The sequence below is a fragment of the Pseudomonas antarctica genome, assembly GCF_900624995.1.
Lineage (GTDB): Bacteria > Pseudomonadota > Gammaproteobacteria > Pseudomonadales > Pseudomonadaceae > Aquipseudomonas > Aquipseudomonas antarctica.
Genome location: NZ_UYXQ01000003.1, coordinates 1 through 55,042 on the forward strand (window position 1 = coordinate 1; position 55,042 = coordinate 55,042).

Consider the following 55,042-nt stretch of genomic DNA (forward strand, 5'->3'; position numbering starts at 1 on the left):
GGCCGTGGAATGGGGCCGGTATTAACCGCGCCAACACGGGTACTATAGCCGCCCCCTGTGGCCAAGGCCATTGTCATGACTGACCCCGTACGCCTTTCCGAACGCCTTATCGAACTGGTCGGTTGCTCCCGTCGGGAGGCCGAGTTGTTTATTGAAGGCGGCTGGGTCTCGGTGGACGGCGAAGTGATCGACGAGCCGCAGTTCAAGATCACCACCCAGAAGGTCGAGCTGGACCCAGAGGCGAAAGCCACTGCGCCGGAGCCGGTGACCATTCTGCTGCACGCGCCGGTGGGTGTGGATGCCGAAACGGCAATGGCCTCGATCAGCGCCGAAACCTTGTCGGAAGAACACCGCTTCAGCAAACGCCCGCTTAAAGGCCACTTCCTGCGCCTGACCGCCAGTGCCAACCTGCAAGCCAAGGCCAGCGGCCTGCTGGTGTTCACTCAAGACTGGAAGATTCTGCGCAAGTTGACCGCCGATGCCGCCAAGATCGAGCAGGAATACGTGGTGGAGGTTGAAGGCGACATGGTTGCCCATGGCCTCAATCGCCTGAACCATGGCCTCACCTACAAAGGCAAAGAGCTGCCAGCCGTGAAGGCTAGCTGGCAGAACGAAAACCGCCTGCGCTTTGCGATGAAGAACCCGCAACCGGGCGTGATCGCCCTGTTCTGCGAAGCCGTTGGCTTAAAAGTCATCGCCATCCGCCGCATCCGCATTGGCGGTGTGTCCATCGGCAAAGTGCCGGTGGGCCAATGGCGTTACCTGTCCGGCAAAGAGAAGTTCTAAGCCGCACCCCTTTTCTCGGCACCGACACATGTGCGCGGTGCCCTCAGTTGAATACCAGGATTGCCCACCATGATTCACAACGACGTACTGCGCAGCGTGCGCTACATGCTCGACATCAGCGACAACAAGATGGTCGAGATCATCAAGCTCGGCGGCATGGATGTGACCAAAGAAGACCTGCTGACTTACCTCAAGAAAGACGAGGAAGAAGGTTTTGTGTTCTGCCCGGACGACGTCATGGCTCACTTCCTTGACGGCCTGGTGATCTTCAAGCGCGGCAAGGACGAAAGCCGTGCGCCGCAGCCGATCGAAACCCCGGTGACCAACAACATCATCCTTAAGAAGCTGCGCGTGGCCTTCGAACTGAAAGAAGACGACATGCACGCGATCCTCAAGGCCGCCGAGTTCCCGGTATCCAAGCCTGAGCTGAGCGCACTGTTCCGCAAGTTCGGCCACACCAACTACCGTACGTGTGGCGACCAGTTGCTGCGTAACTTCCTCAAGGGCCTGACCCTGCGGGTTCGTGCGTAAGCCATGAGTTACAACGTCTCGCCCGTCGGTTTTGTGCGCGCCTGCTTCAAGGAGAAGTTCGCCATCCCACGCCAGCCGCAACTGGCACCCGCCGCCCGTGGCGTGCTGGAGCTGGTGGCGCCGTTCGACAGCGGTGAGGCGGTGCAAGGCCTGGAGCAGGTCAGCCATGTGTGGTTGCTGTTTCTGTTCCATCAAGCCCTGGAAGACAAGCCACGCCTGAAAGTACGCCCGCCGCGCCTGGGCGGCAACACATCCATGGGCGTGTTCGCCACTCGCGCCACTCATCGGCCCAATGGCATTGGCCAGTCCGTGGTGAAACTGGACAAGGTCGAGCCGGGCCGGCTGTGGATTTCGGGGATTGATTTGCTCGATGGCACGCCAGTGCTGGATATCAAGCCGTATGTGCCCTACGCCGACATTATCGACGGCGCCACCAACAGTATCGCCAGCAGTGCGCCGCAGCTGATTCCCGTGCAGTGGCTGAAGACCGCTCTGCAACAGGCACAGGGCCATGCGCAGCGCCTTGACGAGCCATTGGTGGCCTTGATCGAACAGTGCCTGGCGCAGGATCCACGGCCGGCGTATCAAACGCCGGGGCCGGAGCGCGAATATGGCGCGCAGTTCTGGGATGTGGATGTGCGCTGGCACTATCCGCAAGCCGGGATGATTTGTGTGCTGGAAGTCATTCCGGCCAAGTAAACGCCGAAAACAAATGTGGGAGCTGCTACACAAGCCAGCTCCCACATTCATTTGGATCGGCGGTTATTTCTCGACGAACGCACGCTCGATCAAGTAATCACCCGGCTCACGCATACGCGGCGAAACTTTCAGGCCGAAGCTGTTCAACACTTCGCTGGTCTCCTCCAACATGCTTGGGCTGCCGCACAGCATGGCGCGGTCGTCTTCAGGGTTGATCGGCGGCAGGCCGATGTCGCTGAACAACTTGCCGCTGCGCATCAGGTCGGTCAGGCGGCCTTCGTTTTCGAACGGCTCGCGGGTCACGGTCGGGTAGTAGATCAACTTGTCACGCAGGGCCTCGCCGAAGAACTCGTTCTGCGGCAGGTGCTCGGTGATGAATTCGCGGTAGGCGACTTCGTTGACGTAACGCACGCCGTGGCACAGGATCACTTTTTCGAAACGCTCGTAGGTTTCCGGGTCCTGGATCACGCTCATAAATGGCGCGAGCCCCGTACCGGTGCTGAGCAGGTACAGGTGTTTGCCCGGCTTCAAATCGTCAAGCACCAGGGTGCCTGTCGGTTTTTTGCTGATGATGATCTCGTCGCCTTCCTTCAAGTGCTGCAATTGGGAAGTCAGCGGGCCATCGGGCACCTTGATGCTGAAGAACTCCAGATGCTCTTCCCAGTTCGGGCTGGCAATGGAGTAAGCGCGCATGAGCGGGCGGCCATTAGGCTGTTGCAGGCCGATCATCACGAACTGACCGTTCTCGAAGCGCAAGCCCGGGTCGCGGGTGCACTTGAAGCTGAACAGAGTGTCGTTCCAGTGATGAACACTGAGGACACGCTCGTGGTTCATGTTGCTCATGTACGGGGAACTCCTGGAAATGGGTCTGCGCCAAAATGTTGGATGCGCAATTGCACAGCATTCTAATGGCGGCGACAATATCTGTTAACTGGATTATTAAGATAAGGGTTATCGGTTATATCGATATGCGATTTACTCTCCGTCAACTGCAAGTCTTCGTCGCCGTCGCCCAGCAGGAAAGCGTCTCCCGCGCCGCTGGCCTTCTGGCCTTATCGCAATCCGCCGCCAGCACCTCGATTACCGAGCTGGAGCGTCAATCCAGCTGCCAATTATTCGACCGCGCGGGCAAACGCTTGAGCCTCAACGCCCTCGGCCATCAGCTGTTGCCCCAGGCCGTGGCGCTGCTGGACCAGGCCAAGGAGATCGAAGACCTGCTCAACGGCAAGTCCGGCTTCGGCTCGCTGGCGGTCGGCGCCACCCTGACCATCGGCAATTACCTGGCCACGCTGCTGATCGGCAGCTTCATGCAGCAGCACCCCGAAAGCCAAGTGAAGCTGCATGTGCAGAACACTGCACATATCGTGCACCAGGTGGCGCACTACGAAATTGACCTGGGTCTAATCGAAGGCGACTGCAGCCACCCGGACATCGAGGTGCAAACCTGGGTCGAAGATGAGCTGGTGGTGTTTTGCGCACCGCAGCATCACTTGGCCAAGCGCGGCGTGGCGACCATGCAAGAGTTGACCCATGAAGCGTGGATACTGCGCGAACAAGGCTCCGGCACGCGGCTGACCTTTGACCAAGCCATGCGTCATCACCGCAGCGCACTGAATATCCGCCTGGAGCTGGAACACACCGAGGCGATCAAGCGTGCGGTGGAGTCAGGGTTGGGGATTGGCTGTATTTCCCGGTTGGCACTGCGCGATGCGTTCCGCCGTGGCAGCCTGGTACCGGTGGAAACCCCGGACCTGGACCTGGCGCGGCAGTTCTACTTCATCTGGCATAAACAGAAGTACCAGACGTCGGCGATGCGCGAGTTTCTGGAGCTGTGCCGCGCCTTCACCGCTGGGGTTCAGCGCAGCGACGAGATCGTGCTGCCGAGCATTGCCTGAGCCTTAGATCAGGATCACGGCCCACACCAGGGTAATCATGGTCAGCGCGATAAATTGTGCGGCGCTGCCCATGTCCTTGGCGTTTTTCGACAGCGGGTGCAGGTCGAGGGAGATCCGGTCGATGGCGGCTTCCACCGCCGAATTGAGCAATTCGACGATCAGCGCCAGCAAGCACACTGCAATCAGTAAGGCGCGCTCGACGCGGCTGACATGCAGGAAAAAACTCAGCGGGATCAGGACCACGTTGAGCAACACCAACTGACGGAATGCTGCCTCGCCAGTGAATGCCGCACGCAGGCCATCCAGGGAATAGCCCCCTGCGTTGAAGATACGTTTGATACCGGTTTGACCCTTGAAAGGCGACATAGATGTAGGCAACTGAACCAAAGGAGTGGGGGAAACTAGATCACGCAAAGTCAAAAAAGCGTGAACCAGTAACAACTTAATGCTGCGAAATTGACTCAAGTTGTTGCAAGAGCAACGCCGCCTGAGTGCGCGTGCGTACCCCCAGCTTGCGGAAGATCGCCGTAACGTGGGCCTTGATGGTCGCTTCCGACACGCTTAATTCGTAGGCAATCTGCTTGTTCAACAAGCCTTCGCAAACCATCGTCAGTACTCGAAACTGCTGGGGTGTCAGGCTGGCAAGGCCATCACGGGCAGCCTTGGCTTCGTCGGACACGTTGATTTCTTCAAACGCTTGCGGCGGCCAGGACACGTCGCCGTCCAACACCCTGCGCACGGCCTTCTGGATATCGTCTATACCGCTGGACTTGGGAATAAAGCCGCTGGCGCCGAACTCCTTGGAGCGCACCACTACGTCAGCGTCTTCCTGGGCCGAGACCATCACCACCGGAATCTGCGGGTATTGCCCGCGCAACAGCACCAACCCGGAAAAACCGTAGGCGCCGGGCATGTTGAGGTCGAGCAACACCAGGTCCCAGTCGGATTTTTCGGTGAGGCGGGCTTCCAGCTCGGCAATGCTGGCCACTTCGACCAGGCGCACGTCTGGCCCAAGGCCCAGGGTTACGGCCTGATGCAGCGCGCTGCGAAACAGCGGGTGGTCATCGGCTATCAGGATTTCGTATGTGGCCATTGATTAAATGATCCTGTTTTTTATGGCAGCCCTGATGGGTTCAGGGTTCGCCAGTACACAAGGCAACGGCCAGGCAGCCATCACCACAGGGCATGCTCAACGTCAAAAACACCTGCAACGACGCTGAAAATTCACGCTTACGCCCCAATCGGCGCCCAGCATGCCCAGCGTAGCCTAGAGGGTCAAGCACTACGCCCGCGGGCATTTTAGCGGGCCGGAGGTTTACGGTGCCATCATGCAAACGTCGTGTGGTTATAGCACCGGAATATAGGGTGTAAGGCGAGTATGGACGATGTCCGTCGGGTCCAGCGGTAACTGGAACTTGGCGGCCAGGTAATGGGTGCTGAAGACGTCGAGGTAGGCGTCCAGCACTTCACTGGCGGCTTGGTCACTGGCCAGCTCCAGGCACAGCGCCGCGACTTCGGCGGTGCAGAAATGGTCATCACGTTTGGAGCGGCGCAGCTTATAGCGCGACAGCTGCTCGGGCGCCAGGCTCAACACCGGCAAGTGTTCCAGGTAGGGGCTTTTGCGGAACATCTTGCGCGCTTCGCTCCAAGTGCCGTCCAGCAGGATAAACAGTGGGCGCTTGCCCGCCTGCACCGTGACTTCGCCGACGACCCGCTCAGGCGCGACGAATTCGCCGGGGAACACGATATAGGGCTGCCATTGCGGGTCGGCCAGCAAGGTCAACAGTTCGGGGTCGACCTCGGTGCGCGACCAAGCGAACGCGGTGGTGTCTTCGATCACATCGGCGATCAGCCAGCCGGTGTTGCTGGGTTTCATCGGCTCAACATCGTGCATCAGCAGGCACATGGCCGAGCGCGCCTCTACCTTCGGCCGCCAGGCACACAGGCAGTACTCGGGAATCACCCGACAGCCGGGGCAACGTTCGGCGCGCGAACCACGGTTGAGAAAAGGCCGCACGGCCCGTGCCAGGCGCTGAGTACGCAAACGGGAGACGGCGTGGCTCATCGGGGGCAACCCGTGAAAGGGAAAATCGACACTGAGGAAACTCGAGGCGGGCTTTAAGTGGCGGCAGTTTACCAGAGCCGTCCGCACTTCTGAGCGATACGCCTGGCTGTAGTGGCAAGGGCTCACCTATCATTGCGCGCCACTGAACGCACAGCGCAGTGGCTGGTCTATGCACCAGTAACCGAATCAGGAGAGTTTCATGCTGCGTTCCATGCTGCGCGTTGTCGCCCCATCCGTCGCCCTTGCGTTGGTATTGCCTATGGGCGCCCACGCGGCCTCGCTGCTGGAGGCCCAAATGAACCGCAAGCTGCAAAGCGTCGCGGCTGAAAGCAACAAGGACCTGCCCCGGGAAATCGACGAAAAAACCCTGGAAGTGGCCTACACCGTTGAAGGTATGCAACTGATCGATCACCTCAGCGTGCAACCTGACCGCGCTGAACAGATGCGCGCCAACCCCAAGGCCGTGTACTTCCAACTGGGCCAAAGCGTGTGCCTGAACAAGGGTTACCGCGAATTGATGGCTAAGGGCGCAGTGATGCGCTACGAAATCACCGAGAACAAGACCAACCGCCCAGTGGCGTCGGTCAAGTTTATAGAAGCGGATTGCCCAGCACCTGCGACAGCCAAGAAGAAAAAATAACCTTCGCTCGACCGTCGCGCGCTGCTGCCCAGTGGCGCGCATGTCCCTCGCTGCCTATGCCAGCCAACAGCTAAACTGCATCATGCGTGGCCAATAACCGGTTGCCAGCCAAGGGTTTTTCGGCTCATGATCACGCTATCCCGGCAGCCCTTCCATCGCGTTTTTCACGCCGTTCTGTAACATTTTCAGGGCAAAAGAGGGTTGCCCTCCTGCGACTTGCAGTGCAAAGGTTTCCAAATCACAAGGAACATACAGAGCCCGCTTTGCCACTCGGCAAACACCGTGTAGGCCTGTGGCATGCAGCGACACATGCAGTGTCGTGGCCGCGGACGACGATCTCGCCGATGGCCCAAGCTCTGTGAAGAAGGAGAAGTTGAATGCCTTACGAATCGAATGACCACCTGCTCCGTCATTTTGAAGAACACGGGACCGACCTCACACAGCAGGTCGATGCGCAGCTCCAGCTAATCGCTCCCAACAGCCCGAATATCCCCCTTTATCGCGACATGATCCTCACCGTTCTGCGCATGGCCCAGGACGACCGCAACCGCTGGAACGCCAAAATCACTTTGCAGGCGATCCGCGAGCTGGATAATGCGTTCCGCGTTTTGGAACAGTTCAAGGACCGCCGCAAGGTCACGGTATTCGGCTCGGCGCGAACGCCGGTCGAAAGCCCGCTGTACGCCCTGGCCCGGGAAGTCGGCGCCAAGTTGGCGCAATCCGAGCTGATGGTGATCACCGGCGGTGGCGGCGGCATCATGGCGGCAGCCCACGAAGGCGCGGGCCTGGAACACAGCCTGGGGTTCAACATCACCCTGCCGTTTGAACAACACGCCAACCCGACCATTGATGGCACCGAAAACCTGCTGTCCTTCCACTTCTTCTTCACCCGCAAGCTGTTTTTCGTCAAGGAAGCCGATGCGTTGGTGCTGTGCCCGGGCGGTTTTGGCACCCTGGATGAAGCGCTGGAAGTGCTCACGCTGATCCAGACCGGCAAAAGCCCACTGGTGCCGGTGGTACTGCTGGATGCTCCGGGCGGCGGTTTCTGGCAAGGCGCCTTGGACTTTATCCGCAGCCAGCTGGAAGCCAATCGCTACATCCTGCCCACCGACCTCAAGCTGGTCCGCCTGGTGTACAGCGCTGAAGAGGCGGTGGACGAGATCAACCAGTTCTACGCCAACTTCCACTCCACCCGCTGGTTGAAGCGCGAGTTTGTGGTGCGCATGAATCACCCGCTCAGCGAGCGTGCCCTGGCCCACTTGCAGAGCGAGTTTGCCAGCCTGCGCCTGAGTGGGGAGTTCCAACAGCAGGCATATACGGGCGAAGAACATGATGAGCCGAGATTCGGCCATTTGACGCGGTTGGTGTTCAACTTCAATGGGCGTGATCAGGGCCGTCTGCGGGAATTGGTGGATTACATCAACTTGCCGGAGAACTGGGCGCAGGCTCAGGGGAAGACCCAACAGCGATTGACGCCTGAGCCGGCATGACTTTTTGAAAGCAAAAAAAAAGGCCCACTATTTTCATAGTGGGCCTTTTTTGTGGTGTTCAGGTGACCTTACAGTGAAGCGAATGGGGCTGCTACGCGGCCAGCGGGAGCAAACTCCCTCGCCACAAAAGCTCGCCTATCGTCCTGGTCAGCCGTCCATGTCTCGGCCACTTAGCAGGCGGCTGATCATCTCCATCGAAAACCCGCGATAACTCAGAAAGCGACCTTGCTTCGCACGCTCCCTGGCATCAATCGGCAGATGGCCGGCAAACTTGCGGCGCCAGGTGTCTTCAAGCTGCGACTGCCAACTGATACCGCACTCACGCAGGGCGAGATCGATATCGGCGCGTTGCAGGCCGCGCTGGCTCAGCTCTTCGCGAATTCGCGCGGGGCCATAGCCGGAGCGCGCTCGGTAGGAAACAAAGCTTTCGAGGTAACGGGCTTCCGACAGCAGCCCTTCTTCCGTCAGGCGGTCGAGGGCAGTGTCGATCATCTCGGGCTCTGCGCCGCGCTGACGCAGTTTACGCGTCAGCTCGACTCGACCATGCTCGCGTCGAGCGAGCAGGTCCATTGCAGTGCGCCGAACGGCGACGAGTGTATCCAGTACAACAGTCATCGTTTGCTTCAGATGTCAGTGTCGGCTTCTTCTACTTCTTCAACCGGTTCACGGTTGGCTGCAGCTTTCACGTCAGGTGCTGGAGTCAGCAGCTTGTCGCGGATCTGCTTCTCAAGCGTGGCAGCGATATCCGGGTTGTCCGCCAGGAACTTGGCCGAGTTGGCCTTACCCTGACCGATCTTGCTGCCGTTGTAGGCATACCAGGCGCCGGACTTCTCGACGAAACCGTGCAGCACGCCCAGGTCGATCATCTCGCCGTTCAGGTAGATACCCTTGCCGTAGAGAATCTGGAACTCAGCCTGACGGAAAGGCGGGGCCACTTTGTTCTTAACGACTTTAACGCGGGTTTCGCTACCGACAACCTCGTCGCCTTCTTTAACCGCGCCAGTACGACGGATGTCCAGACGAACCGAAGCGTAGAACTTCAGCGCATTACCACCGGTGGTGGTTTCCGGGCTGCCGAACATCACGCCGATCTTCATACGGATCTGGTTGATGAAGATCACCAAGCAGTTGGCGTTCTTGATGTTACCGGTGATTTTACGCAGCGCCTGGGACATCAGACGGGCTTGCAGGCCCACGTGCATGTCACCCATTTCGCCTTCGATTTCAGCCTTGGGCACCAGGGCCGCCACGGAGTCGACTACGATCACGTCGATGGCATTGGAGCGCACCAGCATGTCGGTGATTTCCAGGGCTTGCTCACCGGTGTCCGGCTGGGAAACCAGCAGGTCGTCAACGTTGACGCCCAACTTGCCGGCGTATTCAGGGTCGAGGGCGTGCTCGGCGTCGACGAACGCACAGGTAGCGCCCATTTTTTGCGCCTGGGCAATCACCGACAGGGTCAGGGTGGTTTTACCGGAAGATTCAGGGCCGTAGATTTCAACGATACGGCCTTTTGGCAGGCCGCCAATGCCGAGCGCGATGTCCAGACCCAGAGAGCCAGTGGAAATAGCCGGGATCGCCTGACGGTCGTGATCGCCCATACGCATTACGGCACCCTTGCCGAATTGACGTTCGATCTGACCCAGGGCCGCAGCCAAGGCTTTCTTCTTGTTGTCGTCCATTAAAGTCCTCACGTAATCAATAAGGCCTGACGGCCAACACCTGTATAAGTAGACAGTATTGTTCCACAAAGATCGAAGATCGCCTACCCCTGATTTTCTATTTCTACTGCAGCTCGTCGCAACAAGCCCTCTAACGCGGCTTTTACCGTTTGTCGGCGGACCTCGTCACGGTTGCCGGGGAAGTGCGCCAGCTCGGCCGTCACCTCTTCGCCAACGCCAAACGCTAGCCAAACGGTGCCCACCGGCTTGTCCGGCGAACCGCCGTCGGGGCCCGCCACGCCGCTGACCGCCACGGCAAAGCGTGACAGGCTTTTTTCCTGCGCGCCTCGGACCATCGCCTCCACCACTTCCTGGCTGACGGCGCCGACCTTGGGGAACAGGTCGTCTGGAACACCCAATTGCCGCGTCTTCTGTCGATTGGAATAAGTGACATAACCCGCCTCGAACCAGGCCGAACTGCCCGGAACCCGTGTGATGGCTTCGGCGATGCCCCCGCCAGTACAGGACTCAGCAGTGGTGACGTGGGCATTGAGCACCTGCAGGCGGCGGCCCAATTCAGCGGCCAGTTGAGTGATTTCCTTCACGGTCGTCTCCAGATGTCGGCGGGGATTCGCCTACCCTACAGGAGCAAATCGCTCGCGCAAGCCACAGACTGGATCAAGATGCTAACGCCCGACGGCGCGCACGTAAGCCTGGCAGGCACGCAAGGCGATCAGGGCGTTATCACCGTCGTCGGTGATGGCGATAATTCGTTGAGCATGCGCCGGGTCAAGTTGGGCTCGCGCGGTTGCATGAACCACGCCGCCGGGGGTGGTGGCGGTTGACACAGGGCAGCCATTGGCGGGGTCGGTGGCGTCGAGTAGGACTGACAAGCGCACATCAGCAGTGGCCAGGCGGTCGCGCAGAGCAGCTTGGTTATGTTGGGCATCGCTCAACTCCCGAGCATGTTGTTGGTCACTCGCGCTGAGTTGTTGCTCCAGGGCCAGCCGTTTGTCGTGTTCTGCCTGCTGTTGATGCACGTACACTTCGCGTTGCTGGCTAAGTGCCTGGGCATGCTCAACCGATTGCTGCTCAAGCTGGACGCCATAACGCCAAACCTGCACCTGCCATACCACCGCCATCAGTAGGAAAACGCCCCCCCAGCGGCCCGCCTCTAGGAGGCGCATAACACCGCTTTCGCCCGTGCCCACAGCTGCAAACGGCCCTGCAGGCCATTGAGCCCGCCGTTGATGCGCCGGGTAATGGTGGTGAACTGGTCCCTGTCAGCAAGCTCATTCAAACCGTTGCTCTGCCAGAACCACGCAGCGGACTCACACGCCCACTGCGGTTGCTCCAGCAGCTCGGGCTGGCGCAGCAGGCGATCATCATCAAACAGCGCCAGGCTGCAGGCGAGGTAGTTACGACGCCCGGTGATCTGGATCAGCCCCCTGCCCCGATACTTCTGGCCGTCTTGGTCCGCCTCGGGGGTATTGCCCAGACGGGCAGCCAAGGTGCCAGTGTCGTATTTGCTCAGGTATTGATCGCTGCCCAGCTCGCGAACATAGCGCAGCTCGCCGGATTCATGACCGACCTGGGCGAGGAAGGCGGCGATGCGCTTTGCACGGTTTATCTCGAAACGAACGAACGCCACATTTAAGGGTGTTAAAAAAACGCCCGCTCTAAGGCGGGCATCCGGCATAACGCCAAGCAACTGTGGGAGTGTTATCAGCATTGGTTTTACCCTCAAAAACCTCTATGTCGACAACCCATACGCCGTGATTGAACTGCGATAGCCCGTCACTGGATCGCCGACATGAACCACCTGATTTATCGACCAGCGCCCCTGCATATAGGACGGCCAGCTCTCATCGAGCACTAACAACCCTTCGGCGGCCAACAATGGATTGCCTGGGCAATCGATCAGCAATTTCAAATCTTCACGCCCCACACGACGGAGTTCGCCTTCGGCAACGGCGCGCGCTTCGGCTTCGTTCTGGTAGCGTTGGCGCAAGGTTTTGAACGGCGCATTTCCCACCTGGACCACACGCTGCTTGCCAGCGCCGGCATCCCACCAACTGGCGCGGCAACCCGCGTATTTCGCGCGGGAAGTTTCGTCGAGTTTGGCGGTAATGAAGCTTTGTTCACCGGGGCGGTTGTCCTGCGTCACGGACAGCTTCACCTGCGGCAGTAGCTGGCCGGAGAGCGAATTGGCTCGGCCGGCTTCGGCCAACACATAGAGCTCGTTAAAGGGTTTAGTGACCGCCGAGTAGAGTTTGGCCAGGCGCGAGATGAACGCCATGTCACTTTCGTTGGACTGGTCGATGTGCGCGATCGCAATACCCTCCAGCGCGGGTGCCACCCGTGGTGAAAAGCCGTGAGGGCTGACCAACTGACGAAACAGCGCGCCCAGCGTTGTCGGACCGTAACTGGCGGATCGACGCTGACGGTAACCCGTGGCATCGACCACACTGAAGGGCGCGGCGGTGGCCACGATCATCAAGCGCATGGGAAACAGCACCGGGGTACGTTGGGTGACGACAAACTCGCCCTTTTCCACCAACCCCGACTCCAGATAACCAGCACGCAGGCCGATCCTGCCGCTCAGGGTGGGCAAACCTTCCAGCCCTTCAATATTAAGTGTCAGTTCCAGCCGATCCGCCTTAATGCCGGCAGCGTCAGTGTGGCTCCAGTGCATCAGCCGTTGATTAAGCAGCGCCGCGTTGGCGCCGTAAAACTCCACGATCGGTGTGAATCCCTGTGCCATGCAGCCTCCTTAATCCCAGGCCAGAACAGGCCGCACCGCAGCAGGCCGTGCTTGCATTTCAGGCACGATCACCCACACACCGGCCGGCAGTACCGGGCCGTATTCGGCCAGTAAGGGGTTGTGGCGCCAGAGGGTTTCTTCCGCCGCGTCATCGCAACGCCCCAGCTCGCGGTAGAGCAACAGGTTGACCGAATCACCGGCAATACTACGTACTCTACGCATTGACGAATTCCTCTAGTTCCATAGTCCAGGCCATGAGCATGGCGGTGCCGTCGTCGATCACATTGCTCTGGGTTTCCGTCACCGAATTAATCCGCCAGAGGCCCCAGTTACGGCCAATGCCATCGACCAGAGGCAATGGCGCCCGCGCATTTTGCAGCGCACGCAATTCGTCCAGGCGCTGCATACCGATGGCGTACATGGCCATGCCGCTGAACGTGAGTTTTTCCAGCTTCTGGCCGCTCTGCCGCGACTGAGACTTGCTGGCAATAATCGCCAGGTCACTCCAGCCGCCGTCGCTGGTACGTATCAGCGACGAATAGGCAAAGCCTCGGGACAAGCCAAAGATAAAGTCGCCGAGGACCATTTGTTGTCGCATCAATCACCTCCTGAAGGATCGGCCAGTGCCGCGTTGCGCCGAATCCCCAGGCTGTCGGTGACCATCGGCATGCATTGGAATTGCAGGGCCTGGATCACTTGGTTGACGACGTGCTGGGCATCGGCGGGGTTGACGCCCGTAATCTGGATGCTCGGGGCGAGGGTGACTTGCACGTTGTCTGTGCGCGCACTGTTGAGCTCTTTGCTCACCGCAGCGGGTGCAGGCAAGCGATCGCTTGAGCTGAACAATTTATCGCCCAGCCAGGCGCCCGCTTCACTGCCAAGCAAGCCGCCAATGGCGCCACCGACAGCCGTGCCGACGCCCGGAAAAACCAGCGTGCCGATAGCGGCGCCGGCGGAGGCTCCGGCCCAGGCGCCACCGGCTGAGCTCAGGCCTGAACCGACAGCTTTTGCGTCGCCATTGCGTACGCCCTGGATCACATTGATGGCGGTGTCGGCATACCTCAACGGGCCGAGGCGGCGGGCGCCGACTGACTCCAGCCGTGTCATGGCGTTCGCTAGCCGAGAGGTTGCCGGCGCTGGCACGCTGGGAACAGCACCCGCGGCACGGTTCAACGGCGTGGGTGACGCAGGCTGGGGCGGATTCGCGCTCACTTGGCCGGGCATCGGGACCAAGCCGCGATCCAACGCCTCAATCAATCCGACGCCCTTGCCTGGCACCAGATTGCGCGCGGCATTGGCCCCCAGCCGATTGGGCGGCTGACTCGGACGCGGGGATACCCCTTGAGTCGATGCACCGCTATGAAAGCCCAATCGCGGGCCTTCAAATGCCTTCCCAACCTTCTCGAACAGGCTGCGCACCGTCGCGGTGAACCCGCTGGTTGTTTTGCTGGAGGTATTCCTCCACCCCGCTAACCTTGATCTGCCCGCACCTTTGCGCGCCGGCGTGTTTTTGGGCCCAAAACGCTCACGCCCACGCAGCGCCTCGCTGACGCCTGGGCAGCAGCCATCATTCCCCTTGCTGGCGCCCTTGAACAACGCACCTATGCCGGGAACTCTGCCAAGCGTGCCCTCAATGGTCTTGTCTGAAACCTTGGTTCTGAACGAATCCGTCAGGCCCTCTCCCGACCACTTGAGAAACTTGATGAGTGAGGATTCGTCGGCAGGTGCTTGTCCTTTCGATGTATTTTTCGCTTCACTGGTAACGGTGCCGCCCACCGTGCCCGCCAGCGTAGCGCCTGTAATGAATAACGTACTGTTCAGCGTTTCCAGTGTCTCTCGCAGCCGCACTTGCTCCAGGGTCAAGGCGTTGATGTCCACGCTGACGGTGACCAGTGCCGAGCTGAGCTGCGACTGCGACTGCGGCTGTGGTTGCGGCTGCGGCTGCGGCTGCGGCGCAGCATTCAGACTGAGAGGCGCGGCAAGGCGTGCGGAAAACGGTGCCAGCACATTGCCCAGATCCGCATCGCCGAGCATCCAGCGCTTATCTTGCTGAGCAAGCCTGGTCTGAAATTGAGTCTCTTGCATCCCGCTTACTCCTGTTTAACGCCAAGGCGAGTGATCGCAATGTCGTAGCGGCGCAATGCTTTGCCGGCGTCCCAGTCGAGGATTTCCGCCTCATTGACCGAGTAAATCAGCGGCACCACATCGAGGATCACTTCGATGTCGCGCGCCGAAAGAAGTCCGCCGGTTGATTTAAAAAATCATCGATACGCTCCTGCAATTGCGTCCAGTCGGGCACGGTCAGGCCGGCGAGGTCAGGGATCATCAGGCCGGTGCAATGAGCGGTGATGAACTCGGCGCGCTCTTTGTTGGTGGCAAGTTTTTTCATCACTTTGGTGGCGCGCAGGGCCGGCATTTCCAAGGACAGTTCGGTCAGCGAGCGGCCAGCAGCGTCGAGGGGCAACAGCAATTGCACGGGTTGGTCGTGGCTCGCTTCTTCGCGCGCATCCAGGAAGAACGACGCAGGGCGCGTCGACATTTCATGCACGTACTGGGCGATGCTTACGTAGTCCGGACGCTTGAGTTGGTCGAGCTCTTTTTCCGACAGGCCGGTGGCGAGTTTCGCCAGTTCAAAAAACTGGTCGTCCTCGTCATCACCGACCCGGGCCAGCGCGGCTTTTTGCGCGGCGTAGTACAGCGGCTTGAGTTGAACCTGCTGGATCGTCGCGCCGGTGTCGGCGGTGATCGGAGACAGCAGGCTATGCAGCGGTGGCATCCAGGCCATGGGGCAATTCCTTGTAGTGCGTGTTTGAAAATCTAAGGGCGAGCACGGTCAATGTGGGAGCTGGCTTGCCTGCGATGGCATCACCTCGGTACACCAGACACACCGAGTAGCCTGCATCGCGGGCAAGCCCGGCGCCCACATTGACTGTGCCCACTTCAGATCACCGTCGTCGTTAAGGCATCAATACGGCGCGGCGCGCATCGCCGAGAATGTCGACACCGTTGAGCACGAACTTCTGAGTGCGCACGTCGATGTCGATCACCGAAATGCCGTTTTCCAAACGGTTGTACGTGCGGCAGGACAGCTCCAGCGTGGTGGTGGCCTTGTCGCCCATCTTCAGCTTCGCCTCCTGCAGGGATTTCAACTTGCCGCCGACGGTGTGATAGGTGAAGTACGTCTTGCCATCCTGGTCCTGGCCGGCTTCACGCACGTTCAGCAGGATGTCGTCACCCAAGCGCACGCCGAGGGCCAGCATGATTTCCGGGCCGGCACCTTGCAGCACCAGCGTGGCGTTGAGCACCTTGCCGCTTTTGGCCATTTCTTCGGCAATAAAACGCCCGCCAGACATGGCTTCCATGTCGAACTCGATCTTCGGCGGGGTGAATTCTTCCACCGTCGCGGACAACGGCAGGCCTTGAAGGGTGGCCGCAATGGCCTGTCTTACACGGTTGGTAAACATTAGAGAACGTCCTCCAGGAACTGCTCGATGATTTCATCGCGGGCATTGAGTTGATAAATCATGTGTTCGTTCGGCGCGTAGCGGCCGTAGTCGATGACGATGAACCAGGTGCCGTTTTTGTACTTCTCGACACTGTTCAATTCCGGGTGCAGGTACACGCTGCCGCCGGGGATGGTTTCGTCGGCGACCAGGGTTTGCAGCCAGTCGTTGATGCGCTTGACCTCCTGGTCCATGAAGGACTTGGTGAGGTTCTTGGCCATGGCTTTCTGACCGGCCTTGACCAGCTTGCGGCTGATCGCATCTTCCAGGCCCACGTAGCTGATGAACTTGCCGGTGATGGAGCGGTTACCCAGCAGCGAAAAACCGCCAAGGATGGTGCGCGCGTAGTAGCTCACGCCATAACGGTTGAGCAGGTCGCCTTCGGTGGACGTGTCGAGGATGTTGTACTCGACCACGCGGGAAACGTCCTCGGCAAACGTCACCTGGTTCCCTGGGCTTTCCCACTGCTTGACCTTGGCCAGTGCAGCAATAGCCAGCGAGGATGGCGACAGGAACACGTTTTTCTTCGCCGCTTTGGAGTACACCGACGGCATGTTGTGCACCAGCAAGCAACGGTCGAAGCCGAGGTCGGCACCGCCCAGCTCGCCGCTGTAGGTCACTTGGTCGGCGACGGACGCGTCCTTGCCATCCAGCACCACACGGGCCTTGATGCGCTTGCCAAAGGAGGCGAACTCACCGGCCACAGCCTTGGTGCCGGTGAAGCCAGGGGCGCCGATGATGGTCAGGTCTTCCGGGACGCTGCTCAGGGCAGCCAGGCCCAGTTTGCGGCCGGTGGCTGGCTCATTGCCGCCGATCACATTGTTGACAGTGTCGGCCGGGGTTGCACCCTCCTCCACGATCACCACGTAGACCGGCACCTTCACCACTTTGAGGATCTGGTAAACGGCCTGGAACAGCGTGCCCGACTCAGCGCCGGTCGGGTCCAGCAGCGCCTGGGTGGTGAAGCTGTTGATGCGGAACGGCGCGTTTTTCGGGATCGACGCGTGGGCATTCGGCGCAGTGCCGACCAGGCCGATGACGTTATCACCAAGGCCACCCATGGCCTCGGGGGATTCGGTGGCATTCACGGTGATGCCGTTGTGCTCGAAGTTCAAAACCTCAGCCATGGTTAGTCAGCCTTCTTGGGGGTGGAGTTGAGGACGCTGGTCAGTTCCAGGCGGCCGGCGGTGCGCAGGGCGGATGCTTCAACGTCGAGCAGTTCCAGCTCTTCGCCGGCGGTGGACCAATGGCCACCTCCGGTGGGGAATGGGATGAGGACGGTGTAGGTTTGGCGGTTGGCCATAGGTGGATCTCCGGGCATAAAAAAAACCGCAGTGCGGTTTTTTGTTGGGTTATCGAAAAGTGACAGCCAGAAAAGAAAACGCCCCGTCAGAGCGGGGCATTTATTGGAGTAGCGTTGAGAGCCAGATCGGCGCCGGGGGGCGGTGCTCGCTCAAGGGAAACTCGCCAACCTCTGGCCACTTGCGCAAGGCGCGACGGTAGGCTTGCAACTCGGAGTACTGCTCAGCGGTGAGCGTGGTTTTTGACTCGTCCTCAAGCTCATCCCGGTGACGAGTCACTACGCTGTCGGTAGCCGCCAATTGAATATCGCGCCAAGTGCGCTCAGAGGCAGTCAGCTCCTGATCACTGGGTGGCGGAGGCTCAACCAGCAAAGGAAAGCCATCATCCCCCCAGGCAATGATCTTGCCCTCATACTGCCCAGCAAGCAGCTCGGCATGCCTTTCCAAGGAAATTTCTACCGCGTCTTCTGGTATGAAATCATTAATTTCGGGGTCAAAAAAACCACGATTAGCTTTTGAAGCAAACATGCTATTCCCCTTATTCAGTACCCAACAGCGATGAAAAACCCACCAAGATTTGAAAGCTTCTCGCCCGTCATAGAGTTCATCGCGGTGGCCATAAGTGCGTTAGTCGTCATCGGCAAAACAGAGAACGTCGTTGCCCCTCCGTTTCCTAGAATGGATGCACTTAGACAGGCCGTTGGGAACGTTATTGGCAGCGTTGCGGACCAGTTTCCCGATTGAGTTCCGGACGAAACGGTGCTCCCCCATTGGGTGATCAACCCACTGGGTTCCTTCTTGTAGCCGGAGTAGCCTAGCGAGGCGGCAAACTCGGTAGCTAACTTCAATACCGACGTGCCCGACATGAAATAGTTAGTTCCCTGCAAGACCAAATCCACCGATGAGCCAGGCGGGATAACCAAGCTCGTCTGCGTCCTGGTTGCTATAACCGCTAACGTATCAGCGCCCGATGGCAACAGCTTCGCGTTCGCCGTGCCTACGTTTCGAAAAGAAATAACACCTCCCATCGGCCCGGAACTGGAGGGCGGCAGCGTTACCGTAAATTCCGTACCTGAGTTGAGTAGCAATACTCTTCCGAAAAATTGCGGCGTTAACGTTTCACTGACAGACATCACTGAAACGCTACCGTAGTTACCCAATGCTCTCTGCACAAATTCCGTGCTCGCCAGCGCGTTACTCACGTTGAACCTAGGCGCGGTAGGCGCCATGGGAGTACCCAAAAAACCTGGAGAGTTGAGCGGCGCGAATCCTTGCGTCACATTCTGAAAAGCCAAAGCTGTTGTTCCCAGAACGATGGCCCCATCCGTAACCAGCTGCCAGATCGTATCGGCAAGCGTCGCACCCTGCTCAACCGACACCGTCATCGCTGACGTCACCTTGGCACTGGCGTCCGCATCTTTAGTCCTAACCCATGCCGCATTCGTTACAACATAAAGGCCGTTATCTTTTGCGGCTGTCTGATTTTTAACGAGAATCCGATCACCCGCCACAACAGCCAAGCCATCAATTGTTTGCGCTGCACTCAGAGTGATATTTTCCGTAGTCGCCACACGCACCGACTGTTTCGCATCCAGCTTGGCCAACTCATCAGCCACATAACCGGTCACCCAAGCCCGCGTCGCCTTGACCACCGTGTCATCAATCAACAACGTCACAAGCGACGCATTACTGGTCTCGAAAATCGAGCGAATATAGAACTCTTTCCCCGAACCCGACGTCGCCAACACCGGCTTGAACGACTCCGGGTACTTAACGATTGCATAAAGAACGCCGGTATCAGTCCAAAGCCCGGCCTCGCGCACATACCACCCACCGACCTCAGGTGGAATCGTCACCTCGGCCAGCAACCAGCTCGGATTTTTCTCGTCCTGAAACAGCGCATTCAACGGCCCACGCCACACTTCACGCTTCAGCGCTTTGGCCGTGGCGTCGGGGTTGTAGACGGCGCCATTGCCGTCACCGACTGAAATTTGCGCGAGTTTGATCGGTACGCCAGCAGCTTTGCAGGCAGTTTCATAAGCAATCCCTGCGTTGGTCAGCAGGGTATAAAAGTCGGCCATTTAGGACCCCTGTGGATAAATAGTGACGGTTTCGACGGTGTAGAGCCCCGCAGCCATAAAGACCACGCCAGACGCTTCGAGCCCTTGAATAACAATCGGATAAATGGTGGTCAGCTCACCGCAGACGGTAGCCGCCCCGATGGAGTGGCGGCCAAACGCGCTCAAACCCACCGTGACAGTAAAAATGTCGCGCTCGCTTTTAGCCTCCGCCAGGCGCCGGTCCAGTCGTGCATCGATTTCTTCGCTGTAGGGCAGCTCGGAGAAAGCCCTGATGGCAAAGCTATAAGGTTTGCCTCGCGGGGACTGTTCGTACCAGGCCCGTACTTCGGGGATCAGCTGCAGGCCTTTGGCCGCGTTCTCAAGCGCTTTTCGCGTGCCTGCCTGCCGAGCGGTCGGCCAGGCAAGCTTTACTGTTGCGCGCTTTTCGACCTCTGGAGCAGTAGCGCTCCACTCGTTTACCCCTCGGTCAGCCGCCAGATACGGTAAAAAATCGGCGGGGGTATGCGTCGGGTTCATCAATTCGGGAAACGGCGGCATGACTCGCTCGAGTAACTGACCGAAGCCTTGATCCAGTGCTTTTTCCAAGGGCGAACTGTTGGCGGGTAACAGGCTCGGTTTGCGCTCACTCATAGCGTGCGCACCTCCACTTCAACCCCGCTGCAGAACGGCGCCTGGAAGGCCGTCGCAACGATCGGCGCCAGAGGCTCAAGGATCTGCAGTTGCGCAGCCCCTGCACTGTGAATCGCATAGTCAATCCAACTCGGGTCCACTCGCCCTTCCAGCCGATGACAAGACGCTGCGTAGTCCTGCAGCAGTTTCTGTGCGGCGACTTGAGTGAGCCCCGAATCCGGGCCGGCGTTGATCTTGGCGACCACGCGGATTTTGTACGGCAGGATGTGCGCACCTTGCACGCTGACCAGGTCAGTCTCCGGTCGTACATCCGGCCGTGCGAAATGGCGACGAACGCCGTCAAGCAAATCGGCGGACGGCGTGCCGTCGCCCTCACGAGAAAGCACGGTGACCATCACTTCGCCGGGCGCCGTTCGACGGCCATTGCCATCCTTGACCTGGGCCGCATAGCCGTCCGGATCAAAGGTGTAGCTGACCGTCACCACGCCCGGTGTCGCGCTTTGCACGTTCACCGAAAGCCGCTCGCCGAGGGTGAACACCTCGCGGCGATACTGCATCCGCGAGCCTGCGGCCGGCGCATGTGGCGCCAGGTAATAACGCAGGCGCGCATCGTCATCACTTTCCAACGTCGGCGGCACGGGTGGGAAAGCCGCCGGGTCGCCGGGGTCGAGTACTTGGCGCTCCAGGCCCATGTCGGCCAGGCGTGCATCCAGGTTGCTGCCGGTGGCCCACCACGCCAGCATCTGCTTGATACGCGCATTGTATTTGCGCTCGTGGGTTTGCAGGCGCACGCAAAAGGCTTCCAGGGCCAGGGTCAGTAACTCGCTTTCATTGTCGAGGCTGACCTTGAGTTTGGCTGCGCTTTGCGGCGCACGGGTGGCGACATAATCGACGACAAACGCCTTGAATTCAGCCAGCAACGGTTCGAACTCATCCACCGCGACGATGGCCGGCTCCGCCAGTTGGTTCTGGCCGGGGATCAACATGCTCATGTCACGACCTCGAAGGTTTGTTGGCGGTTTTTCCAGGTGCCGGCAAAACGCAGCAACAGGCCGGCACCTTGGCGGGTGGCGACGATGACCTGGGGTTGGAAGTCGCCGATGCCGTTCTGCGCGTTGTAGAACGCTTGGGCGGCGTGGCTTTGGGCGAGGATCAGCAGGTCGTCGCCGAGGTTCTGGCCCAGCAGTTGCGGGATCATCGAGCCATACAGCGGACGCTTCTGGCGGGTGCCCAAAGGGGTGGTCAACGCTCGGGTGGCGCGCTGCACGAATTGCAGCCAGTCATCGACGGCTGCCCCGGTGTTTCGATCGATTCCGATCATGGGATGTCCTTATCAGGGGCTGATGACGCGTCCTTGGTGGTCCACCACCGGGCCGCTGAAGTGCGCGCCGCCGGCATCCAGCAACAGGCGGGTGCCGCCGATTTGCAGGGTGATGTTCTGGGCGCTCATCGTCAGGCGGGCGGCGCCGACCTTGATGTCGACCTGTTCGCGGGAACCGCTGAAGGTGGTGGGGCCGTTGACCCAGTTGAAGGTGTGGCTGGCGTCGTCGTAGTCGCTTTGGGTGCCGTCTTGATGGCGGCGTCGGGTCAGCGTCGCCACGTTGGAAACCGGCGGGAAGCGATCACTGTTGAGGCCAAACAACGCCACTGATTGCGCACCGCCCTCGCCGCCGCCGTAGTTGAGCAACAGGCATTGCTCACCCACGGTGGGGATGCGGGTTTCGGTTTGGGCACCGGCGCTGGGGTTGAAAAAGCGGATCGCCGGTGTGAGCAAGTCGCCATGGCTGACCTTGCAGGTGTTGCTGGCGGCATCGACTTCCTGGCACACGCCGATTCGACAGAAACTATCGGCGCGTCGGTATAGGTCTTCGAGCTGGGTTTCCATCTCCACTAAACGCTCGATGATCGGTCCCAGTTGCAGGCGTAACAGCGCGTCAAACATGGGCTACTCCGCCAGTGGTTTGTATTGATCGGGGTCGTTGATGTTCGACACTTCCCAAGTGCGGGCAAACAGCGGCTGGCCTGTGGGATCGTTGAGCAGCACCGGCCCGAGATAGAGGGTTTGCGTGAAGGAAACGGTCCAAGTGTCGTAGTCCGTTTGCGCAGTGGCCCGCAGAGAGGGAGCGGCGACGATATTCGTCGGCAAATCGCACTGTGCCTGCGGCAGGTTCCAGCGGTTATCCAGCACCAGGTCCATGAGTTGGCTGGCCAGGTCGCAGGCATCAAACGGCAATGCACCCGGCGCGACCATGGCCTTGAGCGAAATGGCCAAGGCGTGGGCCTTACGGCCTTCGCGGGAGCGAATGCCCGGGCCGTTGCCCTCGACTGTGATCAATACGCCGGTTTTATCCTCGGCGCCCTGAAAGTCCTGATGAGTGCCGACCTTCAGGTCCGGGAACGCGGCGTGCAGTGCGTCGCCAATGGCTTGGGGCAGTTGGGAGGGTTTTTCGATAAGCGTCATTTTGAGTAGCGTCCTTGCAACGGTTACTGCGGGTCCTGGCGGGAGCCTTCGTTGACGCCGATGCGCTTGGCCGCCCACCGCTCATAAAGGCCGATGGCTACATCCGCACCGGCCATGGCGGTCAGGCAACCAATGGCGCCGGCCGTCCAGATCGACATGCCGGCGGCGTAACACAGCATCAGGGCTGACACCCCGCAGACCATGCACGCCCCGGACCTCAAGGCCAGGCGCCGAATCAGCGACCAACCCCGCGCGCCCTCCTTGTCGGCGCGCCACATTTCGCCGGATACACCGCCGATCACGGCCAGTGCGATCACCAGCCAGATAGGCATTTCCGCTAACGCTTGCTGCTCGTTTGTCATGTCACGCCTCCTGGCTGAGCATTACCGGCGCGGTGCCGGCTTTGTTGGGGTAAATCCATTTATCGGTAGGCATTCCAAAAAGCCCGGTTGCCCGGGCTTTTCAGTAATGATGTCCTCGAACCTTCGGCGCTACTGGCGCGGTACGGTTCTTTCCTCAATGTTTTTCCGACCACGATCCCTGTCTGCCGGATAACTGCTTCTGGTGCTTTACGCTGCACACCCGGGTCAGTTGCCAACCCTCTGAACCGTTAAGGCCGGTTCATCGCTGCCTGTTTTTTGAAGCGGTAAAACTAAAGAGCGTCGGCATCCTTGCCGGTGTTGCCTGGCATCCCTGCCATCGCTTCGATGGCGTCCTTGCCGATGTTGCGTGCCTTCCTTGTCTTCCTTGGCAGCATCCTTGCCGCCTCCACCAGGCCTTGTTGGCTGGCTTGAGATGAAGAATATGCATGTATGCATATACAGTTAATGCACAAATGCATTTATTTTTCCCAGCCAAATGCATTAATGCATTTGAAGCCTTGTGGGGTAAGGGTTCGACGGTTTTCTACAGGCGAAAAAAAGCCCGCTCGTTGGCGGGCTTGGTCTTACGTAAGAAGGTTAACGGGCGTACATGCCCCACCAGAACACATGACCGAGGATGCTGATCTGCTCATCCTGGATATCCTGGAAGCTGTAGTCCTCGTCCGGGTGCTCATCGCGATTAAAACTGCGCAGGCGAATCCCGGAAGGCAGGCGGTAGAGCTGTTTCACCCGCAACTGGCCATTGTGGTTAATGGCATACAAGTCGCCATCAACGATGTCGCCAATGCCGCTTTTGCCGGCATTCACGCCCACCGTGGCGCCGTCGCGCAGTACCGGCAACATACTGTTGCCGCGCACCGTCACACACTTGGCCTGGTCGAACTGCACACCGTTATGCCGCAGGCTGCGTTTGCCGAAACGCAAGCTGGCCTTCTCGCTTTCCTCGATGACGAATCTTCCTGATCCAGCAGCCAATTCAACCTCGCGCAGAAAGGGGATCGACACCTCGTCATCATTAACGGGCGTGTCGTCGTCCCACAGGCTTATGTCCTTGAGTTCCGAATGCATCGGGTCGCGCCCGTCATCGCGCAAAGCGCCCACCGCCGCGCGCCCGCGCAAGTGGTCGGTGCTGACGCGGAAGTACTCGGCGATGCGTGAGATGTGCTTGTCCGACGGGTCAACGATCTTGCCGCTGAGGATCCGCGAGAGTGTGGATTGAGGCACGCCGGTACGCCGGTGAAGCTCCGTGGGGGAGATCCGGTCGCGGTCCAGCAGTTCTCTTAAGACGATAGATACGTTGCGTTTTTGCATAACGGGGATAGTGCCGGGTGTTTTGGGGGTTGGCAAATGCTAATTTGCATATTTAGTGCAAATCCAGAAGGCGTTAGCCAACATGTCAGTAAGCAATGGGGGCCTAGGCACTCGTCAATTTCAAAGTCTGAGAGGCTGTTATCGGCCAAATGCAGTCATTCAGCCATATGGTGAGTAGCGGATCTGAGATTGTGCGGAACCTCCGCCCCCGAAGACGCCCGCGCAGAGATGCCGTTACGAGCTAGGTTCACAGGCAATCGTGAGCTGGTATAACTGTTTGGTATACAGGCACGAAGGAAGGGAAGCCATGGCTCTCATTGATGAAGTTGAAGGCTTGCAATCGATTTACATCAATCGTTCAACCGGGAATGGAAACGACGATGATGAGCGGGATTACCCTCTTTACCGGCAGAGCGTTCTTGATGACCCTCGTGTGGCCTCGCTGGTGCCCGCGTGGGTGCGTCGTTACAGGAATTTGGATCAGTTTTGGGGGTTCATCCAGCCGAAATTCCCAAGCTACGCAGAGCGCAGGAAGTTCATCTGGGATGATTTTAGGGCGCTCGTCGACTTCGCTGAATCGGGTGGGGAGCACCCTTCGGATATCGTTGTCTCGGAGGCGCTGGACCGCATTGACGCTGAACACGTTCGGATCGCTTGGACAAAGGCGCTTGAAAGGCGCTCAACTGACCCCGAGGGAGCTATTACCATGGCTCGTACGCTCATAGAATCGGTATGCAAACACATTCTTGACGAAGCCGGAACGAGCGACCATGAGACGACTCCTGATCTGAACAAGCTCTACAAACAAACAGCTACGCTTTTAAATCTGACGAAGGCACAGCATGAAGAGGTCGTGTTCAAGCAAATCCTCGGAGGGTGTACCGCAGTTATAGAAGGGTTAGGCGCGCTTCGGAATCGTCTAAGCGATGCTCACGGAAAAGGAAAAAGCGGGGTGAAGGCTGCTCCACGGCATGCAGAACTGGCAGTGAATCTGGCGGGCTCAACTGCGCTTTTCCTGCTTGCCACATGGGAGGCGAAGAACGGCGATTGAGTGTGGTATCGCTCAATAAGGGGCGGATCAAATTCAGTACAGATGGATGGTCAAATCAACCTAGTACCGACAAATCAAAAACGTCCGCTTCTGGCCGACTCCTGCCTGCCATGAAAGGCTGCGATCAACATGATAGAGGGCCTATCAGCCGTTCCCAACGAGACTTACTAAAGGGCACTCTCATTAGCTATATTGCGGCATCAGAATGAGAGTTTAATAAGGAAAAATTTTGGACATGTCTGAGGTAAAGGCTGAACTGGAGGCGGTGCTTCAGGATTTCGGGGCTCGTCCCTATGGTTTTTTTTCCATCCTGGACGATTCAGACAACCCGAACCTCAATCTGCGCAAGCAGAATACTGACTGGGACTTCATAAAATCCGAGCGCTGGCACAGCATTGATCTGTCCAGCTACATGCTATGGAGCATTTCTGACAACGGAGATCTGCTTTGGTGGAATGGTGAGCAGACAATCGCGATGAATCCGAGGGACGGTACCTACCTGTCCGAGCCCGTCAGTCCGCGGGGGTTCATTCGTCTTGTGGGGCTGAACAAGGTCGGAAGACTGTTCCCGGACTTTTGAATGGTCACATACTGGCCGGTTTCTGCCTGTCGCCAACGTCAGCTATGGGTCGAAAGCAGCCGGTCGCGCCTGACCGCTTTCGACCCAAAGCGGCCCTTCGCACTGCGTGCGGTCTGTGGGTAGAATCCCTTTTTCCAAACCAGTACCAATTGATGCCAATGGTCCAACCGACGACAGTAGCCAACATCATTGGCCCTTGGAAAGGAGAGGCTCCGACAACGTTACTACAGCATTGTCGAGATGCCTGGGACACTCCTTTTAAAGAACTGTCAGATCTCATGGTCGCTACTTTTCTGAACCAGCGAATCGCATTTCCTCAAATGTTGGCCGAGGCCAAGCGGCGATTGGATTCAGAGCCCCGCGATGACACGGAATACTTCGATGACCAGTTAGCTGAGGCAGTTCTAGGTGCTGACAAGTGACCGTTTCTGGCCGAAAGCTGCCTTCACCTTTAAGCCACTGACCAGAGGTCTTACATCTTTAGGTGATCATTTCCGGGGCGTATCCTTCCGCCTGGGTCCGATGGCAACTGGCGGAGCACGGAGGTTTCCCATTTCCCAGTTGCACCCACCCCACCACCACGCTACCCTCCCTCCGTCGCTGCCAATTCAGCGACCGGGCCTGATAACCCGTCTAGATGCAGGCGCCAAAAGCGCCACGCATTCGTTCAAACAACGAACGTGGTAGCTCTCAATTGATATGGGAGTTTTACCGATGACCGCTACAAATCCGTCTGCGTTAACCACCCTCGGCGTCACCCCTTCTCCTTTCACTCCGACCAACCTCTATTCCGCGTCAACTGCGGTGTTTCCCTGCACGAAGCCTTGCATCACGCCTCCGACCTCCTCCACGTTGCCAAGCAGCTCGCAGAAGATGCGGCGATGACCAAGGAGACGGACCGTTACGCCTGGGCGTCGCATTACTTGCAGGAGATGGTCAAGGCGGTGATTGATGATGTGGTGAAGGTGTTGGATTCGCCTGTTAACAATCATTAAGGGCCGACAGTAAAAAAGGGCGGCGCTTATATAAAGGCGCCGCCCTTTTTTGTGTTTTACCTAGCCGTTTACGACCTGCGAAGCCCCGACTTCACGTGTTAACCTTGCGCCCATCGCAAAAATGCTGGGCCAAGCGCCCAATGCCGATCAGTTAAGTGACCCCGATTGGGCACGATGTTGAGCTTTCGAACTTCAGCGATGCAGGGCCTGCGGCCTGCAGGTACAGCGCGGCGATCCCTTCGCAGCCTCGCTAAGGCTCGACCGCTCGCACATTCGGCCTGCGTCGTTTGGAAGTCCGCGCTGCGCAACTGATCGACACTGGACCACGCGCCCCCTTTGCCCCATCACTTTCAACGAATTTGCCTACTATCCAATGAGTAAAAACACCTCCGATCTGTCCTCCCACACGCCGATGATGCAGCAGTACTGGCGTCTGAAAAACCAGCACCCTGATCAGTTGATGTTCTATCGCATGGGCGACTTCTACGAGATCTTCTATGAGGATGCGAAGAAGGCCGCCAAGTTGCTGGACATCACCTTGACCGCGCGCGGGCAGTCGGCGGGGCAGTCGATTCCGATGTGTGGGATTCCTTACCATTCGTTGGAAGGCTACTTGGTCAAGCTGGTGAAGCTGGGCGAGTCGGTGGTGATCTGTGAGCAGATCGGCGACCCAGCGACCAGCAAGGGGCCGGTGGAACGTCAGGTGGTGCGCATTATTACGCCGGGCACGGTGAGTGATGAGGCGTTGCTGGATGAGCGTCGTGACAACTTGATCGCGGCGGTGTTGGGCGATGAGCGTTTGTTCGGCCTGTCGGTGCTGGACATCACCAGCGGCAATTTCAGCGTGCTGGAGATCAAGGGCTGGGAGAACTTGCTGGCGGAGCTGGAGCGTATCAACCCGGTGGAGTTGCTGATCCCGGATGATTGGCCTAAGGACTTGCCAGCGGAGAAGCGTCGTGGGACCAAGCGTCGTGCGCCGTGGGACTTTGAGCGTGATTCGGCGTTGAAGAGTCTGTGCCAGCAATTCTCGGTGCAAGACCTTAAAGGTTTCGGTTGCGAAAACCTGACCCTGGCCATCGGCGCCGCCGGTTGTTTGCTCGGCTATGCCAAGGAAACCCAGCGCACCGCCCTGCCGCATTTGCGCAGCCTGCGCCATGAGCGCCTGGACGATACCGTGGTGCTCGATGGCGCCAGCCGTCGCAACCTGGAGTTGGACACCAACCTGGCCGGTGGCCGCGATAACACGCTGCAATCGGTGGTCGACCGTTGCCAGACCGCCATGGGCAGCCGCTTGCTGACCCGTTGGTTGAACCGCCCACTGCGCGACCTGACTGTGCTGCAAGCGCGCCAGACGTCTATTACCTGCCTGCTGGATGGCTATCGCTTTGAAATGCTGCAGCCGCAGCTGAAAGAAATCGGTGATATCGAGCGCATCCTGGCGCGGATCGGCCTGCGTAATGCGCGGCCGCGTGACTTGGCACGCCTGCGCGATGCCTTGAGCGCGCTGCCGCAGTTGCAAGCAGCGATGACCCACCTCGACACGCCGCACCTGCAACAGTTGGCCGTGACCGCCGGCACTTACCCGGACCTCGCGGCGCTGTTGGAAAAAGCCATTATCGACAACCCGCCGGCGATCATCCGTGACGGCGGCGTGCTGAAAACCGGTTACGACACCGAGCTGGATGAGCTGCAATCGCTGAGCGAAAACGCCGGGCAGTTCCTGATTGACCTGGAAGCCCGCGAAAAAGCTCGCACGGGCCTGGCCAACTTGAAAGTCGGTTACAACCGCGTGCACGGCTACTTTATTGAGTTGCCGAGCAAGCAGGCCGAGTCGGCGCCGATCGACTATCAGCGGCGTCAAACCCTTAAAGGTGCCGAGCGTTTCATCACGCCGGAGCTCAAAGAGTTTGAAGACAAGGCACTGTCGGCCAAGAGCCGCGCTCTGGCGCGGGAAAAGATGCTGTATGAAGCCTTGCTCGAAGACTTGATCAGCCGTTTGGCGCCACTGCAAGACACCGCCGCCGCCCTGGCGGAACTGGATGTGTTGAGCAACCTCGCCGAGCGCGCGCTGAACCTCGACCTGAACTGCCCGCGTTTTGTCAGCGAGCCGTGCATGCGCATCGTGCAGGGGCGCCACCCGGTGGTGGAGCAGGTGTTGACTACGCCGTTCGTTGCCAACGACCTGTCGCTGGATGACGATACCCGCATGCTGGTGATCACCGGTCCGAACATGGGCGGTAAATCCACCTACATGCGCCAGACCGCGCTGATCGTGTTGCTGGCGCATATCGGCAGCTTTGTACCGGCGGCCAGTTGCGAGCTGTCGCTGGTGGACCGCATTTTCACCCGGATCGGTTCCAGCGATGACCTGGCCGGTGGCCGTTCGACCTTTATGGTGGAAATGAGCGAAACCGCCAACATCCTGCACAACGCCACCGAACGCAGCTTGGTGCTGATGGATGAAGTGGGGCGCGGCACCAGCACCTTTGATGGTCTGTCCCTGGCATGGGCGGCGGCCGAGCGCCTGGCGCATCTGCGCGCTTATACGCTGTTTGCCACGCACTATTTCGAGCTGACCGTATTGCCGGAAAGCGAGCCGCTGGTGGCTAACGTGCACCTCAATGCCACCGAGCACAACGAGCGCATCGTGTTCCTGCACCACGTGCTGCCGGGGCCGGCCAGCCAGAGTTACGGCCTGGCCGTGGCGCAACTGGCCGGTGTGCCGAGCGAGGTGATCACGCGTGCCCGCGAGCACCTGAGCCGCCTGGAAGAAACCGCCCTGCCCCACGAGATACCCGTGGCCAGCCCGGCCAAAGTCAGCAACAAACCCAGCGCGCCGCACCAGAGTGATATGTTCGCCAGCTTGCCGCATCCGGTGCTGGATGAGTTGGCTAAGCTTGACGTGGACGGCTTGACGCCGCGCAAAGCGCTCGAAATGTTATATGCACTGCAGACTCGGATATAACGCAGACGCTTGCAAGCTGGTAGACTCTCGCGCGGTTTGGGATGCTGCAGGCTTTTAGCCTGGCCTGCAGACTATCGCTCCCGAACCTCGCGAACCCCACCACAAGGGGTTTCGCTGCCGCCGCCTGAGGAGAGAATTAGAAATGACCTTCGTCGTTACCGACAACTGCATCAAGTGCAAGTACACCGACTGCGTCGAAGTGTGTCCGGTGGACTGCTTCTACGAAGGCCCGAACTTCCTGGTTATCCACCCGGATGAGTGCATCGACTGCGCCCTGTGTGAACCAGAGTGCCCGGCCGTCGCTATTTTCTCCGAGGACGAAGTCCCGGCAGAGATGCAGGAATTTATTCAGTTGAACGTTGATTTGGCGGAAATCTGGCCGAATATCACTGAGCGTAAAGAGCCAATGCCTGATGCAGCGGAGTGGGATGGCAAGAAAGGTAAGATTGCAGACCTCGAGCGCTAAACGCGCCGCCGCCCGATAAAAAGGCCCCTTGCGGGCCTTTTTGCGTTTCTGCGCGGAGGGTTTCACTTTTCTACAGGCAAAAAAAAGGGGCGGTATGACCCGCCCACATTTTTTCCCTAGTCCCTGTATTCCTTTTCATCGTCCTGATGAATCGCATCCTGCGACGTTCCTTCAACCATCGTTCCTTGATGGCTGTGTCAATCCGTGGACACAGGGCTGATGTTAGAGAGTTCCAAGGGAAGTTCAACGGGATCCAACCCGTGGACTGACAGACTTCAGCACTCAAATTGGAATAAATAATTGTTATATTTCAACGAGATAAAAAAATCTTTCACAAAATCAGGACGTACACGCCCGGTAAAAAAACCAAACACTTACCCAAAAGTAAGCGAATGCTTACACACGCCATTGCGTAAATGCGTATTTGGGAACCGTTGACGAATCCTCAGGCATGAAAAAGCCCCGACACAGTCGAGGCTTTTTCTCCTTCAAACCGATCAGTCGTCGCTCACCGTAATCGTCGGCATTGCCGGCGCAGCCGCTTCTTGCAGGACGATCCGCGCGCCCACATGACGGGCCAGCTCTTGGTAGATCATAGCGATCTGCCCGTCGGGCTCGGCCGCCACAGTGGGCTTGCCGCCGTCAGCCTGTTCACGAATTTCCATCGCCAGCGGCAACGAGGCCAGTAGTTCGACGCCGTATTGGGTTGCCAGCTTCTCGCCCCCGCCCTCGCCAAACAGGTGCTCGGCATGCCCGCAGTTGGAGCAGATGTGTACCGCCATGTTCTCCACGACGCCCAGCACCGGGATGTTGACCTTGCGGAACATCTCCACGCCTTTTCTGGCGTCGAGCAGCGCCAGGTCCTGAGGCGTGGTCACGATCACCGAACCGGCCACCGGGACTTTCTGCGCCAGGGTCAGCTGGATGTCGCCGGTGCCTGGCGGCATGTCGATCACTAAGTAATCCAGGTCGCCCCAGGCGGTCTGGGTGACCAGTTGCAGCAAGGCGCCTGAAACCATTGGCCCGCGCCAGACCATCGGCGTGTTGTCGTCGGTGAGAAAAGCCATGGACATGACCTCAACGCCCATCGACTCAATCGGCACGAACCACTTCTGGTCCTTGACCTTGGGTCGGGTGCCTTCGGCAATGCCGAACATCACGCCTTGGCTGGGGCCGTAGATGTCGGCGTCGAGAATGCCCACGCGGGCACCTTCTCGGGCCAGGGCCAGCGCCAGGTTGGCGGCCGTGGTGGATTTACCCACGCCGCCCTTGCCGGACGCCACGGCGACCACGTTCTTGCCGTTGGCCAGGCCCGGGATCTGCGCCTGGGCCTTGTGCGCGGCGATCACGCACTGGATGTCGACCTTGGCCGAACGCACGCCGTCCAAGCCTTCGATGGCCATTTGCAGCATTTGCGCCCAACCGCTCTTGAACAGACCGGCGGCATAACCCAGTTGCAACTGGACTGACACCTGGTCGCCCTGGACCTCGATGGCGCGTACACAGCCGGCGCTGACCGGGTCCTGGTTCAAATAGGGGTCGGTGTATTGGCGAAGAACGGCTTCCACCGCTGCGCGATTGACGGCGCTCATGGGCTACTCCCGAAAAAGACTGACTGAAACAGGCGGCTATCCTAACCGTTCCAGACGCCCAACGGCATGCTTTCCAGACTTGGGAATATTCAGAAACCGCGCCACGGGGTGAAATATATTTCCCGGCGCTTTATAGTGGCCGACCTCCGTTTCATCAAGTAGCCGAGCCCCATGTCCGAGCCACGCAAGATCCTCGTCACCAGCGCCCTGCCCTATGCCAATGGTTCTATCCATCTTGGCCATATGCTTGAGTACATCCAGACCGATATGTGGGTGCGCTTCCAGAAGCATCGCGGCAATCAATGCATTTATGTCTGCGCGGACGACGCCCACGGTTCGGCCATCATGTTGCGCGCCGAAAAGGAAGGCATCACCCCGGAACAACTGATCGCCAATGTGCAGGCTGAACACAGCGCCGACTTTGCCGAGTTCCTGGTGGATTTTGACAATTTCCACTCGACCCACTCCGACGAAAACCGCGAGCTGTCGAGCCAGATCTACCTGCGCTTGAAAGACGCCGGGCACATTGCCCAGCGTTCGATCACGCAGTATTTCGACCCGGAAAAGAAAATGTTCCTGGCCGACCGCTTCATCAAGGGCACCTGCCCGAAATGCGGCACCGAAGACCAGTACGGTGACAACTGCGAAAAATGCGGTGCTACTTATGCACCGACAGACTTGAAGGATCCGAAGTCGGCGATCTCCGGCGCCACGCCGGTGCTCAAGGATTCCCAGCACTTCTTCTTCAAGCTCCCGGATTTCCAGCAGATGCTGCAAACCTGGACGCGCAGCGGCACCCTGCAGGACGCCGTGGCCAACAAGATCGCCGAATGGCTGGATGCCGGCCTGCAGCAGTGGGACATCTCCCGCGACGCGCCATACTTCGGCTTCGAGATCCCGGGCGAGCCGGGCAAGTACTTCTATGTGTGGCTGGACGCGCCGATCGGCTACATGGCCAGCTTCAAGAACCTGTGCGATCGCACGCCTGAGCTGGACTTCGATGCCTTCTGGGCCAAGGATTCCACCGCCGAGCTGTACCACTTCATCGGCAAGGATATCGTCAACTTCCACGCCCTGTTCTGGCCAGCGATGCTTGAAGGTTCGGGCTACCGCAAGCCAACCGGCATCGCGGTGCACGGCTACCTGACGGTCAATGGCCAGAAGATGTCCAAGTCCCGAGGCACCTTTATCAAGGCGCGCACCTACCTGGACCACCTGTCGCCGGAATACCTGCGCTACTACTACGCCTCCAAACTGGGCCGTGGCGTCGATGACCTCGACCTGAACCTGGAAGACTTCGTGCAGAAGGTCAACTCGGACCTGGTCGGCAAGGTCGTCAACATCGCCAGCCGTTGCGCCGGGTTTATCCACAAGTGCAATGCTGGCCTGCTGGTGGCCGAGAACGCCGCGCCGGAACTGACCGACGCCTTCCTGGCCGCCGCGCCAAGTATTGCCGACGCCTATGAGGCCCGCGACTTCGCCCGCGCCATGCGCGAGATCATGGGCCTGGCCGACCGTGCCAACGCCTGGATCGCCGACAAGGCGCCATGGTCGCTGAACAAGCAGGAAGGCAAGCAGGCTGAAGTCCAGGCGATCTGCGCCACAGGCATCAACCTGTTCCGCCAACTGGTGATCTTCCTCAAGCCAGTGCTGCCATTGCTGGCCGCGGATGCCGAGGCATTCCTCAATGTGGCGCCGCTGACCTGGAACGATCACGCCACCTTGCTCAGCAACCATCAGTTGAACGAGTTCAAGCCGCTGATGACCCGTATCGACCCGGTTAAAGTCCAGGCCATGACCGACGCTTCGAAAGAAGACCTAGTCGCCAGCCAGACCGACACCGGCTCGGCTGCGCCAGCCGGCAACGGTGAGCTGGCCAAAGATCCGATCTCGCCGGAAATCGACTTTGATGCCTTCGCTGCTGTGGACCTGCGTGTCGCGCTGATCGTCAAGGCTGAAGCTGTGGAAGGAGCCGACAAGCTGCTGCGCCTGACCCTGGACATCGGTGATGAGCAACGCAATGTGTTCTCCGGGATCAAGAGCGCTTATCCGGACCCTTCCAAGCTCGATGGTCGGCTGACCATGATGATCGCCAACCTCAAGCCACGGAAAATGAAGTTTGGTATTTCCGAAGGCATGGTGATGGCGGCTGGCCCTGGTGGTGAAGAGATCTACCTGCTGAGCCCTGATAGCGGCGCCAAGCCGGGTCAACGGATCAAGTAAAACTATGGGGTGAGCACGCTTGTTGTGAGCGGGGCTTGTTGTGGCGAGCGGGCTCACCCCAACAGGCCCCGTTGTTTAACCGGCATGCCAATGATTACCCCATGAATCTGATTCAACGTATCGACGCGCTGCTGCCGCAGACCCAATGCGGTAAATGCGGGCACCCAGGCTGCAAGCCTTACGCCGAAGGCATCGCGCTGGGTGAGGCGATCAACAAGTGCCCGCCCGGCGGCCAGGAAACCATCGCCGGCCTTGCGCAATTGCTGCGTGTGCCGGTGCTGGAACTGGACACCAGCCGAGGCGAAGCCCCCGCCCAAGTCGCCTATATCCGCGAGGCTGAGTGCATCGGCTGCACCAAGTGCATCCAGGCCTGCCCGGTGGATGCGATTGTGGGCGCCGCCAAGTTGATGCACACCGTGATCATCGATGAATGCACCGGTTGCGACCTGTGTGTCGCGCCCTGCCCTGTGGACTGCATTGAAATGCGCCCTGCCGCCACTGTGCTGCCGATGGTTGGTGGCCTGGCGACCGACGATCACCAGCGCCACGAACGTGGCCTCAAGCGCGACCGGGCACGGCGGCGCTATGAACAACGTAATGCACGCCTGCAACGCGAAGAGGCACATAAGCTCGCTGAGCGCCTGGCACGGGCCAAACGCTCAGCGCCAATTGCACCTGTACCGGTCGACAGTGTTCAGGCGGCCCAGGATGCAGCGATCAAGAAAGCCAAAATCACCGTTGCCATGAGCCGCGCCCAGCTGCACAAGTCGTTAAAGGCGTTTGGTCACCCGCCAACCTTTGAGCAACAGTCGCAGCTTATCGTGCTGCAGCGACAGTTCGAAGCGGCGGAGCAGGCGCTCGTCGCTCTGGAGGTGAACAGCCCGCCGCCGTCAACGACGACTAAAGACCCTGAGCTCAAGCGCGCAAAAATCCAGCTGGCCATGCGCCGCGCCGCGTTGAAAAAGGCTCAGGACCACAATGCTGACGAACAGCAGCTTGCGACCTTGAATGCCGCACTGACCGCCGCCGAGCAAACCCTGCACGATGCCGAAGCCGCCAGCGAGCAGCCCAGGCCCGACTTGCAGCGTGTAGAGAAACGCCCCATCGACGCCCAATTGCGCCAGCTAAAAACCGCCCTGGCTTATGCCCGCGCCGATGTCAGCAAGTTGCAACGCCAACCAGGTGTCAGCGCGAATGAACTGAACGCCGCGCAACACAAGCTCGATGAAGCGCAGCGCAACGTGGACGCCCATACCGGCGTTTGATCCACAACAGGTGCTGCCGGCCGTGATGGCGATGGTTTATCCTGCAAGGCCTGCACCCGCTTTTGAAAATCACGCTGACCGCCTGCAAGGAAATGCCTGCCCCATGAACGCCGCAAAACGCCTGGAAATTTTCCGCAGGCTTCACGAAGACAATCCTGAACCCAAAACCGAGCTGGCCTACTCCTCGCCGTTCGAGTTACTGATTGCGGTGATCCTGTCGGCCCAATCCACGGACGTTGGCGTCAACAAGGCCACGGCCAAACTCTACCCGGTGGCCAATACGCCAGAGGCCATCTATGCCTTGGGCGTGGAGGGTTTGTCGGAATACATCAAGACCATCGGCCTGTACAACAGCAAGGCCAAAAATGTGATCGAGACTTGCCGTCTGCTTGTTGAATTGCATGGCAGTGAAGTGCCACAAACTCGTGAGGCCCTGGAAGCCCTTCCCGGGGTGGGCCGTAAAACCGCTAATGTGGTGCTCAACACTGCTTTCCGACAACTGACCATGGCGGTGGACACCCATATTTTTCGCGTCAGTAACCGCACCGGCATCGCCCGCGGCAAGAACGTCGTGGAAGTGGAAAAGCAGTTGATGAAGTTTGTGCCCAAGCCGTATTTGCTCGACTCCCATCACTGGCTGATCCTTCACGGGCGCTACGTTTGTCAGGCGCGCAAACCGCGTTGCGGCAGTTGCCGCATCGAAGACCTGTGCGAATACAAGGACAAGACATCCGACGATTGAGGGGTGATGGGTTTTCTCGATCAGTCGATTGAAAAAATCTTTTTTACCCTTTGGTGGTTTATCGTTATAAGGAGCGCCAACGGCAGTCTTAGCCTGGAGTTAACCTTATGAGCACTGGCAAAGAACAACTGGATGTAGAAGACGACCTCGTCGAAGCGGATGACGACGGGGAAGCCCCCGTTGCAGAGGTGGCCAAGACCAATTTGAGCAAACGTCGCACTATCGATAACTTGCTGGAAGAGCGACGCTTGCAAAAACAGCTGGCCGATTACGACTTCGATCTCTGATCGAGCCGCCTTCGACCGGAAGCCTCCCTGACGGAGGCTTTTTTTTGCCGGTTGTATGAGGTCGTGTGGAACGCCCGCCTCCTGTTATACGAGGCCGTTGCGTTGGGCCAACTCAATCAGGTCTACGAGCGAACGCGCATTGAGCTTGAGCAGCAGGCGCGTCTTGTAGGTACTGACGGTCTTGTTGCTGAGGAACATGCCGTCAGCGATCTCCTTGTTGGTTTTGCCCCGCGCCAGTTGCTGCAACACCATCATCTCTCGACCCGACAAGCGCTCGACCATATCCGCCTCACTGGCGTTACCCATAGTGGAGCGTACGGAGTTGAGGGCCTGGTTAGGGAAGTAGCTGTAGCCGGAGAGCACCGCCTTGATAGCGCTCAACAACTCCGTCAGGTCCTGCTGCTTGCACACATAGCCAGCTGCGCCCGCCTGCATGCAACGCATGGAGAAATGGCCGGGCGCCTGGGAGGTCAGCACCAATACCTTGACGGGTGCGGGCTGCTTGGTAGAAGCCAGACGACAGATAACCTCCAGGCCATCGAGTTTGGGAATTCCGATATCCAATATGACAATGTCCGGCACATGCTCGCGTGCAAGTTGCAACGCATCGACGCCGTTATCAGTCTCGGCAACGACTTCATAACCATGACGCTCCATCAGCATGCGCACAGCAAGACGAATGACGGGATGATCATCCACGATCAGCACTTTATTCATGAGAAAGTCCAATTTCGCTGTTCGAATTATTTAGAGCAAGCACAATAGCCTAGTCGTTTCCTAGTTGGCATAGCGCTCCCCCCCAAGCAACAGCAAGCAGAGACCCAACCCACAACGATAAAGGAATTAACCTACAAAAAAACACTAACTCGGATGCATTCGGTTGTATGCAGCCTTTCAGAACTTTCCGGGGGCATACATATTTTGAGTGAAATATCCGCCGCATAAGCGGCTCAAGGTAAACGTGCCGCACAGGACTTTCAGGAAATGCCCATTGCGCGCAGCCGCCAGGCGAGTGAAAAGGTGAGAAAATTCCGACTCTTTTAGTTCCATTCAACATATTTTCTAACATCCTTAATTCCTACAGAGTTTTCTTCGTCTTACATACCATTCCCACTCATGTAGTGAATTTTCTGTAAGACATAGTTCCTAGGCAGGTGTTAAAAAATCGTTCATACCTGTAAAACAACATGCATACAGCCGAGCAACTTTTATACCCGATAAACAATAAACATCCACCAAACACCGTTAAACATTTGGCTGGACTCCAAGCTAGCCTATTGAATACATAGGCAAAAAAAATGGCCCCTTAAACAGGGGCCACCTTTCACAGCCAAGGCATCACTCAGAACAGCTTGCGACCCTTGTTGGCAGCAATGCGCATACGCAGCGCATTCAACTTGATGAAGCCTGCTGCGTCCGCCTGATTGTAGGCGCCACCATCTTCTTCGAAGGTGGCGATGTTGGCGTCGAACAGCGACTCATCGGACTTGCGACCGGTAACGATCACGTTACCCTTGTACAGTTTCAGGCGCACAACGCCGTTCACGTGGGCCTGGGAGGCATCGATCATCTGTTGCAGCATCAGACGCTCAGGGCTCCACCAGTAGCCGGTGTAGATCAGGCTGGCGTACTTGGGCATCAGCTCGTCTTTGAGGTGAGCCACTTCACGGTCCAGGGTGATGGACTCGATGGCGCGGTGAGCGCGCAGCATGATGGTGCCGCCCGGGGTTTCGTAGCAGCCACGGGACTTCATGCCCACGTAACGGTTCTCAACGATGTCGAGACGGCCGATACCGTGTTCACCACCGATACGGTTCAGGGTCGCCAGCACGGTGGCCGGGGTCATTTCGACGCCGTCCAGCGCGACGATGTCGCCGTTGCGGTAGGTCAGTTCCAGGTATTGTGGTTTGTCGGGCGCGTTCTCCGGGGAGACGGTCCATTTCCACATATCTTCTTCGTGCTCGGTCCAGGTGTCTTCCAGCACGCCGCCTTCATAGGAGATGTGCAGCAAGTTGGCGTCCATCGAGTAAGGGGACTTCTTCTTGCCGTGACGCTCAATCGGGATGGCGTGCTTTTCAGCATAATCCATCAGCTTTTCACGGGACAGCAGGTCCCATTCGCGCCAAGGGGCAATCACTTTCACGCCGGGCTTGAGTGCGTAGGCACCCAGCTCGAAACGCACCTGATCGTTACCCTTGCCGGTAGCACCATGAGAAATGGCGTCGGCACCGGTTTCGTTGGCGATTTCGATCAAGCGTTTGGCGATCAGCGGACGTGCGATGGAGGTACCCAGCAGGTACTCGCCTTCGTAGACGGTGTTGGCGCGAAACATCGGGAAGACGAAATCGCGGACGAATTCTTCGCGCAGGTCGTCAATGTAGATCTCTTTCACGCCCATGGCTTGCGCCTTGGCACGTGCAGGTTCGACCTCTTCGCCCTGACCCAGGTCAGCGGTGAAGGTCACCACTTCACAGTTATAAGTATCCTGCAGCCACTTGAGGATCACCGAAGTGTCCAGGCCGCCGGAATACGCGAGAACGACCTTGTTTACGTCGGCCATGCCATCACTCCACGGGGTTGTACGGAAAGCCGTCGATTCTACCGACCAAAACCGTGAATTTACAGAGGCGCGACAGCAAATGAAGATAAAGCGACAGATTATGTCGAGCGGGCGACCGATGGCCGCACCTTATGGCTGCACTTTATGAAGTGTGCGCGGGATTGCTCGGGCCTGTGGCCTGCGGCGCCGGTTTCTCGGGGGCTGCCACGCGTTCAAGCTGAATATTCACACGACGGTTGCGCGCGCGGTTGGCGGCATTGGTGTTGGGCGCCAGTGGGTAACTTTCACCATGGAACCGCATCGTGATCTGCGATTCCTGGATGCCGTTGGCCTTAAAGTAGTCCATGACCGCCAGCGCCCGGCGGCGCGACAGGTCTCGGTTGGTCAAGCGGTTGCCGCTGTTATCGGAATGGCCATTCAACTCGACATGGTTGACCGTGGGGTCGGCTTTCATGAACGCGAGGATCACATCCAGCTTCTTCTTGGCGGCCGCGTCCAGCTCAATGCCACCGCCGGGGAAGCCTACTTCGGTCTGTTTGACCTGATCGTAGTTCATCGGCAACAGCTTGGTCGTGCACACTTGATAGTCGTTGTAAGCCTTGTTGAATTTTATCGGCAACAGCCGGATTTCCGAGTAGCCACCGTCACGCCCGTAATGCCGCACGGTCGGGCTGCGCCCTTCCAGCAAACCCGTGAACAGCCGCCCAGCCTGGGCCTGGGAGCTGTTGAAGAGTACATCGCCACTGCCGGCACGCACGGCGCCGAGGTTGATATCACCCCGGCCCGGTTGCCAGGGCGCAGCGGCAGCCAATAAGGTTGCCGAGCCCGCGCCCAGCGAACCGTTGTAGGCTTTCAGGCGAAAGGTCGCCTGCTCGCCCGCCCGGCGCACGAACTCGCCCGAGCCGAAATCGGTGATCGGTTGAGTCAGGCGGCACTCGAACTGGTCGCCATCCACCTTCCACTCAATGTTCTCCAGGCGTGTCTGGAACGTGAGGGCCATCGCAGGCAGGCTGGCGAACACACTGAGCAGGGCTAGATAATGCTGGCGCACGGGAGGCTCCACTGGTTTCGACAACACTTCAAAGCGTCATACGTCGTTAAGGCATACCCCGTGATATCGGTAGCGTCCTGTAAAACTTGATAGCGAGTGCCTGCAAGAGTCTTTTCCGGTAGCATTCCCACCAGATTGACCCGCCTGGAATCCCCAATGTCCGACCGCCTGACCCTGCTGCGTCCCGACGACTGGCATATTCATCTTCGCGATGGTGCTGCGTTGCCTCAAACTGTGGCCGATGTAGCGCGCACGTTTGGCCGCGCCATCATCATGCCTAACCTGGTACCTCCGGTGCGCAATGCCGCTGAAGCCGACGCCTATCGCCAGCGGATCCTCGCTGCACGGCCGGCCGGCAGCCGCTTCGAACCGCTGATGGTGCTCTACCTGACCGACCGCACCCAGCCTGAAGAAATTCGTCAGGCCAAAGCGACCGGCTTTGTTCACGCCGCCAAGCTGTACCCGGCGGGCGCGACCACCAACTCCGATTCCGGCGTGACCAGCATCGACAAGATCCTGCCGGCGATCGAAGCGATGGCTGAAGTCGGTATGCCGCTGCTGATCCACGGTGAAGTCACCCGTGGCGATGTCGATGTGTTTGATCGTGAGAAGATCTTCATCGACGAGCATATGCGCCGTGTGGTCGAGCTGTTCCCGACGCTCAAGGTGGTGTTCGAACACATCACCACGGCCGATGCCGTGCAGTTCGTCACCGAGGCTTCGGCCAACGTGGGTGCGACCATCACTGCGCATCACTTGCTCTACAACCGCAACCACATGCTGGTGGGCGGGATTCGGCCGCACTTCTATTGCTTGCCGATCCTCAAGCGCAACACCCACCAGGTGGCCTTGCTGGACGCTGCCACCAGCGGCAACCCGAAGTTCTTCCTCGGCACTGACTCCGCGCCCCACGCCCAGCACGCAAAAGAAGCCGCGTGTGGCTGTGCCGGTTGCTACACGGCTTATGCAGCGATCGAGCTGTACGCCGAAGCATTCGAGGCGCGCAACGCCCTGGACAAGCTCGAAGCGTTCGCCAGCCTCAACGGCCCGCGTTTCTATGGCCTGCCGGCGAATACCGACCGCATTACCCTGGTCCGTGAAGACTGGACCGCCCCTGCCAGCCTGCCGTTTGGCGAGCTGACTGTTATCCCGCTGCGCGCCGGTGAAACACTGCGCTGGCGCCTGCTGGAGGTAAGCAAGTGAGTGAAGACCATTACGATGACGAACACGAGCACAGTGGTGGTGGCTCCCGTCACCCGATGGCCGAGCGGTTTCGCGGCTATCTGCCGGTTGTCATCGACGTAGAAACCGGCGGTTTCAACTGCGCCACCGACGCCTTGCTGGAAATCGCAGCGACGACCATCGGCATGGATGAGCAGGGTTTTGTGTTCCCGGAACACACTCACTTCTTCCGCGTCGAGCCATTCGAAGGCGCGAATATCGAAGCCGCAGCCCTGGAGTTCACCGGGATCAAGCTCGATCACCCACTGCGCATGGCGGTGAGTGAAGAGGCGGCGCTGACCGATATCTTCCGTGGCGTGCGCAAGGCGTTGAAGGCCAACGGCTGCAAACGCGCGATCCTGGTCGGCCACAACAGCAGCTTCGATTTGGGCTTCCTGAATGCCGCCGTGGCGCGGCTGGACATGAAGCGCAACCCGTTTCATCCGTTCTCCAGCTTCGACACCGCCACCCTCGCTGGCCTGGCTTATGGCCAGACCGTACTGGCGAAAGCCTGCCAGGCGGCCGGTATCGACTTCGACGGTCGTGAGGCCCACTCGGCTCGCTACGACACCGAAAAGACTGCCGATTTGTTCTGCGGCATCGTCAACCGTTGGAAGCAGATGGGTGGCTGGGAAGATTTCAACGACTGAGGTGTCGGTGAGCTTTGTGGCGAGCGGGCTTGCCACACAAGCCCGCTCGCACAGAGTTGAATCCCGCACATAAAAAAACCGGCCTTTTCAGGCCGGTTTTTTTGTACCGCGAAACGGGCTTACAGCTTGCCAGCGTTCTCGGCCAGGTAAGCCGCGACGCCTTCTGGCGAAGCGTTCATGCCTTTGTCGCCTTTTTTCCAGTTGGCGGGGCAGACTTCGCCGTGCTCTTCGTGGAATTGCAGAGCGTCGACCAGACGGATCAGCTCTTCCATGTTACGGCCCAGCGGCAGGTCGTTGATGATCTGCGAGCGCACAACGCCCTTGTCGTCGATCAGGAACGCGCCACGGAAAGCCACGCCGCCTTCGGACTCAACGTCGTAGGCTTTGGCGATGTCGTGCTTCATGTCGGCAGCCATGGTGTATTTGACTTTGCCGATGCCGCCATCATTGATGGCAGTGTTGCGCCAGGCGTTGTGGGTGAAATGGGAGTCGATCGAAACGGCGACCACTTCAACGTTGCGCGCCTTGAAATCGTCCATGCGGTGGTCCAGAGCGATCAGCTCCGAAGGGCAGACGAAGGTGAAGTCCAGCGGGTAGAAGAACACCAGGCCGTATTTGCCTTTGATGGCTTCAGACAGTTTGAAGCTGTCTACGATTTCGCCATTGCCGAGGACGGCAGGTACGTCGAAATCCGGGGCTTGTTTGCCGACGAGTACGCTCATCTGTTATCTCCTGATGTAGGGGGTGACGATTGAAGTAAAAGGACCGGCGCAAGTCTGGCGCAGATAAGCGACAGCCCTGTGACGCAGTCACGCTTCGTGAAGACCGACCATCATACACTGAAAAAACCGTTCGTCAGTGCGCCGGCAGCCTCCGGCAATACCCTGTGAAACTACTTTGACAATCATTCTCGTTAACATTAAGATCCATTGCACTTAAGCCTTAAACCCGCGATGGTTCTCCCTTATGTATGTCTGCCTCTGCACTGGCGTCACCGACGGACAAATCCGCGAAGCAATCTATGAAGGTTGCTGCAGCTACAAGGAAGTACGTGAAACCACCGGCGTTGCCAGCCAGTGTGGCAAATGTGCTTGCCTCGCCAAGCAAGTGGTACGGGAAACCCTGACGCAGCTGCAAACAGCCCAGGCCGCGCTCCCTTACTCAGCAGAATTTACACACGCTTAAATAGGCGTGCTTTAAAGATCCGGACTTAACGTCCGGTTTTTTATGCCCGAAATTCAATTAGTTAGCGTCAAGACGCGGAACACAAACATTCTTATTCCGATTAATTTTCATTTATTATTCAATAACTTAGGTTTGACACTAAGGATTTCGCCGCTCAAACTCCGCCTTATACACAGCTATTACAGGGCAGGACCCCAGTCATGAAAGGCGACATCTCAGTCATCCAGCAACTCAACAAAATCCTTGCCAATGAACTGGTCGCGATCAATCAGTACTTCCTGCATGCGCGCATGTATGACGATTGGGGCCTGGAAAAGCTCGGCAAGCGCGAATACAAAGAATCGATCAAGGCCATGAAGGACGCCGACGCGCTAATCAAGCGCATCCTGTTCCTGGAAGGCCTGCCGAACGTGCAAGACCTGGGCAAGCTGAATATCGGCGAGCACACCCAGGAAATGATCAGCAGCGACCTGGGTTTTGAACGTAAGAGCCACAGCGACCTCAAGGCCGCCATTGCCCACTGCGAAACCAAGGCAGACTTCGGCAGCCGTGAACTGCTGGAAGATATCCTGGAAGATCAGGAAGAGCATATCGACTGGCTGGAAACCCAACTGGGCCTGATCGACAAAGTCAGCCTGGAGAACTACCTGCAATCGCAGATGGGCGAATAACCCGCCTGCACGCAGGTGTAAAAAAGCCCCGCTCTCTTTCGAGAAGCGGGGCTTTTTATTGCAGGCTCGCGCCTACACAGGATCAGGCGTCAGTCTTGGCTGCCGCGTTTACCGCTGCTTCTTTGATCAGCGCTTGCAGCGAACCATCAGCCGCCATCTCAGTGATGATGTCGCTACCGCCGACCAGCTCACCGGCTACCCACAGTTGTGGGAAAGTTGGCCAGTTGGCGTACTTCGGCAGGTTGGCGCGAATTTCAGGGTTTTGCAGGATATCCACGTAGGCGAATTTCTCGCCGCATTGCATGACGGCCTGGGAAGCCTTCGCGGAGAAACCGCACTGAGGAGCGTTTGGCGCGCCCTTCATGTAAAGCAGAATGGTGTTGTTGGCAATCTGCTCTTTGATCGTTTCGATGATATCCATGGAACACCTCGGCTGGAACTTTGCGACTCACAGGTCGGCACGGTGGCGCATTGTAACGCAAAATTCCAGCCCGGTGGTCGGGCTCCTTAGGCAGCCGCTACCTGCACCGGCACGCCGTTCAACGCGGCGTTGCCGGATAACTCGTCCAACTGCCGCTCGTCGGTCAGGTCATTTGCACTCGCGCCCGGCTGCCCGCTCGCGATGCGCATCTGCACGCCCGGGCGGCTGTGCCCCCAGCCATGGGGCAGGCTGACCACGCCGGGCATCATGTCCAGGCTGGCCATCACTTCGACTTCTATCATGCCGATGCGCGAGCTGACACGCACCCGCTGACCATCGCTCAGCTGCCGACTGGCGAGGTCGTCGGGGTGCATATGCAACTGATGGCGCGGCTTGCCCTTCACCAGGCGGTGATAATTATGCATCCACGAGTTGTTACTGCGCACATGCCTGCGGCCGATCAACAGCAGTTCGTTGACCATCGGCACCGGCTGCGCCGCAAACCGCGCCAGGTCGGCCATTATCACTGCAGGCGCGGTCTGCACCTGGCCGTTGGCGGTTTTCAGGCGTAGGGCAAGGTTGGGCTTGAGCGGCCCCAAATCCACGCCATGGGGATGCTGCGCGAGCATCGCCACCGACAGCTTGTGATCAGACGCATCACCGTAAGCCCCGCCACGCAGGCCGAAGTCGATCATCTGCGCTGGCGGCAAAGTCGGTTTGAGCGCCAAACCGGTCTGCGCCGCAAAGGCCTTGGCCAGGCCGACAAAGATTTCCCAGTCATGCAGAGCGCCTTCTGGCTTAGGCAGGATCGCGCGATTGAAACGGGTGACGTTACGCACCGCAAACATATTGAAGGTGGTGTCGTAGTGGTCGTTTTCCAGCGCCGACGTCGACGGCAAAATCAGGTCGGCGTAACGCGTGGTCTCGTTGATGTAGAGGTCGATGCTGACCATGAACTCCAGTCCATCCAGGGCTTGCTCCAACTGCCGACCATTAGGCGTCGACAATATGGGGTTGCCGGCCACGGTCACCAGGGCGCGGATCTGCCCTTCGCCTTCGGTGAGCATTTCTTCGGCCAAGGCTGAAACCGGCAACTCTCCACCGTATTCGGGGCGGCCCGACACACGGCTTTGCCAGCGATTGAAATGCCCGCCGCCAGTGGAGGCCACCAGGTCCACCGCAGGGCTGGTGCACAGCGCGCCACCGACGCGGTCGAGATTGCCCGTGACCAGATTGATCAACTGCACCAGCCAATGACACAAGGTGCCGAACGCCTGGGTCGATACGCCCATGCGGCCGTAACACACCGCCTTATCCGCCGCAGCAAAGTCTCGCGCCAACTGGCGGATTTTCTCGGCCGGCACTGCACACTGAAGGCTCATGGCGTCGGCGGTGAACCCGGCAATGGCACGACGCACGTCCTCAAGGCCTTCAACCGGCAAATGACTCTCGCGTGTGAGGTTCTCGGTAAACAGCGTGTTAAGTACGCCGAACAGCAGCGACGCATCGCCACCAGGGCGCACAAACAGATGCTGATCGGCTATCGCGGCCGTCTCGCTGCGCCGTGGGTCAACCACCACCACTTTGCCGCCTCGGGCCTGGATGGCCTTGAGGCGTTTCTCCACGTCAGGCACGGTCATGATGCTGCCATTGGACGCCAGCGGGTTGCCGCCCAGGATCAGCATGAAGTCGGTGTGATCGATGTCCGGAATCGGCAGCAACAGGCCGTGGCCGTACATGAGATGACTGGTGAGGTGGTGGGGCAACTGATCCACCGAGGTCGCCGAAAACCGATTACGTGTCTTGAGCTGGCCAAGGAAATAGTTGCTATGGGTCATCAGCCCGTAGTTGTGCACGCTGGGGTTGCCCTGATACACCGCCACCGCATTCTGCCCATGGCGCGCTTGAATGCCGGCCAATCGCTCGGCGACCATTGCAAACGCCTCGTCCCACGAAATCGGCTGCCACTCGCTGCCCACCCGTAACATGGGCTGATGCAGGCGATCCGGGTCATTCTGGATGTCCTGCAGCGCCACCGCCTTGGGGCAGATATGCCCACGGCTGAAGGTGTCTAGCGGGTCGCCCTTGATCGAGGTGATCGCCAGGCTGCCGTCGTCGGCTTGGGTAGTTTCCAGGGTCAGGCCGCAGATGGCTTCACACAGATGGCAGGCACGGTGGTGGAGAGTCTTGGTCATGGCCAGTCTCTTTATTGGGCTTTGACCTGACTATGGGCTGAGATTTGGACGAGCACCAGCAACGTTCGTCCTGTGAATCGACGAGCATCAGGCCAGCACATGGCTAAACATGTGCAAATGTTTCAGAGCCTTACGCACGGCAGTCGAAACCGACACAACCCAGCCTGAGCCCGCCCCTACACATTGCAAAAGGTCTCGGCGCCAGTGTACAAATGGGCCGCTGCTGTCAGGAGTCAGTCTTCAAAAGCGCTCTGGCGCCCTTCTTGAACACCCTTAAAACCGTAGCCCTATTGGTAAGACGCGACATTTAATTATAAGATCGCGCCTTCCCCTATTTCGTCGCCCCGTGCGGCTTTCGCCGCAGGTCTCGCCCGTTGTCACAATAAACAAGGCTTTGAGTATCTGCGGTCTGTTGCAAAAAGGTAGTTAATGATGAGCGCAAGGCACTTTCTCTCCCTGATGGATTGCACGCCCGAAGAGCTGGTCAGCGTGATCCGTCGAGGCATTGAGCTTAAAGACCTGCGTAACCGCGGCGTACTGTTCGAGCCTTTGAAAAACCGTGTGCTCGGGATGATCTTCGAGAAGTCGTCGACGCGCACCCGCGTGTCGTTCGAAGCGGGCATGATCCAACTGGGTGGCCAAGCCATCTTCCTGTCCTCGCGCGACACCCAACTGGGCCGTGGCGAGACGATTGCCGACAGCGCCATCGTGATGTCGAGCATGCTCGATGCGGTGATGATCCGTACCTTTGCCCACAGCACCGTGACCGAATTTTCAGCCAACTCCCGGGTACCGGTGATCAACGGCCTGTCCGATGACTTGCATCCCTGCCAGTTGTTGGCCGACATGCAAACCTTCCTTGAGCACCGTGGTTCGATCCAAGGCAAGACGGTGGCCTGGATCGGCGACGGCAATAACATGTGCAACAGCTATATAGAAGCGGCGATCCAGTTCGACTTCCAACTGCGCATCGCGTGCCCGGAAGGCTACGAGCCTGAGGCGCGCTTCCTGGAACAGGCAGGTAGTCGCGTGACCCTCGTGCGCGACCCTCGTGACGCAGTGAACGGCGCACATTTGGTGAGCACTGATGTCTGGACCTCCATGGGCCAGGAAGAAGAAACCGCCAAGCGCCTCGCCCTTTTCGCGCCATTCCAGGTAACCCGCGCCCTGCTCGATCTGGCCGCGCCGGATGTGCTGTTCATGCACTGCCTGCCCGCTCACCGCGGCGAAGAAATCAGCCTCGACCTGCTCGACGATAAGCGCTCGGTCGCCTGGGACCAGGCCGAAAACCGCTTGCACGCGCAAAAGGCGCTGCTCGAACTCCTCGTCCAGCCGTCGTACCAGCACGCATGAGCCAGCCATTACTGTTGAACCTGCGCAATCTGGCGTGCGGCTATCAAGATCAACGCGTGGTGCAGAACCTCAACCTGCACCTCAACGCCGGCGACATCGGCTGCCTGCTTGGGTCTTCGGGCTGCGGCAAAACCACCACTTTGCGCGCAATTGCCGGCTTTGAACCGGTGTACGAAGGTGAAATCATCCTGGCCGGCGAAGTGATTTCCAGCCCTGGTTTTACCCTCGCGCCGGAGAAACGCCGGATCGGCATGGTGTTCCAGGACTACGCACTGTTCCCGCACTTGAGCGTGGCCGACAACATCGTCTTCGGCATTCGCAAGCACCCGCAAAAAGACCGCGTGGTCGCCGAGTTGCTCGAACTGGTCAACCTGAAGAACCTGGGCAAGCGTTTCCCCCACGAGCTTTCCGGTGGCCAGCAACAACGCGTCGCCCTCGCCCGCGCACTGGCACCGGAGCCGCAACTGTTGTTGCTGGATGAACCATTCTCCAACCTCGACGGCGAACTGCGACGCAAGCTCAGCCACGAGGTGCGCGACATTCTCAAGGCGCGCGGCACCAGTGCGATTCTGGTCACCCACGATCAGGAAGAAGCCTTTGCCGTCAGTGACCACGTAGGGGTTTTCAAAGACGGCCGTCTTGAGCAATGGGACACGCCCTACAACCTCTATCACGAACCGCAGACGCCGTACGTCGCCAGCTTTATTGGCCAGGGCTATTTCATCCGTGGTCAATTGAGCTCGCCGGAATCGGTCAGCACCGAACTGGGCGACCTGCGCGGCAATCGCGCCTACACCTGGCCCACGGGTGGTGCAGTGGATGTGTTGCTGCGCCCGGATGACATCGTCTACGCGCCGGACAGTGCGTTGAAAGCGCACATCGTCGGCAAGACGTTCCTCGGCGCCTCGACCTTGTACCGCCTGCAACTGCCGACCGGTGCACAGCTGGAGTCGATTTTCCCTAGCCATGCGGATCATCAGGTCGGTGCGCAAGTAGGGATTCGGGTGGCGGCTGAGCATCTGGTGTTGTTCCAGGCGTCCGGCAGCGTTGCGGCGCAGGTTTCTAAATCCGACTCCGGCGTACGCCGTTACAGCCCCGCTAGCTGAGTCACTGACGAAACCAGATCAAAATGTGGGAGCGGGCTTGCGCGCGAATGCGGAATGTCAGTTAACGAATTCGTTACTGAACCATCGCTTTCGCGAGCAAGCCCCACACATTAGATCTCGTCGCATTCAAAATGCGAGTTTCACACCCGACCAATCGGCGCAAATTTAGCCTGGGTATGCTCAGCCAGCACCGCCGCCGGCAGTTCAACTTCCAACCCCCTCCTCCCGGCACTCACAAAAATGGTCGCGAACGGTTGCGCCGTCTCGTCGATGAACGTGCGCAGACGCTTCTTCTGCCCCAACGGGCTGATGCCACCCAACAGGTAACCCGTAGAGCGTTGCGCCGCTACCGGGTCAGCCATCTCAACTTTTTTTACCCCCGCCGCATGCGCCAACGCCTTTAAATCCAGACTTCCGACGACCGGCACCACCGCCACCAACAATTCGCCTTTCTCACTGCTAGCCAGCAAGGTCTTAAACACCTGCGCAGGGTCGAGCCCCAATTTCTCTGCGGCCTCCAGGCCATAGGACGTCGCCTTGGGATCATGTTCGTAACTGTGGATGTGATGTTCGGCGCGAACTTTTTTCAACAGGTCCAATGCGGGTGTCATGGCTACTCCAGGCATGGCAAACAGAGATGCAATTCTAGGCCAAGCCCATTCAAAACGCTCTAGTGCGGCCCTCCCGCAATACGCAGTGGTCGAGACAACCATGATCATTCATGAGACTAATAGTTTGAAAATGACCAATGGTTCACTTTCGACCTTTGACAGCCGTCATTCTTGTCTATATTTTTTCGTTTCCGAATACTGTAGGAATAGAGCTGCAGTACTCCAGCGGTAAACCGTGACTTGGACGGGGATCCACGCCACGGTGAAAATCGCGCAACAGCCCGTTGAGGCCGCGCGCCAAACAAGAACAACAATCGAGGTTTTCCATGACAACTGCTCTTCAACAGCCTTCACTTTCGAGTCAATGCATGGCCGAATTTTTGGGGACTGCGCTTCTGATCTTCTTCGGTACAGGATGTGTCGCTGCGCTCAAGGTCGCGGGAGCCAGCTTTGGGTTGTGGGAAATCAGTATCATCTGGGGGATCGGCGTGAGCATGGCGATCTACCTGAGCGCCGGTATCTCCGGGGCTCACCTCAACCCGGCGGTGAGTATCGCCCTGTGCCTCTTTGCCGATTTCGAAAAGCGCAAACTGCCCTTCTATATCCTCGCCCAAGTCGCCGGCGCCTTCTGTTCCGCCGCGTTGGTGTACACGCTGTACAGCAATCTTTTTTTCGATTACGAACAAACCCACCATATGGTGCGCGGCTCCCAGGCCAGCCTGGAGTTGGCATCGGTGTTTTCCACCTACCCGCATGCCCTGCTGAGCACCGCCCAGGCGTTCTTGGTGGAAATGGTCATCACCGCCATCCTGATGGGCGTGATCATGGCGCTCACCGACGATAACAATGGCCTGCCACGTGGCCCGTTGGCCCCACTGCTGATTGGCCTGTTGATCGCCGTGATCGGCAGCGCCATGGGCCCGCTGACCGGCTTTGCGATGAACCCGGCACGGGATTTTGGACCCAAGCTGATGACCTTTTTCGCCGGCTGGGGTGAAATGGCCTTTACCGGCGGTCGCGATATTCCTTACTTCCTGATTCCGATTTTCGCGCCGATTGTCGGCGCGTGCCTCGGTGCTGCGGCCTATCGCGGGCTGATTGCCCGCCATCTGCCGAGCGCCGCACCTGCTATCGCTGAAGAAACAACTGACACGGCTGTCAACGGCAAAACGCGTATTTCCTGATACCGCCGGCCTGGTCCGCACTGCCTCTTTGCGGCCCAGGCTGATTCCTTACTTCCTTATTTTCCGTCTAAGGCAATCGACATGACCGACATTCAGAATAAGAACTACATCATTGCCCTCGATCAGGGCACCACCAGTTCCCGCGCGATCATCTTCGACCGTGACGCCAACGTGGTCTGCACCGCCCAGCGTGAATTCACCCAGCATTACCCGCAAGCCGGCTGGGTTGAACATGACCCGATGGAAATCTTCGCCACCCAAAGCGCGGTGATGGTCGAGGCCCTGGCACAAGCCGGCCTGCACCATGACCAAGTCGCCGCCATCGGTATCACCAACCAGCGTGAAACCACCGTGGTCTGGGACAAGATTACCGGTCGCCCGATCTACAACGCGATCGTCTGGCAGTGCCGCCGCAGCACCGAGATCTGCCAGCAGCTCAAGCGCGACGGCCACGAGCAATACATCAACGACACCACCGGCCTGGTTACCGACCCGTACTTCTCCGGCACCAAGCTCAAGTGGATACTCGACAACGTCGAAGGCAGCCGCGAGCGTGCGCGCAAAGGCGAACTGCTGTTCGGCACCATCGACAGCTGGCTGATCTGGAAATTTACCGGCGGCAAAACCCACGTCACCGACTACACCAACGCCTCGCGCACCATGCTCTTCAACATCCACACCCTGGAGTGGGATGCGAAGATGCTGGAGATTCTCGACGTGCCGCGCGAGATGCTGCCAGAAGTTAAGTCGTCTTCGCAAATCTACGGCCGCACCAAAAGCGGCATCGCTATCGGCGGCATCGCCGGTGACCAGCAAGCCGCCCTGTTCGGCCAAATGTGCGTCGAAGCCGGCCAAGCCAAGAACACCTACGGCACCGGCTGCTTCCTACTGATGAACACCGGCGACAAAGCCGTCAAATCCCAACACGGCATGCTCACCACCATCGCCTGCGGCCCACGCGGCGAAGTGGCCTACGCACTGGAAGGCGCCGTGTTCAACGGTGGTTCCACCGTGCAGTGGCTGCGTGATGAGCTGAAGATCATCGCCGACGCCACCGACACTGAATACTTCGCGGGCAAGGTCAAGGACAGCAACGGTGTGTACCTGGTCCCGGCCTTTACCGGCCTGGGCGCTCCGTATTGGGACCCGTATGCCCGTGGCGCGCTGTTCGGCCTGACCCGTGGCGTACGCGTGGATCACATTATTCGTGCAGCCCTGGAGTCGATTGCCTACCAGACCCGCGACGTATTGGACGCCATGCAACAGGACTCGGGCGAGCGCCTCAAAGCCCTGCGCGTGGACGGTGGCGCGGTGGCCAACAACTTCCTGATGCAATTCCAAGCCGACATCCTTGGCACCCAGGTCGAGCGCCCGCAAATGCGCGAGACCACCGCGCTCGGCGCGGCATACCTGGCAGGCCTGGCCTGTGGTTTCTGGGGCAGCCTGGACGAATTGCGCGGCAAAGCGGTGATCGAGCGCGAATTCGAACCAACGCTGGATGAAGCCACCAAAGAGAAACTCTATGCCGGCTGGCAAAAAGCGGTGAGCCGCACCCGCGATTGGGAACCGCACGAAGGCGCTGAATAAGCCAAGCGCCGGACCCTCATAGGGTTGTAACTGGCGGGGAGCCGCTTGCTGCGTCATCATGGGCCACTTTTGTACGGCAGCCCAAAGGACGCCCCATGAATCTGCCTCCCCGCCAGCAACAAATCCTCGAACTGGTCCGCGAACGCGGTTACGTCAGCATCGAGGAGATGGCGCAGCTATTCGTTGTCACCCCGCAAACCATCCGCCGCGATATCAACCAACTGGCGGACGCCAACCTGCTGCGCCGCTACCACGGCGGTGCGGCCTATGACTCCAGTGTCGAGAACACCGCGTACGCCATGCGTGCCGACCAGATGCGCGATGAGAAACAACGCATCGGCGAAGCCATTGCCGCGCAAATCCCTGATCACGCCTCGCTGTTTATCAATATCGGCACCACGACCGAATCGATCGCGCGTGCGCTGCTCAATCACAACCACCTGAAAATCATCACCAACAACCTCAACGTCGCGACCATGCTCAGTGCCAAGGACGACTTCGACGTGTTGCTGACCGGCGGCAACGTGCGCCGTGATGGCGGTGTGGTCGGCCAGGCGAGTGTCGACTTTATCAACCAGTTCAAAGTCGACTTTGCGCTGGTGGGCATCAGCGGTATTGATGAAGACGGCAGTTTGCTCGACTTTGATTATCAGGAAGTGCGGGTTTCCCAAGCGATTATTGCCAATGCGCGCAAAGTGATCCTTGCGGCGGACTCAAGCAAATTCGGGCGCAATGCCATGATTCGCTTGGGGCCGATCAGTCTGGTGGACTGCTTGGTGACCGATCAGCAGCCAGTGCCAGCGTTGGTGCAGTTGTTGAATGAGCATAAGGTCAGGCTGGAAGTAGTTTAGCGCCTGCTCCGCCGCCATCGCCGGCAAGCCCGGCTCCCACATTGCAATGGTTTCAACTGCGGGAGCCGGGCTTGCCCGCGATGGCGATGGACCCGACACCACATTTCTAGAGCCTTCCCCCAGGCTCATGTTCACAAATTTTCCTTTTCCCGCCCTTCGATGAGTTTTTTCAATCGAAGTTGGGTGGCTGTGCGCGCGTTTATCAGCTACCATTTTCGCAAATGAACATTAATGTTCGAATTCCAAGACGAATAAATCGCGAGGCTAGCCGATGAACCCTTCCACCTTGCCTGCTCCACCGCTTGCCGAAGTCTATGACGTTGCCGTAATCGGTGGCGGGATCAACGGCGTCGGCATTGCAGCAGACGCAGCCGGGCGCGGTTTGTCGGTATTCCTTTGCGAAAAGGACGACTTGGCCAGCCACACCTCCTCCGCGAGCAGCAAGCTGATCCACGGAGGCCTGCGTTACCTCGAGCATTACGAATTCCGCCTGGTGCGCGAAGCCCTGGCCGAACGTGAAGTGCTGCTGGGCAAAGCACCGCACATCGTCAAGCAGATGCGCTTCGTGTTGCCGCACCGCCCGCACTTGCGCCCGGCATGGATGATCCGCGCCGGCCTGTTCCTGTATGACCACTTGGGCAAGCGCGAAAAACTCGCCGGCTCCAAAAGCCTCAAGTTTGGTCCCGACAGCCCGCTGAAAAGCGAAATCACCAAAGGCTTCGAATACTCCGACTGCTGGGTCGATGACGCCCGCTTGGTCGTACTCAACGCCATGGCCGCCCGCGAAAAAGGCGCGCATATCCACACCCAGACCCGTTGCATCAGCGCACACCGCAGCAACGGCATGTGGGAAATGAACATGGAACGCGCCGACGGCAGCCTGTTTTCGATCCGTGCCCGAGCACTGGTGAACGCTGCCGGCCCATGGGTCGCCAAGTTCATCAAGGAAGACCTGAAGCTGGATTCGCCTTACGGCATCCGCTTGATCCAAGGCAGCCACCTGATCGTGCCGAAACTGTACGAAGGTGCCCACGCGCACATCCTGCAGAACGAAGACCAGCGCATCGTCTTCACTATTCCGTACCTGAACCACCTGACCATCATCGGCACCACCGACCGTGAATACACCGGCGACCCAGCGAAAGTGGCGATTACCGAAGGTGAAACCGACTACATGCTCAACGTGGTGAATGCCCACTTCAAGAAGCAGTTGAGCCGTGACGACATCGTCCACACCTACTCCGGCGTGCGCCCGTTGTGCAACGACGAATCGGACAACCCGTCGGCCATCACTCGCGATTACACCCTGTCGCTGTCCGGCGGCACGGGCGAGGCGCCAATTCTGTCGGTGTTCGGCGGCAAGCTGACCACCTACCGCAAACTCGCCGAGTCGGCGATGGCGCAACTGGCACCGTATTTCACACAGATGCGCCCAAGCTGGACGGCAAAAGCCTGCCTGCCGGGCGGCGAAGACATGACCACGCCAGAGGCGTTGGCCGAGGCTATCCGCGCCAAGTTCGACTGGGTGCCAAGCGAGATCGCCCGCCGTTGGTCCACCACCTACGGCAGCCGCACCTGGCGCCTGCTGGAAGGCGTGCAATCGCTGGCGGACTTGGGCGACCACTTGGGTGGCGGTTTGTACACCCGCGAAGTCGATTACCTGTGCGCCGAAGAATGGGCGACGCAACCGCAGGACGTGCTGTGGCGCCGTACCAAACTGGGCCTGTTCACCACCGCGCAAGAACAGGACAACGTGCAGCGTTACCTGTCCAAAGTTGAGCAGAACCGCGCAAAAATTGAAGCGGCTTGATCAAACCGTAATGGAAAGCCCCTGCACCGAAAGGTCCAGGGGCTTTTTTACGCCTTGTGTCCGAGAGACATGAGCGTCCTGGCAAGCCAGTGTGAGCCGCCGCAGGACGCCATCACGATGGTCCAGGGCTTCAGTGTGCCGCGAACTCAGGCAAGCGATTGCGATTGAATTGCTTGTGCATTACTTCATGGCCTTTGGCATCGTGCCCGATGCGATGAA

General features: G+C 58.8%; 60 protein-coding genes and 2 pseudogenes (1 of these 62 cut by a window edge). 25 read left to right on the forward strand and 37 right to left on the reverse strand.

The features are described from left to right. The first annotated feature begins 75 nt into the window (after positions 1-75). The 3 genes from E0F99_RS02870 to tsaA all read left to right on the forward strand — a co-directional run bounded on the left by E0F99_RS02870 (position 76) and on the right by tsaA (position 2,016). The gene (locus E0F99_RS02870) at positions 76-786 is read left to right on the forward strand and encodes an rRNA pseudouridine synthase (RefSeq protein WP_130908698.1); all 711 of its coding nucleotides are present in this window, start codon (positions 76-78) and stop codon (positions 784-786) included. A gap of 69 nt (positions 787-855) precedes the next feature. Next, positions 856-1,317, forward strand: coding sequence for a YehS family protein (locus E0F99_RS02875; RefSeq protein ID WP_083359865.1), 462 nt, complete (start codon positions 856-858; stop codon positions 1,315-1,317). A 3-nt stretch (positions 1,318-1,320) separates the two neighbouring features. Beyond that, on the forward strand, positions 1,321-2,016 hold the full coding sequence (gene tsaA, locus E0F99_RS02880; RefSeq protein ID WP_083359866.1) for a tRNA (N6-threonylcarbamoyladenosine(37)-N6)-methyltransferase TrmO: 696 nt from the start codon (positions 1,321-1,323) through the stop codon (positions 2,014-2,016). Between the two features lie 63 nt (positions 2,017-2,079). Here tsaA and fpr read toward each other — a convergent pair whose 3' ends face one another. Further along, positions 2,080-2,859, reverse strand: coding sequence for a ferredoxin-NADP reductase (gene fpr, locus E0F99_RS02885; protein ID WP_083359867.1), 780 nt, complete (start codon positions 2,857-2,859; stop codon positions 2,080-2,082). Positions 2,860-2,984: 125 nt separating this feature from the next. Between fpr and E0F99_RS02890 the strand changes: the two genes are divergently transcribed. Beyond that, on the forward strand, positions 2,985-3,911 hold the full coding sequence (locus tag E0F99_RS02890; protein WP_162276199.1) for a LysR family transcriptional regulator: 927 nt from the start codon (positions 2,985-2,987) through the stop codon (positions 3,909-3,911). Positions 3,912-3,914: 3 nt separating this feature from the next. Here the strand turns inward: E0F99_RS02890 and E0F99_RS02895 are convergent, their stop codons facing one another. The 3 genes from E0F99_RS02895 to E0F99_RS02905 form a co-directional block, all read right to left on the reverse strand. After that, positions 3,915-4,277 (reverse strand): diacylglycerol kinase, encoded by a 363-nt coding sequence (locus E0F99_RS02895; protein WP_083359868.1) that lies wholly within the window; start codon positions 4,275-4,277, stop codon positions 3,915-3,917. Between the two features lie 76 nt (positions 4,278-4,353). Then, positions 4,354-5,004 carry a response regulator transcription factor ErdR gene (gene erdR / locus E0F99_RS02900; protein ID WP_083359869.1) on the reverse strand — a complete coding sequence of 217 codons (651 nt, stop codon included), beginning with the start codon at positions 5,002-5,004 and terminating at the stop codon, positions 4,354-4,356. Positions 5,005-5,256: 252 nt separating this feature from the next. Then, a complete protein-coding gene (locus E0F99_RS02905) occupies positions 5,257-5,976 on the reverse strand; it encodes a tRNA-uridine aminocarboxypropyltransferase (protein WP_083359870.1) in 720 nt (239 codons plus the stop codon). Positions 5,977-6,175: 199 nt separating this feature from the next. Here E0F99_RS02905 and E0F99_RS02910 point away from each other — a divergent pair, with 199 nt between their 5' ends. After that, complete coding sequence (locus tag E0F99_RS02910; protein ID WP_083359871.1) at positions 6,176-6,616, forward strand: PA3611 family quorum-sensing-regulated virulence factor; 441 nt, start codon at positions 6,176-6,178, stop codon at positions 6,614-6,616. A 377-nt stretch (positions 6,617-6,993) separates the two neighbouring features. Beyond that, positions 6,994-8,106, forward strand: coding sequence for an LOG family protein (locus E0F99_RS02915; protein ID WP_083359872.1), 1,113 nt, complete (start codon positions 6,994-6,996; stop codon positions 8,104-8,106). 147 nt (positions 8,107-8,253) lie between these two features. Here the strand turns inward: E0F99_RS02915 and recX are convergent, their stop codons facing one another. From recX to E0F99_RS03025, 24 genes are all read right to left on the reverse strand, one after another. Next, the gene (gene recX / locus E0F99_RS02920) at positions 8,254-8,721 is read right to left on the reverse strand and encodes a recombination regulator RecX (protein WP_083359873.1); all 468 of its coding nucleotides are present in this window, start codon (positions 8,719-8,721) and stop codon (positions 8,254-8,256) included. A gap of 8 nt (positions 8,722-8,729) precedes the next feature. After that, positions 8,730-9,788, reverse strand: a complete 1,059-nt coding sequence (gene recA, locus E0F99_RS02925; protein ID WP_048720087.1) for a recombinase RecA — start codon at positions 9,786-9,788, stop codon at positions 8,730-8,732. 83 nt (positions 9,789-9,871) lie between these two features. After that, entirely contained in the window at positions 9,872-10,372 is a 501-nt protein-coding gene (locus tag E0F99_RS02930; protein ID WP_083359874.1) for a CinA family protein, read from the reverse strand. A gap of 81 nt (positions 10,373-10,453) precedes the next feature. Further along, positions 10,454-10,954, reverse strand: a complete 501-nt coding sequence (locus tag E0F99_RS02935; RefSeq protein ID WP_083359875.1) for a lysis system i-spanin subunit Rz — start codon at positions 10,952-10,954, stop codon at positions 10,454-10,456. Beyond that, positions 10,942-11,499 carry a glycoside hydrolase family 19 protein gene (locus E0F99_RS02940; protein WP_083359876.1) on the reverse strand — a complete coding sequence of 186 codons (558 nt, stop codon included), beginning with the start codon at positions 11,497-11,499 and terminating at the stop codon, positions 10,942-10,944. Before E0F99_RS02940 ends, E0F99_RS02935 begins: the two co-directional genes overlap by 13 nt. A gap of 21 nt (positions 11,500-11,520) precedes the next feature. Then, the gene (locus tag E0F99_RS02945) at positions 11,521-12,531 is read right to left on the reverse strand and encodes a contractile injection system protein, VgrG/Pvc8 family (protein WP_083359877.1); all 1,011 of its coding nucleotides are present in this window, start codon (positions 12,529-12,531) and stop codon (positions 11,521-11,523) included. A 9-nt stretch (positions 12,532-12,540) separates the two neighbouring features. Further along, positions 12,541-12,753: a tail protein X gene (locus E0F99_RS02950; RefSeq protein WP_083359878.1), complete on the reverse strand. Its 213-nt coding sequence runs from the start codon at positions 12,751-12,753 to the stop codon at positions 12,541-12,543. Next, positions 12,746-13,129 carry a phage tail protein gene (locus tag E0F99_RS02955; RefSeq protein WP_083359879.1) on the reverse strand — a complete coding sequence of 128 codons (384 nt, stop codon included), beginning with the start codon at positions 13,127-13,129 and terminating at the stop codon, positions 12,746-12,748. The genes E0F99_RS02950 and E0F99_RS02955 overlap by 8 nt, the downstream gene beginning before the upstream one ends. Next, complete coding sequence (locus tag E0F99_RS02960; protein WP_083359880.1) at positions 13,129-14,616, reverse strand: hypothetical protein; 1,488 nt, start codon at positions 14,614-14,616, stop codon at positions 13,129-13,131. The genes E0F99_RS02955 and E0F99_RS02960 overlap by 1 nt, the downstream gene beginning before the upstream one ends. Before the next feature lie 5 nt (positions 14,617-14,621). Then, positions 14,622-14,747 carry a hypothetical protein gene (locus E0F99_RS30840; RefSeq protein ID WP_017844653.1) on the reverse strand — a complete coding sequence of 42 codons (126 nt, stop codon included), beginning with the start codon at positions 14,745-14,747 and terminating at the stop codon, positions 14,622-14,624. After that, positions 14,744-15,316, reverse strand: a complete 573-nt coding sequence (locus tag E0F99_RS02965) for a phage tail assembly protein (RefSeq protein WP_083359881.1) — start codon at positions 15,314-15,316, stop codon at positions 14,744-14,746. Before E0F99_RS02965 ends, E0F99_RS30840 begins: the two co-directional genes overlap by 4 nt. Next, a complete protein-coding gene (locus E0F99_RS02970; RefSeq protein WP_130908699.1) occupies positions 15,291-15,470 on the reverse strand; it encodes a hypothetical protein in 180 nt (59 codons plus the stop codon). The genes E0F99_RS02965 and E0F99_RS02970 overlap by 26 nt, the downstream gene beginning before the upstream one ends. Before the next feature lie 18 nt (positions 15,471-15,488). Beyond that, positions 15,489-15,995, reverse strand: coding sequence for a phage major tail tube protein (locus tag E0F99_RS02975; protein ID WP_083359882.1), 507 nt, complete (start codon positions 15,993-15,995; stop codon positions 15,489-15,491). Further along, positions 15,995-17,161, reverse strand: a complete 1,167-nt coding sequence (locus E0F99_RS02980) for a phage tail sheath protein (protein ID WP_083359883.1) — start codon at positions 17,159-17,161, stop codon at positions 15,995-15,997. The genes E0F99_RS02975 and E0F99_RS02980 overlap by 1 nt, the downstream gene beginning before the upstream one ends. Positions 17,162-17,163: 2 nt before the next feature. Beyond that, positions 17,164-17,337, reverse strand: a complete 174-nt coding sequence (locus E0F99_RS29955; RefSeq protein WP_163005422.1) for a hypothetical protein — start codon at positions 17,335-17,337, stop codon at positions 17,164-17,166. A gap of 100 nt (positions 17,338-17,437) precedes the next feature. Continuing rightward, on the reverse strand, positions 17,438-17,863 hold the full coding sequence (locus E0F99_RS02985) for a tail fiber assembly protein (protein WP_083359884.1): 426 nt from the start codon (positions 17,861-17,863) through the stop codon (positions 17,438-17,440). A gap of 14 nt (positions 17,864-17,877) precedes the next feature. Further along, a complete protein-coding gene (locus tag E0F99_RS02990; protein ID WP_083359885.1) occupies positions 17,878-19,416 on the reverse strand; it encodes a phage tail protein in 1,539 nt (512 codons plus the stop codon). Continuing rightward, entirely contained in the window at positions 19,417-20,046 is a 630-nt protein-coding gene (locus E0F99_RS02995) for a phage tail protein I (protein ID WP_083359886.1), read from the reverse strand. Beyond that, positions 20,043-21,038: a baseplate J/gp47 family protein gene (locus E0F99_RS03000; RefSeq protein WP_083359887.1), complete on the reverse strand. Its 996-nt coding sequence runs from the start codon at positions 21,036-21,038 to the stop codon at positions 20,043-20,045. The genes E0F99_RS02995 and E0F99_RS03000 overlap by 4 nt, the downstream gene beginning before the upstream one ends. Beyond that, a complete protein-coding gene (locus E0F99_RS03005) occupies positions 21,035-21,367 on the reverse strand; it encodes a phage baseplate protein (RefSeq protein ID WP_083359888.1) in 333 nt (110 codons plus the stop codon). The genes E0F99_RS03000 and E0F99_RS03005 overlap by 4 nt, the downstream gene beginning before the upstream one ends. Before the next feature lie 12 nt (positions 21,368-21,379). Continuing rightward, positions 21,380-21,988 (reverse strand): phage baseplate assembly protein V, encoded by a 609-nt coding sequence (locus E0F99_RS03010; RefSeq protein WP_083359889.1) that lies wholly within the window; start codon positions 21,986-21,988, stop codon positions 21,380-21,382. Between the two features lie 3 nt (positions 21,989-21,991). Next, on the reverse strand, positions 21,992-22,507 hold the full coding sequence (locus tag E0F99_RS03015) for a hypothetical protein (protein ID WP_083359890.1): 516 nt from the start codon (positions 22,505-22,507) through the stop codon (positions 21,992-21,994). 23 nt (positions 22,508-22,530) lie between these two features. Further along, positions 22,531-22,869: a phage holin family protein gene (locus E0F99_RS03020; RefSeq protein ID WP_083359891.1), complete on the reverse strand. Its 339-nt coding sequence runs from the start codon at positions 22,867-22,869 to the stop codon at positions 22,531-22,533. Between the two features lie 597 nt (positions 22,870-23,466). Further along, a complete protein-coding gene (locus E0F99_RS03025; RefSeq protein WP_073637233.1) occupies positions 23,467-24,201 on the reverse strand; it encodes a LexA family transcriptional regulator in 735 nt (244 codons plus the stop codon). Positions 24,202-24,508: 307 nt separating this feature from the next. Between E0F99_RS03025 and E0F99_RS03030 the strand changes: the two genes are divergently transcribed. The 5 genes and pseudogenes from E0F99_RS03030 to fdxA all read left to right on the forward strand — a co-directional run bounded on the left by E0F99_RS03030 (position 24,509) and on the right by fdxA (position 30,258). Then, positions 24,509-25,252 carry an abortive infection family protein gene (locus E0F99_RS03030; RefSeq protein WP_083359892.1) on the forward strand — a complete coding sequence of 248 codons (744 nt, stop codon included), beginning with the start codon at positions 24,509-24,511 and terminating at the stop codon, positions 25,250-25,252. A 235-nt stretch (positions 25,253-25,487) separates the two neighbouring features. Further along, positions 25,488-25,832, forward strand: a complete 345-nt coding sequence (locus tag E0F99_RS03035; protein WP_083359893.1) for a hypothetical protein — start codon at positions 25,488-25,490, stop codon at positions 25,830-25,832. A gap of 714 nt (positions 25,833-26,546) precedes the next feature. Beyond that, positions 26,547-26,827: pseudogene (locus E0F99_RS03040) on the forward strand (DUF3077 domain-containing protein). A 373-nt stretch (positions 26,828-27,200) separates the two neighbouring features. After that, entirely contained in the window at positions 27,201-29,792 is a 2,592-nt protein-coding gene (mutS, locus tag E0F99_RS03045) for a DNA mismatch repair protein MutS (RefSeq protein ID WP_083359894.1), read from the forward strand. 142 nt (positions 29,793-29,934) lie between these two features. After that, on the forward strand, positions 29,935-30,258 hold the full coding sequence (fdxA, locus tag E0F99_RS03050) for a ferredoxin FdxA (protein WP_083359895.1): 324 nt from the start codon (positions 29,935-29,937) through the stop codon (positions 30,256-30,258). Between the two features lie 497 nt (positions 30,259-30,755). Here fdxA and apbC read toward each other — a convergent pair whose 3' ends face one another. Then, positions 30,756-31,850, reverse strand: coding sequence for an iron-sulfur cluster carrier protein ApbC (gene apbC / locus E0F99_RS03055; protein ID WP_130908700.1), 1,095 nt, complete (start codon positions 31,848-31,850; stop codon positions 30,756-30,758). Positions 31,851-32,021: 171 nt separating this feature from the next. Here apbC and metG point away from each other — a divergent pair, with 171 nt between their 5' ends. From metG to E0F99_RS03075, 4 genes are all read left to right on the forward strand, one after another. Then, entirely contained in the window at positions 32,022-34,073 is a 2,052-nt protein-coding gene (gene metG, locus E0F99_RS03060; RefSeq protein WP_083359897.1) for a methionine--tRNA ligase, read from the forward strand. 101 nt (positions 34,074-34,174) lie between these two features. Beyond that, a complete protein-coding gene (gene rsxB / locus E0F99_RS03065) occupies positions 34,175-35,338 on the forward strand; it encodes an electron transport complex subunit RsxB (RefSeq protein WP_083359898.1) in 1,164 nt (387 codons plus the stop codon). A 103-nt stretch (positions 35,339-35,441) separates the two neighbouring features. Then, positions 35,442-36,080 (forward strand): endonuclease III, encoded by a 639-nt coding sequence (nth, locus tag E0F99_RS03070; protein WP_083359899.1) that lies wholly within the window; start codon positions 35,442-35,444, stop codon positions 36,078-36,080. Between the two features lie 107 nt (positions 36,081-36,187). After that, entirely contained in the window at positions 36,188-36,367 is a 180-nt protein-coding gene (locus E0F99_RS03075; RefSeq protein WP_083359900.1) for a PA3496 family putative envelope integrity protein, read from the forward strand. An 84-nt stretch (positions 36,368-36,451) separates the two neighbouring features. Here E0F99_RS03075 and E0F99_RS03080 read toward each other — a convergent pair whose 3' ends face one another. The 3 genes from E0F99_RS03080 to E0F99_RS03090 form a co-directional block, all read right to left on the reverse strand. Next, on the reverse strand, positions 36,452-37,084 hold the full coding sequence (locus tag E0F99_RS03080) for a response regulator transcription factor (protein WP_053254650.1): 633 nt from the start codon (positions 37,082-37,084) through the stop codon (positions 36,452-36,454). 625 nt (positions 37,085-37,709) lie between these two features. Further along, complete coding sequence (locus E0F99_RS03085; protein WP_017738284.1) at positions 37,710-38,927, reverse strand: argininosuccinate synthase; 1,218 nt, start codon at positions 38,925-38,927, stop codon at positions 37,710-37,712. Between the two features lie 142 nt (positions 38,928-39,069). Next, complete coding sequence (locus E0F99_RS03090) at positions 39,070-39,978, reverse strand: flagellar protein MotY (protein ID WP_083359901.1); 909 nt, start codon at positions 39,976-39,978, stop codon at positions 39,070-39,072. Between the two features lie 156 nt (positions 39,979-40,134). Here E0F99_RS03090 and pyrC point away from each other — a divergent pair, with 156 nt between their 5' ends. Continuing rightward, the gene (pyrC, locus tag E0F99_RS03095) at positions 40,135-41,181 is read left to right on the forward strand and encodes a dihydroorotase (protein ID WP_083359902.1); all 1,047 of its coding nucleotides are present in this window, start codon (positions 40,135-40,137) and stop codon (positions 41,179-41,181) included. After that, complete coding sequence (gene rnt, locus E0F99_RS03100) at positions 41,178-41,849, forward strand: ribonuclease T (RefSeq protein ID WP_083359903.1); 672 nt, start codon at positions 41,178-41,180, stop codon at positions 41,847-41,849. The genes pyrC and rnt overlap by 4 nt, the downstream gene beginning before the upstream one ends. A 119-nt stretch (positions 41,850-41,968) precedes the next feature. Here rnt and E0F99_RS03105 read toward each other — a convergent pair whose 3' ends face one another. Then, entirely contained in the window at positions 41,969-42,571 is a 603-nt protein-coding gene (locus E0F99_RS03105; protein WP_083359904.1) for a peroxiredoxin, read from the reverse strand. 244 nt (positions 42,572-42,815) lie between these two features. Here E0F99_RS03105 and E0F99_RS03110 point away from each other — a divergent pair, with 244 nt between their 5' ends. Both E0F99_RS03110 and bfr read left to right on the forward strand, forming a co-directional pair. Next, a complete protein-coding gene (locus E0F99_RS03110; RefSeq protein ID WP_010564137.1) occupies positions 42,816-43,034 on the forward strand; it encodes a bacterioferritin-associated ferredoxin in 219 nt (72 codons plus the stop codon). 200 nt (positions 43,035-43,234) lie between these two features. After that, complete coding sequence (bfr, locus tag E0F99_RS03115) at positions 43,235-43,705, forward strand: bacterioferritin (protein WP_083359905.1); 471 nt, start codon at positions 43,235-43,237, stop codon at positions 43,703-43,705. An 82-nt stretch (positions 43,706-43,787) separates the two neighbouring features. On the opposite strand, the gene grxD is transcribed toward bfr, so the two are convergent. After that, complete coding sequence (gene grxD / locus E0F99_RS03120; RefSeq protein WP_083359906.1) at positions 43,788-44,126, reverse strand: Grx4 family monothiol glutaredoxin; 339 nt, start codon at positions 44,124-44,126, stop codon at positions 43,788-43,790. Positions 44,127-44,212: 86 nt separating this feature from the next. Further along, entirely contained in the window at positions 44,213-46,321 is a 2,109-nt protein-coding gene (locus E0F99_RS03125) for a molybdopterin oxidoreductase family protein (protein WP_083359907.1), read from the reverse strand. A 432-nt stretch (positions 46,322-46,753) separates the two neighbouring features. Here E0F99_RS03125 and argF point away from each other — a divergent pair, with 432 nt between their 5' ends. Further along, complete coding sequence (gene argF, locus E0F99_RS03135; RefSeq protein WP_083359908.1) at positions 46,754-47,674, forward strand: ornithine carbamoyltransferase; 921 nt, start codon at positions 46,754-46,756, stop codon at positions 47,672-47,674. Continuing rightward, positions 47,671-48,780 carry an ABC transporter ATP-binding protein gene (locus E0F99_RS03140; protein ID WP_083359909.1) on the forward strand — a complete coding sequence of 370 codons (1,110 nt, stop codon included), beginning with the start codon at positions 47,671-47,673 and terminating at the stop codon, positions 48,778-48,780. The genes argF and E0F99_RS03140 overlap by 4 nt, the downstream gene beginning before the upstream one ends. A gap of 140 nt (positions 48,781-48,920) precedes the next feature. Here the strand turns inward: E0F99_RS03140 and ybaK are convergent, their stop codons facing one another. Further along, a complete protein-coding gene (gene ybaK, locus E0F99_RS03145; RefSeq protein WP_083359910.1) occupies positions 48,921-49,391 on the reverse strand; it encodes a Cys-tRNA(Pro) deacylase in 471 nt (156 codons plus the stop codon). Between the two features lie 326 nt (positions 49,392-49,717). Between ybaK and E0F99_RS03150 the strand changes: the two genes are divergently transcribed. From E0F99_RS03150 to glpD, 4 genes are all read left to right on the forward strand, one after another. Beyond that, complete coding sequence (locus E0F99_RS03150) at positions 49,718-50,575, forward strand: MIP/aquaporin family protein (RefSeq protein WP_083359911.1); 858 nt, start codon at positions 49,718-49,720, stop codon at positions 50,573-50,575. Between the two features lie 81 nt (positions 50,576-50,656). After that, positions 50,657-52,162: a glycerol kinase GlpK gene (glpK, locus tag E0F99_RS03155; RefSeq protein WP_083359912.1), complete on the forward strand. Its 1,506-nt coding sequence runs from the start codon at positions 50,657-50,659 to the stop codon at positions 52,160-52,162. Positions 52,163-52,257: 95 nt separating this feature from the next. Continuing rightward, entirely contained in the window at positions 52,258-53,013 is a 756-nt protein-coding gene (locus E0F99_RS03160) for a DeoR/GlpR family transcriptional regulator (RefSeq protein ID WP_049709759.1), read from the forward strand. Between the two features lie 271 nt (positions 53,014-53,284). Continuing rightward, on the forward strand, positions 53,285-54,823 hold the full coding sequence (gene glpD, locus E0F99_RS03165) for a glycerol-3-phosphate dehydrogenase (protein ID WP_083359913.1): 1,539 nt from the start codon (positions 53,285-53,287) through the stop codon (positions 54,821-54,823). A 53-nt stretch (positions 54,824-54,876) separates the two neighbouring features. On the opposite strand, the pseudogene E0F99_RS03170 reads toward glpD, so the two are convergent. Continuing rightward, positions 54,877-55,042, reverse strand: a pseudogene (locus E0F99_RS03170) (hypothetical protein); its annotated part runs 70 nt beyond the window's last position; the annotation flags it as partial.

Bases quoted from the DNA above. Each gene is read 5' to 3' on its own strand.
- E0F99_RS03030 (WP_083359892.1), top strand. From the start codon at position 24,509: ATGGCTCTCATTGATGAAGTTGAAGGCTTGCAATCGATTTACATCAAT.
- pyrC (WP_083359902.1), top strand. From the start codon at position 40,135: ATGTCCGACCGCCTGACCCTGCTGCGTCCCGACGACTGGCATATTCAT.
- E0F99_RS03110 (WP_010564137.1), top strand. From the start codon at position 42,816: ATGTATGTCTGCCTCTGCACTGGCGTCACCGACGGACAAATCCGCGAA.
- E0F99_RS02960 (WP_083359880.1), bottom strand. From the start codon at position 14,616: ATGCAAGAGACTCAATTTCAGACCAGGCTTGCTCAGCAAGATAAGCGC.
- fdxA (WP_083359895.1), top strand. From the start codon at position 29,935: ATGACCTTCGTCGTTACCGACAACTGCATCAAGTGCAAGTACACCGAC.
- E0F99_RS02975 (WP_083359882.1), bottom strand. From the start codon at position 15,995: ATGTTTACCAACCGTGTAAGACAGGCCATTGCGGCCACCCTTCAAGGC.
- mutS (WP_083359894.1), top strand. From the start codon at position 27,201: ATGAGTAAAAACACCTCCGATCTGTCCTCCCACACGCCGATGATGCAG.
- fpr (WP_083359867.1), bottom strand. From the start codon at position 2,859: ATGAGCAACATGAACCACGAGCGTGTCCTCAGTGTTCATCACTGGAAC.
- ybaK (WP_083359910.1), bottom strand. From the start codon at position 49,391: ATGACACCCGCATTGGACCTGTTGAAAAAAGTTCGCGCCGAACATCAC.
- E0F99_RS02905 (WP_083359870.1), bottom strand. From the start codon at position 5,976: ATGAGCCACGCCGTCTCCCGTTTGCGTACTCAGCGCCTGGCACGGGCC.
- E0F99_RS03035 (WP_083359893.1), top strand. From the start codon at position 25,488: ATGTCTGAGGTAAAGGCTGAACTGGAGGCGGTGCTTCAGGATTTCGGG.
- E0F99_RS02910 (WP_083359871.1), top strand. From the start codon at position 6,176: ATGCTGCGTTCCATGCTGCGCGTTGTCGCCCCATCCGTCGCCCTTGCG.
- glpK (WP_083359912.1), top strand. From the start codon at position 50,657: ATGACCGACATTCAGAATAAGAACTACATCATTGCCCTCGATCAGGGC.
- recA (WP_048720087.1), bottom strand. From the start codon at position 9,788: ATGGACGACAACAAGAAGAAAGCCTTGGCTGCGGCCCTGGGTCAGATC.
- E0F99_RS03005 (WP_083359888.1), bottom strand. From the start codon at position 21,367: ATGATCGGAATCGATCGAAACACCGGGGCAGCCGTCGATGACTGGCTG.
- E0F99_RS02935 (WP_083359875.1), bottom strand. From the start codon at position 10,954: ATGCGCCTCCTAGAGGCGGGCCGCTGGGGGGGCGTTTTCCTACTGATG.
- E0F99_RS02950 (WP_083359878.1), bottom strand. From the start codon at position 12,753: ATGCGTAGAGTACGTAGTATTGCCGGTGATTCGGTCAACCTGTTGCTC.
- metG (WP_083359897.1), top strand. From the start codon at position 32,022: ATGTCCGAGCCACGCAAGATCCTCGTCACCAGCGCCCTGCCCTATGCC.
- tsaA (WP_083359866.1), top strand. From the start codon at position 1,321: ATGAGTTACAACGTCTCGCCCGTCGGTTTTGTGCGCGCCTGCTTCAAG.
- nth (WP_083359899.1), top strand. From the start codon at position 35,442: ATGAACGCCGCAAAACGCCTGGAAATTTTCCGCAGGCTTCACGAAGAC.
- E0F99_RS02890 (WP_162276199.1), top strand. From the start codon at position 2,985: ATGCGATTTACTCTCCGTCAACTGCAAGTCTTCGTCGCCGTCGCCCAG.
- E0F99_RS03075 (WP_083359900.1), top strand. From the start codon at position 36,188: ATGAGCACTGGCAAAGAACAACTGGATGTAGAAGACGACCTCGTCGAA.
- rsxB (WP_083359898.1), top strand. From the start codon at position 34,175: ATGAATCTGATTCAACGTATCGACGCGCTGCTGCCGCAGACCCAATGC.
- E0F99_RS02940 (WP_083359876.1), bottom strand. From the start codon at position 11,499: ATGCTGATAACACTCCCACAGTTGCTTGGCGTTATGCCGGATGCCCGC.
- bfr (WP_083359905.1), top strand. From the start codon at position 43,235: ATGAAAGGCGACATCTCAGTCATCCAGCAACTCAACAAAATCCTTGCC.
- E0F99_RS03160 (WP_049709759.1), top strand. From the start codon at position 52,258: ATGAATCTGCCTCCCCGCCAGCAACAAATCCTCGAACTGGTCCGCGAA.
- E0F99_RS02945 (WP_083359877.1), bottom strand. From the start codon at position 12,531: ATGGCACAGGGATTCACACCGATCGTGGAGTTTTACGGCGCCAACGCG.
- E0F99_RS03010 (WP_083359889.1), bottom strand. From the start codon at position 21,988: ATGTTTGACGCGCTGTTACGCCTGCAACTGGGACCGATCATCGAGCGT.
- E0F99_RS03085 (WP_017738284.1), bottom strand. From the start codon at position 38,927: ATGGCCGACGTAAACAAGGTCGTTCTCGCGTATTCCGGCGGCCTGGAC.
- argF (WP_083359908.1), top strand. From the start codon at position 46,754: ATGAGCGCAAGGCACTTTCTCTCCCTGATGGATTGCACGCCCGAAGAG.
- apbC (WP_130908700.1), bottom strand. From the start codon at position 31,850: ATGAGCGCCGTCAATCGCGCAGCGGTGGAAGCCGTTCTTCGCCAATAC.
- E0F99_RS02870 (WP_130908698.1), top strand. From the start codon at position 76: ATGACTGACCCCGTACGCCTTTCCGAACGCCTTATCGAACTGGTCGGT.
- erdR (WP_083359869.1), bottom strand. From the start codon at position 5,004: ATGGCCACATACGAAATCCTGATAGCCGATGACCACCCGCTGTTTCGC.
- E0F99_RS03125 (WP_083359907.1), bottom strand. From the start codon at position 46,321: ATGACCAAGACTCTCCACCACCGTGCCTGCCATCTGTGTGAAGCCATC.
- E0F99_RS03025 (WP_073637233.1), bottom strand. From the start codon at position 24,201: ATGCAAAAACGCAACGTATCTATCGTCTTAAGAGAACTGCTGGACCGC.
- E0F99_RS02990 (WP_083359885.1), bottom strand. From the start codon at position 19,416: ATGGCCGACTTTTATACCCTGCTGACCAACGCAGGGATTGCTTATGAA.
- E0F99_RS02915 (WP_083359872.1), top strand. From the start codon at position 6,994: ATGCCTTACGAATCGAATGACCACCTGCTCCGTCATTTTGAAGAACAC.
- E0F99_RS03000 (WP_083359887.1), bottom strand. From the start codon at position 21,038: ATGAGCATGTTGATCCCCGGCCAGAACCAACTGGCGGAGCCGGCCATC.
- E0F99_RS02895 (WP_083359868.1), bottom strand. From the start codon at position 4,277: ATGTCGCCTTTCAAGGGTCAAACCGGTATCAAACGTATCTTCAACGCA.
- E0F99_RS02965 (WP_083359881.1), bottom strand. From the start codon at position 15,316: ATGGCCTGGATGCCACCGCTGCATAGCCTGCTGTCTCCGATCACCGCC.
- E0F99_RS02995 (WP_083359886.1), bottom strand. From the start codon at position 20,046: ATGAGTGAGCGCAAACCGAGCCTGTTACCCGCCAACAGTTCGCCCTTG.
- E0F99_RS03015 (WP_083359890.1), bottom strand. From the start codon at position 22,507: ATGACGCTTATCGAAAAACCCTCCCAACTGCCCCAAGCCATTGGCGAC.
- E0F99_RS02875 (WP_083359865.1), top strand. From the start codon at position 856: ATGATTCACAACGACGTACTGCGCAGCGTGCGCTACATGCTCGACATC.
- E0F99_RS02980 (WP_083359883.1), bottom strand. From the start codon at position 17,161: ATGGCTGAGGTTTTGAACTTCGAGCACAACGGCATCACCGTGAATGCC.
- E0F99_RS03150 (WP_083359911.1), top strand. From the start codon at position 49,718: ATGACAACTGCTCTTCAACAGCCTTCACTTTCGAGTCAATGCATGGCC.
- E0F99_RS03105 (WP_083359904.1), bottom strand. From the start codon at position 42,571: ATGAGCGTACTCGTCGGCAAACAAGCCCCGGATTTCGACGTACCTGCC.
- glpD (WP_083359913.1), top strand. From the start codon at position 53,285: ATGAACCCTTCCACCTTGCCTGCTCCACCGCTTGCCGAAGTCTATGAC.
- E0F99_RS03080 (WP_053254650.1), bottom strand. From the start codon at position 37,084: ATGAATAAAGTGCTGATCGTGGATGATCATCCCGTCATTCGTCTTGCT.
- E0F99_RS29955 (WP_163005422.1), bottom strand. From the start codon at position 17,337: ATGGCCAACCGCCAAACCTACACCGTCCTCATCCCATTCCCCACCGGA.
- E0F99_RS03020 (WP_083359891.1), bottom strand. From the start codon at position 22,869: ATGACAAACGAGCAGCAAGCGTTAGCGGAAATGCCTATCTGGCTGGTG.
- grxD (WP_083359906.1), bottom strand. From the start codon at position 44,126: ATGGATATCATCGAAACGATCAAAGAGCAGATTGCCAACAACACCATT.
- E0F99_RS03140 (WP_083359909.1), top strand. From the start codon at position 47,671: ATGAGCCAGCCATTACTGTTGAACCTGCGCAATCTGGCGTGCGGCTAT.
- E0F99_RS02985 (WP_083359884.1), bottom strand. From the start codon at position 17,863: ATGTTTGCTTCAAAAGCTAATCGTGGTTTTTTTGACCCCGAAATTAAT.
- recX (WP_083359873.1), bottom strand. From the start codon at position 8,721: ATGACTGTTGTACTGGATACACTCGTCGCCGTTCGGCGCACTGCAATG.
- E0F99_RS02955 (WP_083359879.1), bottom strand. From the start codon at position 13,129: ATGCGACAACAAATGGTCCTCGGCGACTTTATCTTTGGCTTGTCCCGA.